Below are 46,520 nucleotides of genomic sequence, written 5' to 3'. Positions count from 1 at the left end.
GGAACCAATACCAGCCGTTACCTAAATAACGGATATGCCCCAACCCACATGTCCAATCATGCCCCTGTCCCACCTCAGCCATACCCACAACAATGGCATACCCCTAACCACACAAAGCCCCCACCATGAATGACCACATCGAACTCACCCACCTGGAATCCAAGGCCGACCTCATCGCCAGCTTCCCAGTCATGCACCAACTACGCCCCCACCTCACCGACGCCCCAGCATTCGCCGAACAAATCCAGCGCCAACGGCAAAACGGCTACCACCTGCTGGCAGCAAAAGAGCACGGCAAGGTAATCGGCCTGGCCGGCTATCGGCTAACCGAAAACACCCTGTATGGCCGCTTCATCTACGTAGACGACCTGGTCGTAGACGCCACGCAACAAAGGCGCCGCCTGGGCGAACACCTGCTGGACCGCGTACGCGAAGAAACCCGCGCCCGAGGCTACCGCTGGCTGGTACTGGACACCGGCATGCACATGGCCCTGGCCCAGCGCTTCTATTTCCGCCAGGGCCTGTTGCCCCTGGGCATGCACTTTTCCCAGGACCTGAGCCAATGACCAGCGCCCTGCTCCTCAGTTTCAGCCCCCACGGCAAGGCCGCGCAAACCTTCAAACTGGCCCGCGCCTTGTTGCGCGACCTGGTCCCCGACGCCGAGGTGACCGAGCGTGACTACGGCGGCCAGGCACTGCCGCCCTTGACCCGTGAATATGCCAACGCGCTGACCACCCCCGGCGCAATCACCAGCAGCGCCACGGCACTCTCGGAACAGTTGATCGTCGAATTGGAAGCCTGTGACCTGCTGATCCTGTGCACCCCCGTGCATAATTTCACCGTGCCGGCAGCGCTCAAGGCTTGGATCGACCATGTGGTGCGCATCCAGCGCAGTTTTACGGTGAATGAACAGTTCGCCAAAGTCGGCTTGCTGCAGGACCGGCGCACCTTTGTCCTGGTCAGTTCAGGAAACGCCCGCAAGGGCCATGAGCCGGACTTTCTGACGCCGTACATGAGCGCCATCCTGTCGACGGTAGGTATCCACTCGGTGGATTTCGTCTACCTGCCGGCCATGGTGCGCGGTGAAGAAGCGGTCAACCGCGCCTTGGAACAGGCGCACCGGCAACTCGCGGTGGCAATCAGCTCTGGCCTATAAAAATAATGGCGCTAGAATCAGCGCCATTCTTGCGCCTGACTTCCTGATACGAGCCCCCCATGAGCTTTGATTTCGACACTATCCACCCCCGCCTCGGCACCGGCAGCACCAAGTGGAACCGTTACCCGCAAGACGTGTTGCCGATGTGGATCGCCGACATGGACATCGCCGCCCCGCCCGCCGTCCTGCAAGCCCTGCACGCGCGCCTCGACCAGCAGGTGCTGGGCTACAGCGTCGCCGGGCCGGATGTGCGCGAGGCAATCATCGCCGACCTTTGGGCCAAGTACGCCTGGCGCGTGCAACCGGATGAGCTGCTGTTCCTGCCCGGCGTCGAGCCCGGCTTCAATATGGCGCTGCACGCATTTGTCCAGCCGGGCCAGCCTGTGGTGCTGCAAACCCCCAACTACCGGCCGATCCGTCTGGCACCGGGCAACTGGAACCTGCCGCGCATCGAAGTGCCCTTCAAGCTGATCAACGGCGAATACCTCACGCCAATGCCTGCGATGCGCCAGGCGCTGACCGGCGCTGGCGCCCTGTTGCTGAGCAACCCGCATAACCCCATCGGCAAAGTCTTCCCCCGCGAAGAACTGCTGGCCGTGGCCAACGCCTGCCTGGACCACGGCGCGCTGATCATCTCCGACGAGATCCACGCCGAACTGTGCTTCGACGGCCGCCGCCACATCCCCACCGCCAGCCTCGGCCCCGAGATCGCCCAGCGCACCATTACCCTGATGTCGGCGAGCAAGGCCTACAACGTCGCTGGCTTGAAGACCTGCTTTGCGGTGATCCAGAACGCCGAGATCCGCGAGCGCTTCAACAATGCTCGTTGCGGCATGGTCGACAGCGTCAGCCCGCTGGGCCTGGAAGCCACCCGGGCGGCCTACAGCCAGTGCGGTGATTGGCTCGACGCCCTAGTGCAGTACCTGCAAAGCAACCGTGACTACCTGCTCGACACCGTGCAAACCCGCCTGCCTGGCGTGGTGATGCACGCGCCACAAGGCACCTACCTGGCCTGGCTGGATTGCAGCGCCCTGGGCCTGGATGACCCACAGCAGTTTTTCCTGGAACAGGCCAAGGTCGGCTTGAGCGCCGGGATCGAGTTTGGTGACGACAGCCAGCAATTCGTGCGTCTGAATTTCGGCTGCCCACGGGCCATGCTGGAAGAAGGCCTGCAGCGCATGGAGCGCGCGCTGCGCAACCGTCAGGCCTAATTCACAACTTTTCGCAACGAGTGCCGAACCCCTGCTGTTACTGTTTTTGCCGACCGCCACAACCGGCTACAGCAGGAGTTCCATGGCATGACGACCCAGCCCCTCGATCGCTCGTCCGACCCCAAAGCCCTTCCCCGCACGCCGCCCAAGTCCGGCGCGCAGTTCCATGTGCTGCTCAAGAACAGCGCCAATAACAAGAAGGTAGAGGCCCACGACAAGACGCCGTCCGGGTTGGATGCCAGCAAGAAGGACGGCTATGAGTTGGCCGCCAAGGACGCAACGCCACCGCCGGCACTGGCCGACTACAAGGCCATCGGCCCGCCCGATGAAGTCGGCCCGGGGTTGATTCGTTATGAGACCCAGGACGGCAAGAAAGTCATCGTCAGCGAACAGGACAGCCCCGAGCTGTTCAAGCAGGTCAGTACCGACTTCAAATCCCTCTCCGGCGTGGTCGCCAGCCAGAATGCCGGCTACCAGAGCCTCGGCGCCGACGGCAGCGCCCCGGCGAAACTCGCCGACTACAAATCCCTCGGCCCACCGGATGAAACCGGGCCAGGCGTGATCCGCTACGAGACCCAGGACGGCACCAAGGTTGTCATCAGCCAGCGCGACAACCCCGAGGCGTTCCAGAAAGCCAAGGACGCCTATGCCAGCTTCACCGGCCTGTCCACCAGTGAAGACGCCGGCTACAAGCGCGCCAGCGACAATGAAGTGTGGCCACCCTACGGCGGCACGGCGGTTGGCCCGGTCGATGAAGTCGGCCCAGGCCTGATCCGCTTCGAAAGCAACGGCCAGAAGATGGTGGTGGCCCGCGACGACAACCCCAAGCTGTTCGATTACCTGGCCGGCCTGCATGAGGTCTATACCGACCCCGGCAAGAAGGCCGTGGTTGAAGGCGAGCTGAATAACGGCGCGGTGCTGGCCGACGCCAATACACCAGTGCCGGGCCTCAACGACTACAAGAATTTCAACTGGAACAACGATCAGAAAGACAACATCCTCACCTATGAACTGCATGACGGCACCAAGGTCGTGGTGTCGGCCGACGTCAGCCCCGAGCTGTTCAAGAGTGTCGCCACCGCCAATGACACCTGGGCCAAGATCCACACCAGCGAAGGCGAAGGCTACAAGCTGGCCGGGCCGAATGACTTCCTGAAGAACACCGACATCACCTTTGGCTCCCCGGATGAACTGGGCGACGGCCTGATCCGCTACGAGACCAGCGAAGGCAAGGTCATCGTCTCCAAGGAACTCAGCCCGCAGCTCTATGACGATGTGGCGGCAAAATGGGAAGCCTGGAGCGCCAGCTCGGTGGACGACACCCGCGCCAAGCACAACCTGCCCAAGGCCGATGAGCTGGATGTGCTGAACCTCGACACGGGCGTGCATGCCGATGAGAAGGACGACAAGTCGCCCACCCTCAGCGTCAGCGAATTGGCCACCACCCAACTGATCGACACCTACCGCGAAGGCGTGAAAAACGGCTCGATCCCCAAGGACGATCCGCGCGCCAAGCTGGTTCGCGCCCTCGAAGCCCAGGCGGCCTATCAGAACGGCCACGGCATCACCGGCTACGAAGAGGCCAAGCGCCCGTTCAACACCACCTGGCGCGAGTTCGATGACAAGCAGACCGAGCTGACCTCGGCCGACATGCACGACATCATCGACGGCAAGGCCGTGCAAAAGCAGATCGGCGAGCTGTTCAACGACCCGACCGTGCAGGCTGACTACAAGTCGAAAATGGACGAGGCGATCAACAAGCTGCCGAACAAGGACGAGATCAAGCAGAAGCTGCTGGACCTCACCGCCAACCCGGATTACGTGCTGTACCTCAAGGACCTGCAGAGCCAGGGCAAGACCTTTGAGGCGCAAAAAGACCTCAGCGACACCCTGACGTCGTTGTCGCTGTTCGACCCGGAAGCCGCGAGCAAAGCTGCGCAGAATATCCAGGCCGATGGTTTGACCACCGACCTCAATGCGATCCTGTCGGACCCAAGCAAGATCTCCGACGAGAACAAGGAACTGGCGACCAAGGACCTGTTTGGCCTGCTCAAAGGCGTGCTCAAGGGCAACGTGCTGGACTTGCCGCGCCGTACCCAGGAAACCCTGGAAAAATTCCTCAACGAAGGCCTGCAAGGCAAGGAAAAATCCGCCGCCGTCACCAAGGCCTTGGAAGAACTGGGCGCCGCCTACCAGAAAAACGGCGCGATCAGCGAAGCCGACCTGAAAACCGCCTTGAGCAAACCCTATATCCCGGTGGCCGATCGCGGCATGCTCGGCGAGGTGTTCAACACCCTCAACAGCAAGGGCATTCTCGGTTCCCTGGGTGCCGGTGTGAGTCTGTTCTCCGGGATTTACCAACTGGTGGGCAAAGGCGGCAAGCTCGGTGAAACCCCGGCGCAACGCATGACCATCGCCAAGGACTTCCTGAGCTTTGCTGGCGGCTCCAGCCACTTCGTGCGCCTGGGCGACAAGATCGGTGAAGCCCTGGGCAAAGGTGGGCTGGTGGACTTCCTGGGGCTGGACAAGACCCTGCCGGAAATCTGGGGCAAGGCCGGCATGCAGGAGCCGAACTTCGAGTTCCGCGTCAGCGAGTTGCCCTCCGAGGTCAAATCCAAGATCGCCACCGCCCTCGATGCCGTACCGGACAGCCAGTACGACGGCATCGCCAAGATGTTCGGCGACGGCGACAAGGCCGTCACCGAGGCCACCGAAGGCTTGGCCACGCACCTGGATGACGGCCTGGCGGCTGCCGGTGCGGCCAAGCTGGGCGCGTCCAAATCGGCGAAGATCGCCGGTTCCGTGATCAAGGTGCTCGGCCCGGCCACGGACATTGCCGGCGGCTTTGCCGACATCGTGTTGGGCGCGCTGGCGATCAAGAGCGGCGTGAAGGATAAGGATCCCCTGGCCCAGGCGGCCGGTGGCCTGCAAGTGGCCGGCGGTGCATTCGGTGCCTCGGCGGGCGTGCTCGGAGCTGCGGCGCTGTTTGGCGCGGGCACGGCGGCGGCGTTGACCGGGCCGTTGTTCCTGGTGGGTGTGGTGCTGGCGGTGGTCGGCGGGATCATTGGCTACTTCGTCGACCACAACAAAAAGCAGAAGGCGACCGAAAAGGAAAACGACTGGTACCGCGACCTGGCCGGAGACGGTCTATTGCAGGACAACTGGGCTGACAAAGTCGAATACGCCCACTACGAGATCCACCATTACGGTGGCCGTGACGCGCCGACCGATGACAGCATCTTCCGTTTCCAACAGTCGGAATGGGAACACTTCGACGAGACCCCGCAAAAAGGCGGTTCGTCGAGCAACCGGCTGGATGGGGGCTTGCACAAGGATTACAAAGATCCCAACGAGAAACCGAAGAGTCTACCCACCGATGCCCCGCCGGAAAGACCGCAGCCTCATCCACCGGGTGGCTCAGGCCCGAAAATAGCCTGACGGCTCGCCCCCCGTTGTAGGAGCCGGCTTGCCGGCGATGGCGACCGCAAGATCAACGTTGATCCTGCTGGCCTCATCGCCGGCAAGCCGGCTCCTACAGGGGGGGTGCGGGGTTTTAGAGTTTGGCAATGGACACTTCGGTGGACTTCACAAACGCAATCACCTCACTGCCCACCTTCAATTCCAAGTCACGCACCGAGCGGGTGGTGATCACCGAAGTGACAATGCCGGACGCGGTCTGCACGTCGATTTCCGACACCACTTCCCCCAGCAGGATTTCCTTGATCACGCCTTTGAACTGGTTGCGCACGTTGATCGCTTTAATGGTCATGTCGGCTTTCCTTTTGGCTGTTGGGTCAATCCGCACGAATGCGCAGGCCCTCAAAATGCGCCATCGACGCGACCATTAAAAGGAATATATAACTCTTTATTTATTCGATACAGCTATATAAGAACTGTTGCCCTGCCAACAGTGCTTCAACAATCTGCCCTCTCCCACCACAGCATCCAGCCCCTACAACCCCGTAAATACGCCTTCCAGACACATGGCACAGAGACTGCATATTCCTATAAAGCATGATGGAACATGCAAACCAAATTTTCTGAATATAAGAAAAGCCTTCTCTCAACGCCTTGCCGGAGCTGTTCCATGAAAGCCTTCACCCAACGCCTATTCGGCGCCTGCGCCCTCGCGCTGTGCCTGCAACCCCTGGCCCACGCCGTCGACACCGATCCCGCCGAAGTCAACCTCGACTACGCCTATTACTCGCCGGTCAGCCTGGTGCTCAAGCACTTCGGCTGGCTGGAACAAGCCTTGCCGCAATCCAAGGTGGGCTGGGTGTTGAGCCAGGGCAGCAACCGTTCGCTGGAGTACCTCAACAGTGGCGGCGTGGACTTTGCGTCATCCGCCAGCCTGTCGGCAGTATTGAGTCGCGCCAACGGCAGCCCGATCAAATCGGTGTACGTGTACAGCCGCGCCGAATGGACCGCGTTGGTGGTGCGCAAAGACTCGCCGTTCAACAGCGTCACCGACCTCAAGGGCAAGAAAATCGCCGCCACCAAAGGCACCGACCCGTACCTCTTCACCCTGCGCAGCCTGCAACAGGCCGGGCTGAAAAAGGACGACGTGGAACTGGTGCACCTGCAACATCCGGACGGCCGCACTGCGCTGGAAAAAGGTGACGTGGACGCCTGGGCCGGTCTCGACCCGCACATGGCCGCCAGTGAAATCCAGACCGGTTCGCGCCTGCTGTACCGCAATAAAGACTTCAACAGCTACGGCGTGGTCAGCGTCACCGAGAAGTTCGCCAAGGCGCATCCGCAGACCATCACCAAGGTACTCGGCGCCTATGAAAAGGCACGGGATTGGGCAGTGAAGCACCCGGATGAATTCGCCAAACTGCTGGCCGACGAGTCCGGCCTGCCGCTGGAAGTGGCCAAGCTGCAACTCTCGCGCACCGACCTGAGCACGCCGTTCCTGAGCAGCAAGGACGTGGTGGCGTCCAAGGCGGCCGCGCCGATCCTGGTGTCGGAAGAGCTGGTGCGCAAAGGCGTGAATGTGGACCAGGTGATCGACCAGTTGATCGACACCTCGTTCGGCCATTAAGGAGTTCGTGATGACCAGCAAAACCCAAACATTGCCCCTCGCTGTGCCAGCCGTTATCACCCGGAGCGCCTGGCCAAGGCGGCTCAAGGGCCTGGTGTTACCGGTGCTGATCCTGCTGGTGCTGGAGGTGGTGGTGCGCGTGGGTTGGCTGCCGTCGTACCAGATGCCTGCGCCCAGCGAGATTGCCGTGACCCTCACCGACTTGGCCGAAGGCGCATTGTGGAAACACATCAGCGCCAGCCTCGGCCGGGTGCTGCTGGGCTTCGCCATTGGCGCCAGCCTGGCCTTGGTGTTTGCCGCCTGGGTCGGTTTGAGCCGTGAGGCGGAGGCCTACCTCGAACCGACCTTTGCAGGGCTGCGTTCGATCCCGAGCCTGGCTTGGGTACCGCTGTTGCTGCTGTGGCTGGGCATCGACGAAACGTCGAAGATTGTGCTGATCGCGATTGGCGCCTTCTTCCCGGTGTACCTCAATGGCGTCGCGGCCATTCGTGATATCGACCGCAAGCTGGTGGAAGTCGGGCAGATGTACGGTTTCAGCCGGCGGCGGCTGGTGCGTCGAATCCTGCTGCCCGCCGCCCTGCCGGGCCTGTTCACCGGGTTGCGCAGTGGTTTGAGCCTGGCGTGGATGTTTCTGGTGGCGGCCGAGCTGATTGCGGCCACCAAGGGGCTGGGTTACCTGCTCAGTGATGGGCGGGAGACTTCGCGGCCGGATATCGTGCTGGCGGCGATTATCGTATTGGCGCTGTTGGGCAAGGTCAGCGATGGCCTGCTCGCAGCACTGGAAACGCGTTGCCTGGCCTGGCGCGATACCTTCCAGGGAGCCGGCCAATGAGCGTGCAACCACTGTTGGATATTCACGTCGCGCGTAAAAGCTTCGCCAACACTACCGTGTTGAAAGACGTGCGTTTGGCGTTGAAACCACAGGAGGCCGTGAGCCTGCTCGGCCCCAGCGGCTGCGGCAAAAGCACGCTGCTGCGCATCGTCGCCGGCCTGGAACAGGACTTCCAGGGCGAACTGCGCAGCCCCGATGGCGAAGTGGCCTTTGTGTTCCAGGAACCACGGTTGATGCCCTGGCTCACGGTGGAACAGAACATCGGTTTCAGCGATGACAACCACTACGACAAGGCATGGGTCACGCAGTTGATCGAGGAAGTCGGCCTCAAGGGTTTTGCCCAGGCGCTGCCCAAGGCGTTGTCCGGCGGCATGGCGCAACGGGTGGCCATTGCGCGGGGGTTGTATTCACGCCCGCAGGTGTTGCTGCTGGATGAGCCGTTCAGTGCAGTGGATGCATTTACCCGCATGAAGCTGCAGGATTTGCTGCTGCAATTGGCCGAACACCATGCCATCGCCTTGTTGCTGGTGACCCATGATGTGGACGAGGCGCTGTACCTGAGTGACCGGGTGCTGGTGATGGACAACCGGCCGAGCAGCATTCGCCAGGAATTGGCGGTGAACCTGCCGCACCCGCGTGACCGGCGTGATCCGCTGCTGGCGCAGCTCAAGGCGTTGTCGTTGACTGAGTTGCAGCGTGCCCATGTGATCTGACGCCATCATTGTGGTGAGCGGGCTTGTTGTGGCTGGGCTGCGAAGCGGCCCCAGTACTGCCAGCGCATTTTAGCCTGACGAAACGCGGCGTCTGTTTTTAGGGCCGCTTCGCAGCCCAACGCGGGGCAAGCCCGCTCGCCACAGACAGTTAGCTCGCTCACCCTAACAACAACCCTCAAGTCATGGCTTTGCGCAAGGTCACCCAATACCGCGTCCGCGCCTGCACCTCCAGCCCCAGGCTTGAGGCCAGCAGGTTAAGGATGCGGTCGGTGTCGTCCAGGCGGAAACTGCCGGTGACCCGCAACGACTCCAGGCTCGGCTCCCAGCGCAACACGCCCGGCCGATAACGTTCCAACTCCCGCAGGAAGTCGCCAAGCGCCTGATTCTGCGCGGTCAACACACCGTCGCGCCAGCCCAATTGCAACACATCGAATGGCACCCAGGCCCCTAGCCCGCTGGCGTTGAGCGGCGCTTGCTGCCCTCCCTGCAAGCTCGCCATCTGCCCGCTCAAATCACGCACCTGCACGGATCCCTTGAGCACCGACACCCTACAACCGGCGGGCAGTTGCCGCACACACACCTCGGCCTCGCTGACCCTCAACTCGCCGTAGCGCGTCTGCACGGTCATCGGTGTGGCGCCGGGTACATTCAACGCCAACTCGCCGTCGACCAGCGTGATGCGGCGCTGCGCCAGGTCGACGTCCACCGCCGTCGCGGTATTGAGCTGCAAGCTGCCGCCATCAGCCAGCCCCATGCGCTTGCGCTCGCCAATGGCCGTGTGCAAATCGGCACGCCAGGCCTCGATCGGCAATTGACGGCTGAGCAACCACGCGGTCGGCACCAGTGCAGCGATCCCCAGCGCACGCTTGAGCACGGCACGGCGTCCCGGTTGCGGACGGTCGAGACTGGCCAGCGCCAAGGCCTGGGGCAAGTCGCTGAAACGCTGGCGCAGGGTCTGAGCTTTTTGCCAGGTCTGTTCGTGTTGGGGGTGGCTGTCACGCCAATGCTGCAACGCGGCGTGATCACGCTCGGTGGCTGCGCCGGACTCCAGCAGCGCCAACCATTGCGCGGCGGCGCGTGCGACGTCGCGGCTCACAGGTCCACCAGCAGGCAGTGTTCGTAGGCCTGGGCCATGTAGCGTTTGATCGTGCGCTCCGACACGTTGAGGCGCTCGGAGATCTCTCGGTAGCCCAAACCTTCCAGTTGGCTCCACAGGAAGGCGCGGCGGACCAGCACCGGCAAGCCATCCAGCAATTCATCCAGGGCTTGCAGGGTCTCCAGCACCAACCAACGTTGTTCGGGCGACGGCACGCAGGTTTCCGGGAGACTCGCCAAGGCATTCAGATAGGCCTGTTCAAGGCTGCGCCGTTGGTGGAAGTTCACCAGCAGGCGCTTGCCGACAGTGACCAGATAGGCACGCGGCTCCTGCATCTGTGCGATCGGCTGGGCGCTGGCGAGCACACGCAAGAACGTATCCTGGCTCAGGTCAGCCGCATCCCAGGCATTGCCCAGGCGCCGACGCAGCCAGCTTTCCAGCCAACTGCGATGGTCACGGTACAGGCTCGACAACGTCAGCTCGTTGGCGTGGGTCGGAACAACAGCATCATTCATGGCAAGCGACCTGCGCGGCGCGAGTGAGTCTCAAATGAGATTCATTCTATTTAATATCGTACCGACGCACCATGCCCTTTACACATCACGTTCAAAGTATCGCGGCCTTCTGCCGCAACAAGTCGATAAACAACCCCAGTTCACGGCTCACCACTTCGCCTTTGCGCAACAACATGCCAAACGGCGCCAGTCGCACGTCGAGGGCCACCGGCAGCGCCACCACCAGGCCCATTTTCAGGTAATCACGCAGTGCGCTTTCGGACAGCACCATCACGGCGTCGGTCAGTTGGATCAACTGCTGCATGGAGTACACCGAGCTGCATTCGATGATGTCCGCCGGGCTGGGCAGCGCCAGATCCTGCAGCGCCTGGTCGAAGCCGATGCGCGCAGGGCTGGTTTGCGGTTGCAGGATCCATGGCCAGTCGCGCACCAGTTCATCCAGCATCAACTGCTCACGCTGGGCCAGGGGGTGGCCGGCGTGCACCACCACCAGCAAGCGTTCGTTGCCCAGGGGTTCGAAGCTGTAGTGCTCGTTGTCGGTGGCGGCATTACGGCGCGAGATAGCCAGGTCGATGCGTCCCTGTTCAAGCAACTGGATCACTTGGTCGCTGGTGTCGCCCATGATGCGGATACGCAGTTGCGGGTTCAGCGATTTGATCTGCGCGATGGAATCCATCACCAGGTCCGGCGCCGCCCCCATGATGGTGCCAATCGACAGGTAGCCATAACCGCCCTGCTGTCGTGCCATCAAGTCTTCGGCACACCGGTCCAAACCGCTCAGGGCGGATTCGGCAAAACGGATCAACTCCTGCCCGAGCGCCGTGGGGCGCATGCCCCTCGGCAACCGCTCAAACAGATCACAGGCAAACATGTCCTCAATTTCGCGCAGCATGCGCGTGGCGGCAGGCTGCGACATGTTCAGCGCCTGTGACGCACGGTGCAGGTTCTGGCTGGAGCTCAGCGCGACGAGCATATGCAGGTGCTTGTAGCGCAGGCGGTTGAACAGGCTGGGAGAGATCGCGGGACTACGCATTTTTATCCATGTTATCGATACCCTGAGGTTATCACTTGTAAGCGAGATTCGATTTGTAGCGCATTGCTCGGCCGCCGTACAGTCCGTCCCATAAGAACAAAACATCGGACGCCACTATGAAAACCCTGCCCGCGCCCCTGCTCGCCAAGATTTCCTGGCGACTGCTGCCCTTCCTGCTGTTGATGTACATCATGGCCTTTCTCGACCGCGCCAATGTCGGGTTCGCCAAACAAGCTTTCCAGGCCGACACCGGTTTAAGCGACGCCGCCTTTGCGTTTGGCGCTGGCGTGTTCTTTGTCGGCTACGCGCTGCTGGAAGTGCCGAGCAACCTGATCCTGCACCGTGTCGGCGCCCGTCTGTGGATGTGCCGCATCATGGTCAGTTGGGGCCTGATCTCGGCCGCCATGGTCTTTGCGCACAACGAAACCAGCTTCTATGTGCTGCGTTTTTTACTCGGTGTGGCCGAAGCCGGATTTTTCCCCGGCGTCATTCTTTACCTCACCTACTGGTTCCCCCAGGCCGTGCGCGGCAAAGCCATGGGCTTCTTCTATTTCGGCGCGCCACTGGCTTTCATCTTCGGCAGCCCGTTGTCCGGTTTGCTGCTGGAAATGGACGGTTTTGGCGGCATCCACGGCTGGCAGTGGCTGTTCGCAGTGGAAGGCCTGATGGCAACTGCAGTGGGCATCTGGGCCTACTGGTATCTGGACAATCGCCCCGCCGACGCCAAGTGGCTGACCCCGGCTGAGCGTGAGCAAGTGCAGAGCCTGCTGGATCAGGAAGACCAGCACAAAACCTCCCACGGTCGCAGCCTGCTCACCGTGCTGTGCCAACCCTCGGTGTTGTACTTGTGCCTGGTGTACCTGCTGATCCAGGCCAGCGTCTACGGCGTGGTGTTTTACCTGCCGACCCAAGTGGGCGATCTGCTCGGCACCAAGGTCGGCTTGATGGTCGGGCTGGTCTCGGCGATTCCCTGGCTCTGCGCACTGTTTGCAGCCTGGTGGATTCCCAGCTACAGCGACCGTACCGGCCTGCGTCGCCAGACCGCCTGCCTGACCCTGCTGATGGCTGCCGCCGGCATCGCCTGCTCGGTGACCTTCGCCAACCCGCTGCTGGGCATGCTCGCGCTGTGTTTTGCCGCCTCGGGGTTCATCGCCGTGCAACCGGTGTTCTGGACGTTCCCCTCCAGCTACCTGGCCGGCAGCGCCGCTGCGGCCGGCATTGCCTTGATCAACTCGTTCGGCGCCCTCGGTGGCTTCATCGCACCGGTCATCAAGCACTGGGCCGAAGGTGCCTTCAATTCCCCGGCAGCCGGCCTGTACCTGCTGTCCGCCACCACGGTACTGGCTGCATTGCTGGTGCTGGGCATCCATTCACCCGGCCGCACCGCGTCGAAAACGCCGGCCACTGTTTAACGCCAGGAGTCACATCATGGGTCATCTCACCATCAAACACGTCCGCGCCTTTGTACTGCGAGGCGGCGGCGCCGATTACCACGACCAGGCCGATGGGCATTGGATCGACGACCATATTTCCACGCCGATGAGCAAGTACCCCGAGTACCGCCAGAGCCGCCGCAGCTTTGGCATCAACGTGCTCGGCACCCTGGTGGTGGAGATCGAAGCCAGCGACGGCACCGTCGGTTTCGCTGTGACCACTGGCGGTGAACCGGCGGCTTACATTGTCGAGAAACACCTGGCGCGCTTTCTCGAAGGCGCGCGCGTCACCGACATCGAGAAAATCTGGGACCAGATGTACCAGTCCACCCTCTACTACGGGCGTAAGGGCCTGGTGATCAACACGATTTCCGGCGTCGACCTGGCGTTGTGGGACCTGCTCGGCAAAATCCGCCAGGAACCGGTGCACCAACTGCTCGGCGGCGCGGTGCGTGATGAGCTGCAGTTCTACGCCACCGGCGCGCGCCCGGATCTCGCGCAGAAAATGGGTTTTATCGGCGGCAAAATGCCCCTGCACCACGGCCCCAGTGAAGGCGAAGAAGGCCTGCGCAAGAACCTCGAAGCGCTGGCGACCATGCGTGAACGGGTCGGCCCGGACTTCTGGCTGATGCTCGATTGCTGGATGAGCCTGGATTTGAACTACGCCACCAAGCTGGCGATCGGTGCCCATGAGCATGGCCTGAAGTGGATCGAAGAAGCGCTGTCCCCAGACGATTATTGGGGCTATGCCGCCCTGCGCAACAATGTGCCCAAAGGCATGCTGGTGACGACGGGCGAACACGAAGCCACCCGCTGGGGGTTCCGCATGCTGCTGGAAATGGGCTGCTGCGACATCATCCAGCCCGACGTCGGCTGGTGCGGTGGCCTCACCGAACTGGTGAAAATCTCGGCGTTGGCGGATGCGCATAACGCAATGGTCGTGCCCCACGGTTCGTCGGTGTACAGCTACCACTTTGTCGCCACCCGCCATAACAGCCCATTCGCCGAGTTCCTGATGATGGCGCCCAAAGCGGATGAAGTGGTGCCGATGTTCCACCCGCAATTGTTGGGCGAACCGGTGCCGGTAAATGGCCGCATGCGCTTGTCGGCGCTGGACAAGCCGGGCTTCGGCGTTGACCTGAACCCGGACTGCCAACTGCACCGTCCCTACAACCGCTGAGGAACCCGCCATGAACATGCCCCGCAATGGCTTCAAGGCCGCCCTCGCCAAGGACGCCACCCAATACGGCATCTGGGCCGGTTTCGCCACCGGCTACGCTGCCGAGATCGTCGCCAGCCTGGGATACGACTGGATGCTGATCGACGGCGAACATGCTCCCAACACCGTTCCGAGCATCCTTAACCAGTTGCAGACGGTCGCGCCGTACAGCACCGCGCCCGTGGTGCGCGCCGTCAACAGTGACGCCAGCCTGATCAAGCAACTGCTCGATGTCGGCGCCCAGACCTTGATGATCCCTATGGTGGAGACCGCCGAGCAGGCCCAGGCGCTGGTGCGCGCCATGCGTTATCCGCCCCATGGCATTCGCGGCGTTGGCGGCGGTTTGACCCGTGCCACGCGCTGGGACGGCGTGGACAACTACCTGAACACCGCCCATGAAGAGCTGTGCCTGATCGTGCAGGTGGAATCGCGCCTTGGCGTGGAAAACGTCGCCGCGATTGCCGCCGTAGAAGGCGTTGACGCTGTATTCATCGGCCCCGCCGACCTGTCCATCGGCCTGGGTCACGCCGGCAACCCCGGCCATCCGGAGGTCCAGGAGCGCATCAAGCACGCCATCGACGCCACTCTCGCCGCCGGCAAGGTCAGCGGCATCCTGGCGCCCAACGAAGAGGATGCACGCCGCTATCAGGCCTGGGGTTGCCGCTTTATCGCGGTGGCCATCGACATCAGCCTGCTGCGCCAGAGTGCCCTGGCCACCCTGGCCCGCTATCGCCCTGCTGCCGAAACGACAGCGCCTTCGCGTACTTATTGAGGAGCCTGCCCATGTCATCCGTTCCCGTTTACCAGAACTTCATCAATGGCCGCTTCAGCTCCAGCGAAGCGCACATTGACGTGCTCAACCCGGCCACCGGCGCCTTGCTGTCGAAGGTGCCAGCGTCCACTGCCGCCGAGGTCGACCAGGCCCTGGCCGCCGCACGCCAGGCGCAAAAGACCTGGGCGCGCAAACCCGCCATCGAACGTGCCGGGCACCTGCGCCGCATCGCCGCCAAGCTGCGCGAGAACGTGGCGCACCTGGCGCGCACCATCACCCTGGAACAAGGCAAAGTCAGTGGTTTGGCGGAGGTGGAAGTGAATTTCACCGCCGACTATCTCGACTACATGGCCGAGTGGGCACGACGCATCGAAGGCGAGATCATCACCAGCGACCGTGCCAATGAAAATATCTTCCTGTTCCGCAAGCCGTTGGGCGTGGTGGCCGGCATCCTGCCGTGGAATTTTCCGTTCTTCCTGATCGCGCGCAAAATGGCGCCAGCGCTGCTCACCGGCAACACCATCGTGATCAAGCCCAGCGAAGAAACCCCTAACAACTGCTTCGAGTTCGCCAAGCTCGTCGCCGAAACCGACCTGCCCGCCGGGGTGTTCAACGTGGTCTGCGGCGACGGCCGGGTCGGCGGCGCACTCACGGCGCACACAGGCGTGGACATGATCAGCTTCACCGGCAGCGTGGCGACCGGCTCGCGGATCATGACGGCCGCCGCACCGAACATCACCAAGCTCAACCTGGAACTGGGCGGCAAGGCACCGGCCATCGTGCTGGCAGATGCCGACCTGGAGCTGGCGGTCAAAGCCATCCGCGATTCGCGCATCATCAACACCGGCCAGGTGTGCAACTGCGCCGAGCGGGTGTACGTGGAGCGCAAGGTTGCCGACCAGTTTATCGAACGCATCAGCGCCGCCATGTCCGCCACCCGCTATGGCGACCCTATCGCCCAGGCCGACGTGGAAATGGGCCCGCTGATCAACCGCCAGGGCCTGGACAGCGTCAACCGCAAAGTACGCACCGCCCTGAGCCAGGGCGCAACGTTGGTCAGCGGCGGGCAGATTGCCGACCTGGGTGCGGGTTTTCACTTCCAGCCGACGGTATTGGCTGGATGCCGCGCCGACATGGAGATCATGCGCGAAGAGATCTTTGGTCCGGTGCTGCCGATCCAGATCGTCGACGACCTCGACGAAGCCATCGCCCTGGCCAACGATTGCGACTACGGCCTGACGTCGTCGATCTACACCCGTGACCTGGGCAAGGCCATGCACGCGGTGCGCGAAATCGACTTTGGTGAAACCTACGTCAACCGTGAAAACTTCGAGGCCATGCAGGGCTTCCATGCCGGCGTGCGCAAATCCGGCATTGGCGGCGCCGACGGCAAGCACGGCCTGTATGAGTACACCCATACCCATGTGGTGTACCTGCAAAGCTGAGCTGGTTAATCGGGGCCGGGCGCGCTAGCGTGCTGGCCCCTCCGAATTTGCTTTTGATAAGGACTGCGTCATGCCCCTGACTGCCTACAGCGGCCCGATCATCGACAGCCATTTGCACCTGTTCGACCCACGTCGCCCCGAGGGCATTCCATGGCCTGAACCCGGTAACCGGCTGTATGCCGCGCACCTGCCGGCGGATTACTGGGCCCTGGCCGCGCCGCACAATGTGGTCGGCGCAATTGCCGTAGAAGCCAGCCCGTGGCGCGACGATAACCGCTGGCTGCTCGACACCCTGCGCAGCGAATCGCGCATGCTTGGCTTTGTCGGCAACCTGGATCCGCTGCACTCAAACTTTGCCGTCGACCTCGACGCGTTGGCCAATGAGCCGCTGTTTCTCGGCCTGCGCTACGGCAACCTGTGGGATCGCGACCTGCTGCAAGACCAGGCGCGCCCAGGCTTTATCGACGGCCTGCGCCAACTCGCCGCCAGCGGCCGTGGCCTGGACAGCGCCAACCCGAACCCGCGGCTGATCAAAGGCCTGTTGCAGTTGAGCGATGCGCTGCCCGAGCTGCGCATCATTGTCGACCACCTGCCCAACGCCCAGGTGCCATCAGGCGAAGAAGCGGCCTATCACGCCGACCTGCTGCGCCTGGCCGAACGCCCGAATGTGTTCGCCAAACTGGCGGAGATTCCCCAGCTCGGCCCTCAAGGCTTGATTACCGACACGGCGTTCTACAACGACCGCCTGGCCGTGCTCTGGGAAGCCTTTGGCGAAGACCGCTGCTTCTTCGGCAGCGACTGGCCCAACAGCGATCACCTGGCGGATTTCGCCACCACCCTGGGCCTGGTCAAGCGCTGCATGGTCGACAAACCCGAAGCTGTACAAGCCAAATTCTTCCTGCACAACGCGGTGCGTATCTACACGCCCAGCCATGGAGCGCAGTGATGCAGACCCGTGCCTTTCGCATGAACCTCAACCCCGGCCAAGCCGATGAATACCGCAAGCGCCACGACGACATCTGGCCCGAACTGGCCCAGGCATTGCTCGATGCGGGTGTGGTGGATTACCGGATTTTCTTCGATGAACCGGGCAATGCGCTGTTCGCCGTGCTGACCCACGAAGACGTCCACGGCCTGGACGAACTGCCCGGTACAGCATTGATGCAGCGCTGGTGGGCCTACATGCAGGACATCATGCCCAGCCACCCGGACGCCTCGCCAATCAGCCTGGACCTGCTGCCCATGTTCCAACTGACGCGCCCCTGATCCAACCGACGCACAACAACAATAAAAAGGATTCGACTACGTGGAAATCATTCTCCTTGGTGTGATTCTGCACTTTATCGGCGGCTTCGCTTCCGGCAGTTTCTACATCCCTTACAAGAAGGTCCGCGGCTGGGCCTGGGAAAGTTATTGGATCACCGGCGGCCTGGTGTCCTGGCTGATCGTGCCGCTGATCGCGGCGCAACTGACGGTGCCTGGCTGGGTGGACATTCTGCGCAACGCCGACGCCAGCACCCTGCTCTGGACCTACCTGTTCGGCGTGTTGTGGGGCATCGGCGGGCTGACATTTGGCCTGACCATGCGCTACCTCGGCTTGTCCCTGGGCATGTCGCTGATCATGGGCCTCACCTCGGCCCTCGGCGCATTGATGCCGGCGCTGTACCGCGACCTCTTCACCACGCAGACCGAAGGTACGCTGACCTCGATGCTGGCCTCGCAAGGCGGGCATTGGGTGTTGTGGGGCGTGGCCGTATCGCTGGTCGGCATTGCAGTGTGCGGCAAGGCCGGGCTGATCAAGGAACGAGAAGTGTCCCAGGCGGTGAAGTTCGCCAGTGTCAGCGAATTCTCCCTGGGCAAGGGCATGCTGGTGGCGGTGATTTCCGGAGTACTGAGTGCATGTTTCAGCTACGGCATTTCCGCCGGACGACCGCTGGCCGCCGCGGCTGTAGAGCACGGCGCGAACAGCCTGTTCCAGAACAACGTGACCTTCATGGTAATCATGTGGGGCGGCCTCACCACCAACGGTATCTGGTGCCTGTGGCTGAATTGGCGCAACCGCACCTTCCATAACTACACCGACCGCAGCACCCCGCTGTTGGGCAACTACCTGTTGGTGGCGATTGCCGGCACCCTGTGGTTCCTGCAGTTTTTCTTCTACGGCATGGGCGAAAGCCGCCTGCAGAACGACGCCAGCTCCTGGGTACTGCACATGTCATTCATCATCATCGTGTCCAACTGCTGGGGCCTGTATTTCCGCGAATGGCACGGCACCAGTGCGGCCAACAAAGGCGTGCTGGTGGCGGGTATCGCGGTGATCCTCGGTGCGATTGCCATGGTCGGCTACGGCAATTACCTGGGCTGATGTCGCTTATTTCTTGAAGGAGAGTTTTTATGTTGCTTGCAGACAAAACCGTGATCATCACCGGCGCCTCCCGTGGCATCGGCCGCGCCGCCGCCCGTGAATGTGCGCGCCAGGGGGCCCGCGTGGTCATCGGCCACAGCGGCAGCGGCCAAGGTACGGAGGCTGCGTATTCGTTGATCGAGGAGATCAAGGCCTTCGGCGGCCAGGCCATCGAAGTGGGCGGCGACGCCGCCGACCCGGACACCGGTGACAAGCTGGTGGCCGGCGCAGTGAACGCTTTCGGCAGCGTCGACGTGTTCGTCAACAATGCCGGTATCTGCCCGTTCCACTCGTTCCTCGACATGCCCCGCGAGGTCTACCTGAAAACCGTCAACACCAACCTCAACGGTGCCTATTTCGCCGTACAGGCGGCGGCCAACCAGATGAAAAACCAGGGTCGCGGCGGCGCGATCATCGCCGTCAGCTCCATCAGCGCCCTGGTCGGCGGCGGTATGCAGACCCACTACACACCGACCAAGGCCGGCCTGCATTCGTTGATGCAATCCTGCGCAATTGCCCTGGGACCGTACGGCATTCGCTGCAACTCGGTACTGCCGGGCACCATCGCCACCGACATCAACAAGGACGACCTGGCCGATGAGGAAAAACTCGCCTACATGACCGCGCGCACTCCGCTGGGTCGCCTGGGTGAGCCGGATGATGTGGCCGGGCCCATCGTATTCCTCGCCTCGGACATGGCGCGTTATGTGACCGGCGCGTCGTTGCTGGTGGATGGCGGGTTGTACGTAAACCTGCAGTAACACCCCGCACTCTTACAAACACCACAAATCCACTGTGGGAGCGGGCTTGCCCGGCTCCCACACGGCTCGCGCACGCCTGAAATTTGAGTTTCAACACCCATAAAAACAACAATCCAAGGAGCCTCCCATGCGCACCACCCTCCCCCTGGCCCTGCTCTGCAGCGCCATGTCGACCTGCGCCCACAGCGCCGGTTTGCTGGACCCAAACTCACCCGCCATGCTCGGCGACTGGAACGGCCTGCGTCCACAACTGGCCGAGCAAGGCTATGACTTCACCCTCAAGTACGTCGGCGAAGTCGGCTCCAACCTCGGCGGTGGCTACAACTCGCATACCACCGCACGCTGGAGCGACCAGTTGATTCTCGGTGTGAACATGGACTTGCAAAAACTGCTCGGCTGGCAGGACGCGACCTTTCGCATCGGCATCGGCGAGCGTCACGGCAAAGACATCACCAACGACCGCGTGCACCAGCCGAACGCCACCGGACTGACCTCCACCATGGAAGTGTTTGGCGGCGGTAATGCCTGGCGGCTTTCGCAGTTCTGGTACGAGCAGAAATTCTTCGAGCGCAAATTCGCCTTGAAACTGGGGCGCTTCGGCCATGGCGAAGACTTCGATCAGTTCCCCTGTGAATTTCAGAACGTGACCCTGTGCGGCTCCCAGGAAGGCAACTGGAACGGCGTATGGAATAGCTTCCCCATCAGCCAGTGGGCGGTGCGTGCCAAGTACCAGTTCACCGATGAGTTCGCGGTGCAAGTGGGTGCCTATGACAAAAACCCTGGCAATGCCGAAGCCAGTAATGGTTTCAAACCATTCATCAGCGGCTCCCAGGGCACCAGTTTTCCCATCGAGGCCATCTGGAAAGGCCAGGTTGCCGGGCTGAGTTCCGAATACCACGTGGGTTACTACTATGCCAACGCCAATACCAAGGACATGCTCAAGGACGCCGACGGTAACTTTGCCGCCAGCTCGCAAAAGCCTTATCGGATGTATTCCAGCAATGACGGTTGGTGGCTGTCGGGCCAGCAGCAGTTGACCACGGTCGACGGCAACAATAAGCGCGGGCTCAACCTGTTTGCCAACCTGACGATGAATGATCCGGACAAGAGCGTGATCAAAAACCTGATCCAGGTCGGCCTGATCTACCGCGGCCCGTTCGATTCACGCCCAGACGACACTGTCGGCATTGGCGCATCGAAACTGCAGGTCAGCGACCGCTATACCCGTAACACGCAGATGCTCAACGCCATCAATGGCGTAACCGCCATTGATGACCCGCTGTACGTGCCCGAGCAGCGCCGCGAGTACAGCTACGAGATCAACTACGGCGTGCAGGCGACGAAGTGGCTGATGGTGCGGCCCAACCTGCAATACGTGAAGTACCCCGGCGGGCTGACGCAAACCACCGGCGCAGTCGTCGGCGGCGTGCAGTTTATCGCCGACTTCTAGTCTTTCTCTGCATCAAACACCTGCCCGCGCCCCACCACGCTGGCAGGCTTGAGCAGCGCACCTGGCGCCAATACCGCATTGGCGCCGATCCGGCACTGGTCACCGAGCAACGCGCCAAACTTATCGCAACCGGTGCTTTGCAACGCCCCGTCCAGTCGTACCAACACTTCTTTGTCATCGCGCTCATTGCGGTAGTTGGCGACGATGCTCCCCGCCTCCAGGTTGATCCCCTGCCCCAGCACCGAATCACCGACAAAGTTGAAATGCGCCAGCTTGCTGCCGCTGAACACGAAGGACGTCTTCAACTCAGCGCCGGGGCCGATGATGCAGTGTTCATCCAGCCAGCAACCGCCACGCAGCAGCGAGCCGCTGGCAATGAAACAATGCGCACCGACAATCAATGGCGGCTTGAGCAATGCACCGACCTCGACGGTGGCAGTCCGGTGGACCGCGATTTCATTCTGGATGACGTACTCGTCGGCCGGCAGTTCGGCTAACAATTGGCGAACGATGGCGGGCGCCTGGGTGACCAACGCCCAAGGCGTAAGGTCTGCCCAGGGCGCCAGGGCAGAATCGGAAAAAACGGCGATGTAGTCAGCAAGTCGAATCAACGTCGAACCCTCGAGCGCTCAGCGAAGTCCGAAAACCTAGCATTACTGGCCGTCGAGTAACACCGGTTTGCCCAGTTCACCGATCTTTTCCAGGCGGGCACGCACGATATTGCGGCTGATATTCAGCAGCCGGCCGGTCTGCAATTGATTGCCGTGGCAATAGCGATAAGCCGCGCGAAAAATCGTCTCTTCGATGTGTTCGTAGAGGTCTGGAATGTTCTGTTCGAACAATGCGTTCAGCGCACTTTCCAGGTCGACCGGACCGCTCAGGGCGGGCGGCGCGTGGCTGGCTTCGTCCTGGCGGATGCCCGAAGAGCGCATGTCCACCAAATGCAGATCCGCCGGTTGCACGCGCTGGTTACGGCACACCAGCAAGGCGTGGTGAATGGCGTTTTCCAGCTCGCGAATATTGCCCGGCCAGCTGTGTTCGAGCATCTTGCGCTCGGCCTCGATGCTCAGGCTTGCGCGGTTGTAACCCAGGCGCTGACAGTGTTCTTCAAGGAAGAATTCGGCCAGCGGCAGGATGTCGCCCGGCCGTTCGCGCAGCGGGGGCAGGCGGATGGTTGCGACGTGCAGACGGTAAAACAAGTCCTCGCGAAAATGCCCGGCCACTACCGCGTCAGCCAAGTTGACGTTGGTGGCCGCCACCAGCCGAACATTGATCGGGATCGGCGTGCGCGAACCCAGGCGCACCACTTCACGCTCCTGCAAAACCCGCAGCAATTTGACCTGCATGTTCAGCGGCAAATCGCCGATCTCATCGAGGAACAGCGTGCCGCCATTGGCCGCTTCAAACCAGCCGGCCTTGTGGGTGGTAGCACCGGTGAACGCGCCTTTTTCATGGCCGAACAGTTCGCTTTCCACCAGGGTTTCGGCAAACGCACCGCAATTCACCGCCACAAAGGGTTCACGCCCGCGACGGCTCAGATTGTGGATATGCCGTGCGACCAATTCCTTGCCGGTGCCGGTCTCGCCAATGATCAAGGTGTTGGCTTCACTGGGGGCCAGGCGCTCGATACGCGCCAGCAATTCCTGGGAGCGCGGGTCCTTGAAGACCAGCACGGTGGCACGCACCGACTTGGTCAATTCGCGGGCATTGGGATGGGTGATCAGCGACATGGTGCATTCCTGGCAGTAAAAGCGCGTGCTCAATAGTGCATGAAGTTTTCTATACCATTTAATTATTAATTAATATTTATATATACCCATTTCGAATATACCAACACCCCTGCCCTTGACTGCTGCTGGAGCAGCAATCGGCCAGCACTTGCGTGTTTGCACATCAGCAGCCGAGGTGAGGTGGCATTCGTGCCACTACCGCTGAAACCCTTGTAGTACGCGGCCTAGAGCGATTGTGACAGCGACTGGCATGCAATCTGCTCTCTCCCTGCCAACACGATCCCCCTGTAGGAGCCGGCTTGCCGGCGATAGCGTTTTTTCAAGCGCTGCAAGGCTCAAGCGCCCCATCGCCGGCAAGCCGGCTCCTACAGGGGATTGCCAATTCAAGTAGGGAGAAGCCCCATGAAAAATGTATGGCGCAGCAGCATTGCCGCCCTGTTCGCCCTTTTTGCGAGTACTGCCATTCAGGCCGCACCAGCCTCAGTGAAAATCGCCATCGTCGCTTACACCCAAGGCGGCAAGCCGGTATTCGGCGGCATCGCCGGGCGCGTGATCGAGGACGGCTGGCTGGAAGCGCAATTGCGCGAACGCGGGGTGAAACTCGAGTGGATCGCCCTGCCCCACGCCGGCGCCGGCCCGCAGATCAACGAAGGCTTCAGCAACAACAGCCTGGACTTCGCCGTTCGCGGCGACCTGCCATCGGTGATCGCGGGAGCCGGTGGTGTGCCGGGCAAGCTGATCGTGCCCGGCGGCAGCGGCAACAACATCTACCTGGTGGTGCCCGAAGGCTCCAGCGCCCAGACCATCGAAGACCTCAAGGGCAAACGCCTGGCCCTGCACCGTGGCCGGCCATGGGAGTTTGCGTTCAGCAACTTCCTGGCCAGCAAGGGCCTGAAACTCGATGACTTCAAGATTGCCAACCTCAACCCACAGGTGGGCGCGGCAGCGGTATCGGCCGGCAAGGTCGATGCGGCAGTGCTGCTCAGCGAGGCCTATGCCCTGGAAGACAAGGGTGTGGGCAAGATCATCTGGTCGACCAAGCAAGGCAGCAACGACTGGCGATTGGTCTCTGACCTGTGGGGCACCGACACCTTTGTAAAACAATATCCGCAGATCACCCAACTGCTGGCCACCGCTTGGGTCAAGGCCGCGTGGTGGATTTCTCAGCCGCAGAACCAGGACGCCTATTACCAACTGTCCTCCCGCGCCGGCACCGCCGAAAGCGTGCTGCGTCGCGACGACCAGAACGACCCGGTGACCTGGAAAGAACGCTGGGCGCCAAAAAGTGATGCGCAGCTCAAGGCCCATTACCAGGCTCTGACGGCCTATGCGCTGGCCAACCACCTGATTCGCGACACCTACGACATCGGCCCGTCACTGGCTACCGGCTTTACCCACCAGGCCCTGATCGACCTGAAACTCACCGACTACTGGCCGGCCCTGCGTGGCCAGGTCAGCACGAATCCTTGATAGGGAAATGATTGATGAAACTGCCCCACTCCTTCGCTTTCGGCCTCAGCGTATTGGCCTTGTCCATGAGCGCGTTCGCGGCTGACGTGTATGCACCCAAGCCCAACCCGCTGCAAGGCGATGGCCGCGTCTCGGCGTTCTACACCTGGGAACAAGCGATTCCCGCCGTTCCCGGCAAATTGCTGCGCAGCGAGCCGCTGGACAGCACCATCAGCCTGGCGAATGCCGCCAGTGCCCAGCGCATCCTGTACACCTCCACCGACGGCATCGACAACAAGACGCCCATCGTGGTTTCCGGCGCCTTGTTCCTGCCTAAAGGCAAGCCACCTGCCGGCGGATGGCCGGTGGCAAGCTGGGGCCATGGCACCGTCGGCGTGGCGGATGTGTGCGCGCCGTCCTGGCAAGGCCGTTCCTACCGTGACGTGGCTTACCTCAACCGCTGGCTGGAAGAAGGCTTTGCCGTGGTCGCCACCGACTACCAGGGCCTTGGCGTGCCCGGAGGCCACCCATTGCTTAACAGCCGTATGGCCGCCTACGGCATCCTCGACGCCGCCAAGGCCGTGGTGGCCGGGGTACCAGGGCTGGCCGATAAGGTGTTGATCGTCGGTCAGTCCCAGGGGGGCGCGGGCGCCTTTGCCGCGGCGGCCTACGCGGCAACCTATGCGCCGGACCTGGGCGTCAAGGGCAGCATCGGTACCGGCGTGATCTACACCCTCGACTACGCGAAAAACCCCAGTGAGGCAGTGCGCAACAAGGTCGACCCGACGTTGGCCTACGGCTTCTACACCTTGCTTGCCGCCCAGCAATACGACCCGAGCATCAACCCGGCTGACTTCTACACCGACAAGGCCCTGCCGATCTTCGAACAGGCCCGCACCAGTTGCCTGTTCGCCCTGGAAGGCGACGTGGAAGGTCTCGGCCTGAGCATCGCCAACACCAAGAAAGACTACAAGGGCAAGCAGCTCGCGCCGTGGCTGGCGCAGGTTTCGTACCCGACCCTGAAGACCTCCAAACCGATCTTCATCGGCACCGGCGCCGAAGACACCACCCCCGCCGCCGCGACCCAGGTGAAGCTGATGCAGGACGCCTGCAACGCCGGCTCCGTGGTGGAAGGCCATCTATACAAAGGCCTGGGCCACAGCGCGACGGTCAATGCGTCGCTCAAGGACTCGATCCCGTTCGCCCACAAAGTCATCAACGACCAGCCGATCACCCCGATCTGCGCCCCGACCGCCCAGTAGGCAGGAGGCTTCATGAGCATCGAATTCTTCACCCGCTTGCCGTTGCACGGCGAAACCCAGTTCCTGCCCGGCGATCCGCGTAACCGGGGCGACTGGCACCGTGGCGGCGCCAACAGTACCGGTGCAGTCTCCGGGTTCAGCGTGGGCGACCACTTTACCTACATCGACTACCTGGGCCAGATTGCCAAGGCCGCCGAGATCAATGGGTTTGGCGGTGCGTTGATGGTCAATGCGCCGACCGGCGAAGAACCCTGGACCGTCTGCTCACTGCTGGCCCGCGAGACGCGCACCCTGCAGTTCGTCACTGCGTTCCAGCCCTACCACTACACCCCTTGGGTCGCGGTGCAACAAGCGGCGACGTACCAGCGCGCAACCGGCAATCGCTTGGTGTGGAACATCATCAACGGTGGCTCGGACGCGATCCAGCGCCAGGTCGGTGACTACAGCGAGCACGATGAACGCTACGAACGCGCCACCGAGTTCATGGACGTGGTCAAGGGCTATTGGCACAACGAGACCTTCCACTACGATGGAAAATTCTACAAAGCCGACGGCGGTGGCCTGCGTGGGCCGTTGAAGAAGGCCGAGCTACCGCTGATCTGCACCGCCGGTTCGTCGATTGCCGCACGGGAATTCGCCGCCAAGCACGCCGACTTCTACCTGATGCGCGCCGAGCACCCGGATGAAATCGCCGCGCTGATCGCCGACCTGCGCCAGCGCGCACTGAAATGGGGGCGTACCGACATCCGTTTCGGCCTGTCAATCGACGTGATCACCCGCGAGACCGAAGCGCTGGCGCGCACCGAGGCCAAGCGTTTCTTCGACGAAGGCATCGCCCGTGGCGCGGTCAAGGCCGTGGCGGCGCATGCCGGGCTGCGCACAGCGCGCAAACTGAGCTACGAACAGGGTTTTGCCGAGAAGAACGAAGCCCAGGGTTTCGACGACTTCTTCATCCATCCGAATGTATGGACCGGCTTCGGCTATATCGGCATTCCACCGGGTTGCGCGCTGGTGGGTAGCTACGAGAACGTGGTGGCGCGGATTCGCGAGTACAACAGCATCGGCATCGACCTGTTCTTCCTCGCGGGCTACCCGCACTTGGAAGAAGCCTATCGCCTTGGCGAGCACATCCTGCCGCATTTTCGCAGCGAGCGCGTCGAGCTGAGCCGACCCCAGGAGCCGCTGCGCGAGCTGCATTCGGCCAACGGCGGAGCCTGAGACCATGACCTTTCTGCTGAGCCGCCGGGACTTTCTCGGCTACAGCGCCACCGTCGGCGGCGGCCTGCTGCTGACGGGTTGCGGCCCGAGCGACACACCGGCCGGCGTGACCGGCAACGACCAGCCGCGTTATGGCGGACGCTTGCGCCTGGGCATTCTCGACGGCAACCAGAGCGGCAACCTGGACGCGCATAAACCGGTGGGCAGCGGTATCGTTCGCGGGTTTGCGCTGTACAGCAAGTTGTGGGAGTGGGACGAGCACATGCAACCGCGCCTGGCCCTGGCCGAACTGGCCGAGCCAAATGCCGATGCCAGCGCCTGGACCCTGCGCCTGCGCCCGGGCCTGGAGTTCCACAACGGCAAGACCATCGATGCCGACGACCTGATCTTCTCGATCCGCCGCCTCACCGACCCGCAACTGGCTTCGCCCTATGCCGCGCTGTTGCACTGGGTGGATCGCGACAATCTGGTCAAGCTGGACCATCGCACCGTGCGCCTGAGCTTTCGCGAAGGCCGCAGCTACATGCCGCTGGCGGAAACCTGGGTCAACTTCGGCGGCATCGTCCCGGTGGATTACCATCCAGTGACCAACCCGGTGGGTGCCGGCCCCTACAAGCTGAAAAGCTTTACCCCCGGCCAGCGTTCGTTGTTCACCCGCTTCGAGAATTACTACAAAGACGGCAAGCCCTATGCGGATGAACTTGAAATCATCGACTTCAAGGACCAAGTCTCACGCCTCGCCGCCCTGCGCGCCGGGCAGATCGACATGGCCAATGTGCTGCCCACCGAGCAATTGCCGATCCTGCAAAAAGACCCGCGCCTGCAGGTGATCAAGTCGGTGTCTGGCAATTGGCTGTCCTTCGACATGAACCTGGACAAGCCGCCGTTCAACGACCCGCGGGTACGCGAGGCGTTTCGTTTGCTGGCGGACCGGGAGGAGTTGGTACGCCGCGCGCTGAACGGCCAGGGTCGCGTAGCCAACGACTTGTATGCACCCAGCGATCCGACCTTCAACCACAGCCTCGGCCCACGCGCTTACGACCCGCAACGCGCAGCGCAATTGCTCAAGGACGCCGGCCAGGAAAACCTCGAGGTGGAATTGATCACCACACCGGGACAGGGTTTGAGTTCAGCGCTGGTCCTTGCCGAACAAGCCAAGCGCATCGGCGTGACCCTGAAGGTCAAACAAGTCGACCTTGCCACCTTCCAGGGCCCGCTGAAAAACGACTGGACCCTGAGCACTGGCGGCAGCATTGGCGCACCGTTCCTGGCCAGCGCGATACACACCGACGCGCCGTTTGCGGTGTCAAACAAGACCCACTTCAACGACCCGCACTTCAGTGAACTGTTCCTTGCCGCCATGGCCCAGCCCGACCTGGAAAAACGCAAGGCCCTGGTGCATCAGGTGCAGCAGATCCAGTACGAACGCGGTGGCATGTTGATCTGGGGCTACGCCGACCTGCTCGACAGTGTGTCCACCCGCGTCGGCGGTGCCCAGGCCGAAGAGTCACTGTTCAGCACCTGGCGATTCGAGAAGCTCTGGCTCAAAGACTCAGCCTGACCCAATGAAACCGCCCCCCCCTCTGTAGGAGCCCGGCTTGCCGGCGATGGGGCCCTCAAGCCCTGCGCCGATCAAACGGACGCCATCGCCGGCAAGCCGGCTCCTACAAGGGTCGTGCGCCCTTCACTCTTTTTTATGGGGCATTTCTGCCATGCACGCTATCGCCTTGCGTTTACCCCTGTTGCTGGCCGCAACCCTGCCGCTGCAGGCCTTTGCTGCTGATACCCAACTGCAGACCGTGACGGTGCAGGCCAGTAGCACCGAGTCGGATGACGACGCCCTGCCCACCCGGCCGCCGACCTCGGTGTACGGCGGCACCGAAACCAAAGTGCTCGACACCCCGCGCTCGGTGGTGCAGATCAATGCCGAGCAATTGGCCAACGGCTCGATCCACAGCGCTGATGACTTGGTCAAATACGCACCTGGCATCACCCGTGGCGGCGGCCAGAACGCCGGAATCGCCCCGCAGTTCCGCGCCCAGGGTTCGGAGATTTTCCAGGACGGCCAGCGCGGTTATGCGGTGCGCCATCCGGCCAACTTCAACGCCTATGAAGGCGCCGATATCGTGGCTGGCCCATCCTCGGTGACCTACGGCTCAGTGTCCGGCAGCGGCGGTTACGTCAATTACCTGAGCAAAAAACCGAACTTCAATGAGTTCAAGACCAAACTCAGCGGTGAATTGGGGTCATGGGTGCCGGACGGCACGTCACGCAGCTCGAATAAATTCAGCCTCGACAACACCGGCCCGCTGAGCGACAACCTGGCCTACCGCGTCAGCATCACCAAGCAGCGCCAGCAGGATTTCTACGACAACGTCGACAATAATTTCGATGCGTTCTACGGCGCCCTCGCCTGGCGCAACGACAACGTTCGCGTCGATTGGAACGCCAGCTACGACAACTATTACGACTACAACATCACCCACGGCTGGAACCGCGCCACGCAGAACCTGGTGGACCACGGCAAGTACTACGCCGGCCGTGCCACGCCCATCATCCAGAACGGCAACACCCTATGGTCACCGGTGCTGGCGTCCGGCGCTGCGGACGCGCCGACCTTGGGCTGGGTCAAGCGCCAGCGCAATGCACAAGGCCAATACAGCGTGGTCGACGGCAGCTTCCAGGCCGCCTCGCCGAACACCCAGGCCAACCCCGGCAGCCTGCGCGGTTGGGTGTATGACCCGACGCTGGCCGGCAATGGCGAACAGTCGCTGTCGTCGCAGACCGGGCAGCGCAAGGAGGATGAAAGCAGCTCGCGGCGCTTTACCACGCAACTGCGCATCGAGGCCGACCTGTCGCCGAGCATTACCGTGGCCAACAGCACGTTCTATGAACGCTCCAAGGACATCACCGACGCGGTGGGCGCGTTCCAGGTGCAGTCCAAGGACAACATTTTCGACAACCGTTTCGAGTTTCGCTCACGCAATGAAACCCAACTGGGCGGCTGGACCCTGCGCGACGACAGCAACACCGGCCTGATTTACCGCCGCGAATTCAACCAGTCGATTGCCGCCAATAACAGCTTTGGCTCGACCATCAACGCCTACGACTTGACCCAGAATCCTTCCGGCAAGAACCCCGGCGACCTGCTCGGCCTGGACGGCAGCAACCCTGCCGGCGGCAACGCTGCGTGGATCGGCCAACCCGGCGTGCCGCAGTACTCCAACTACTACGGATGGCTGAACCTGCCGCCGATGTACGCGGCCGGGCATGGCCTGTACGCCGAATCCGTAGCGCCCTACACCGCTGAAAGCACCTGGACCACCAAGACCCTGTTCAGCCAACACAACCTCAAGTACGGCGAGTATTTCGGCCTGAACATTGGCGCCAGCCGCAGCTGGATCCAGGCCGAAATCGACAACCCGTTCGTGCTCGCCGGCGGCAACCGGCGCAAGGACAGCGACAACTACCGGCTATTTGCATTTCAAGTCAGCCCGTACGTGAAGCCCACCGAAAACACCACGCTGTACTACACCTTCGACCGCTCGCTGGCGGTCAATACCGGGTTCTTTTCCAACGGCCTGGGCTGGGGCAGCGGCACCGGTGCCAACCAGCTCAACCCGCTGGCATTCCAGAGCCTGAGTGTGCTGCACGAAGTCGGCGTCAAGGTCGAAGCCGTGCCCAACCAGTTGTTCATGACCCTGGCCGCATTCAAGCAGGCCCGCGACCAGGCGCCCGACAGCAATAACAACATCGCCCGGCTGATGATCAAGGGCGTGGAGGCCACCGTGCGCTACCAGCCGGATGACCACCTGCGCAGCGGTTTGAACCTGTCCAAGCTCAACGCCTACAACGAGTTCACCTCACAGGCGGGCTTTGCTTCAGCAGGCTTCATTCCCAACAACGGCACCGTGTTTGGCGACAACAACAGCCTCAACCAGCGGCCCTCCGGGCGTTACGACGCGGTACAGATTCCTGAGTACACCGCCAGCGGCTACGTGGACTATCGCTTCGATTCTGGCTTCGGTGCCGAACTCTCCGGCTGGTGGACCAGCAGTTGGTACCTGAACCTGAGCAAGACGGTAAAGATCCCCGACGAATACAACCTCGACCTCGCCGTGTATTACCGCCAGCCGCAGTGGAGCACCACTTTGCGCGTGCTGAACCTGACCAATGAACTGAATTTCGTCAGCGGCCTGGCCGGTTCCACCAATACCTTCTTGCAACCCATGCCTGGCCGCACCTTGCTGGCCCAGGTCGACTATCAATTCTGATCCAGGAGCACCGTATGTCCATTGAATTTGTCGGCATGATTTTCCCCCGCCAGTGGTCCGAAACCCGTGGCGTGCGCAGCCCGGATTTCGACCTCGACTTTATCCGTCACCACGCCCGCGCCCATGAACATGCCGGCTTCGACCGCGTGCTCATCGCCAGCGGCCCCGGCAGCGCCGACAGCTTGCAGATCGCCGCCTACGCGGCGGCGCATACCGAGCGGCTGGGCTTCATGATCGCCCACCGTCCGGGCCTCACCGCGCCAACCGTCGCTGCGCGGTCCTTCGCCACGCTGGACCACACCACCGGCGGCGGGCGTATTCGCCTGCACGCGATCACCGGTATCACCGCCGAGCCGCAGGAAGGTGACTTCCTGCTGGACAAGACCGAGCGCTACCAACGCACTGATGAATACCTGCAGATCGTGCGACGCACCTGGACCGCCGAGGAACCCTTCGATTTCGAGGGCAAGTACTTCAACATCAAGGGCGCCTTTTCGCCGGTCAAGCCGCTGCAACAGCCGCACATCCCGATCTCGTTTGGCGGTTCATCGGACATCGCCTACCAGATCGCGGTGAAACACGCGGACTTGTATGCGCTGTGGGGCGAGCCGTTGAATGGCGTGGCGGAGCAGATTACCAAGCTCAAGGCGGCGGCACAGGCGGCGGGGGTTACAGCGCCACGAGTGAGTTTGTCGGTGCGCTTGATCCTGGGCGCGACCGAAGAACTGGCCTGGCAGCGTGCGGAACAGATCCTCGCACAGATCAAGGCCAACCCGCAGTTCGCAGCCGGCAGCCCGTGGCAAAAGCGCATCAAGGGCACCGGTTCGGAACGTTTGCTCGCGGCGGCGGCACGGGGTGATCGTCACGATCGTGCACTGTGGATGCCAACCGCCACGGCCGTCGGCGCCTATGGCGACACCACCGCCTTGGTTGGCACCCCGGAGACGGTGGCACAGGCGTTGTTGGATTACGTGGATTTGGGCGTGACCACGTTTTTGAACCGGGGGTATGACCCGCTGTATGACACCGTGGATTATGGGCGGTGGATCATTCCGGCGGTGCGTGAAGAAGCACGACGCAGGCAGCCCAGGGTTGCGTAAGGGCGTATGACGCCATCGCCGGCAAGCCGGCTCCTACAGGTTTGTGTCGTACACATAAACACCGGCCACTGTAGGAGCCGGCTTGCCGGCGATAGCGCCCGCCCAGACACATCCGGAGCCAAAGTCCCACATCACAACTTCAAACCCCGCACTAGCCTTACCTACCTGTATCCCTATCAGGAGGACAAGGATTGTCCACACGCCCCCACGCCAAGCAATTACGCACTGGCCGTTACTCCGAAAGCGGCCAGATCTACATGCTCACCGCTGTCACTCAACACCGCGATCCCGTCTTTGCCGACTGGCAGGTTGGCCGCTCGGTAGTGCATCAATTTCGCCAGGCGCAAACCGAAGGCCTCGCCGACTCGCTGGCCTGGGTAGTGATGCCGGATCATTTTCATTGGTTGATCGAGCTCAAACAGAGCACGCTGCCAGCATTGATGCTGGCGACAAAGTCCCGTAGTGCTCGCGCGATCAATGCACGCCTGGGGCGATCAGGTCGGTTCTGGCAAAAGGGTTTTCATGACCGCGCCATCAGGCGGGAGGAAGATTTGCAGGCTGTTGCGCGCTATATCATTGCCAACCCGATACGGGCCGGCCTTGTGAGGCGTGTGCATGATTACCCGTTATGGGATGCGATATGGGTGTGATGGTAGAGGACGCCATCGCCGGCAAGCCGGCTCCTACAGTGGATCGCGTGTATAGGTGTGCGACACAAACCTGTAGGAGCCGGATTGTCGAATCGTCGCACCGCGTAGCGGTGCCCGTCACCCCAATGACGGCGAATGCTCCAGCAACGCCCGCGTATATGCCGCCTGCGGCCTATCCAGCACCTCATCAACCACGCCTTGCTCCACCACCCTACCCGTCTTCAACACCAGTACCCGGTCTGCAATCGCACGCACTACGCCGAGGTCATGGGTGACAAACAGCAGCGTCAGCCCTTCGCGCTGCAACTGGCGCAGCAGGTCCAGTATCGAGGCCTGCACCGAAACGTCCAGCGCCGAGGTGATCTCGTCGCAGATCAACAGCCTCGGCTCGCACAACAGCGCACGGGCGATGGCTACGCGCTGGCGCTCGCCGCCTGACAGGCTATGGGGATAGACATCGGCCACTGAAGCCGGCAGTGACACACGTTCAAGCACCGCCTCAACCCGCTGTCGCGCAGCTGCGCCCTTGACCTTGAAGAAGTGTTCCAACGGCGCACTCAGGGTCTGGTACACCGTTTGCCGTGGGTTCAAGGCCCGATACGGGTTCTGGAAGATGTACTGAATCTGGTGCCGCAAGCCCGCATCACGCTGGCGAGACTGCAGGGCCAGCGGTCGACCGGCGTAACTCAACGCCCCTTCGGCGTTTTCGCCAAGGCCTGCCACCGCCCGCGCCAGGCTGGTCTTGCCGGAACCGGACTCGCCGACCAATGCCAGGCACTCGCCCGGCTGCACCTGCAGCGTGATATCGAATAAAACCTGGCGGTCATAGGCGACATTCAAGCCGCTGATCGTTAAAAGTGCGGGTGCAATCTGTGCCGAAGCAATCGCAATCGGCGCCAGCGCAATCGCTTGCACCGGCTGATCGTGGGGCGCGATACACGCCACCTCATGGCCAACGTCCAATGCGTGCAATTGCGGCTCCAGCGCCAGGCATGCTGCGCTGAACCGCTCACAACGCGGCCCGAAACTGCACCCTGGCGGGCGCTGCCCCGGCGCCGGCGCATGCCCGGCAATCGCTTTCAACTCACGCCGCCCGGCCACGTCCGGTATCGCCCCTAGCAAGCCACGGGTGTACGGATGGGATGGCCGACTGAATAACTTATCTCGCGACGCCATTTCAACAATGCGCCCGGCGTACATCACCATCACCCGGTCTACCAGGTCCTTGATCACCGCCAGGTCATGGGACACATACACCGCCGCCACGCCCTGGCTTTTGCACAGTCGACGCAGGGTCGCGAGGATATGCGCCTGGGTGCTGACGTCGAGGGCGGTGGTCGGTTCATCCAGTACGATCAGGCGCGGGCGCAGCACAAAGGCCAGCGCGAGCATCACCCGTTGTTGCTGGCCGCCGGACAATTGATGAGGGAAACGGCGCAGGAACTCAGGGTCTTGCGGCAAACCGACGTCACGCAAGGTCTCGCTGATACGGTGTTGCTGCGCCGCACGGTCGAGCCCGGAGGGATGCACCGCCAGGGTTTCACGCAGCAGGTGACCGATGCGCAGCGCAGGGTTCAACGCCGTCGCCGGGTCCTGCGCTACATAGCCGATCAGGCTGCCGCGTGCACGACGCAACGCCTCACCCTCCAGGCTCAACAAGGCCTGCCCAGCCACCTGCACCTGCCCGTCGACAATCCGTGCACCCCGACGCGCATGGGCCAGCAACGCGGTCGCCAGGGTGGTTTTACCCGACCCCGACTCCCCCACCAGCCCAAGAATCTCACCGGCCTGCAGGCTGAACGAGATGCCCGACACCACATCCACCTGCCCCGGCAACTCCACACGCAGGTCAAGGACCTGCAGGATCCCAGTGTCGATCTCCGTTATCGCGTTCATGGCTGCTGGTCTCCCATCCGTGCACTGCGCCGGCCGATGCCTTCGGCGAGGATATTGGTGCCGTAGGCAAACACGCCGATCAGTATCGCCGGGGCCAGTACCGCCCACGGCTGCACCAGCAAGCCGGCCTGGTTTTCATTGATCATCAAGCCCCAGTCCGCCGTGGGCGGCGCCACGCCGTACCCAAGAAAGCTCAAGCCCGAGAGCATGCCCACGCCCCAGGTCAACATATTGCCGAAGTGCACCAGCAGCGGTGTGAGGATGTTCGGCAGAATCTCCTTGAACAGGATTCTGCGCCGCGAATAGCCCATCATCTGCGCCGCCTCGACAAACTCCTGCCCCGCCACCGCCACGGCACTCGCGCGCGCCAGGCGGATCACGCCCGGGATGAAGGCGATGGACACGGTCAACACAATCAGCCACGGCGCGCGGCCCAGCATCGAGACGATCAACAGCACCAGAATCAGGTCGGGAAAGGCCAGGGACACATCCGCCGACCACGTGATCAACTGGTCCAGGCGCCGCCGTGATAGCCCCGCCAGCAAGCCCAGCGTGCTACCGATGGCCAACGCGATGCTCGCCGCCGCCACCGACATCCACAGCACCGACAAGCCGCCGTTGAGCAAGCGCGACAGCACGTCATGTCCCAAAAAGTCATACCCCAGCCACGCCGACCCGGCAGGTGCGCCATACACCGGCCCCACCATATCGGTCGAACCATGGGGCGCCAGCCAGGGGCCAAGCAACGCGAACGCAATCACCAGCGCCGTGACCAGTGTACCGTTGCGGATTTGCGGCTCGTTCATGCATCACCTCGCGAACGCCGCCACCACGGCGTGATGCCCCGGCGGTTGCGTTGAATCATCGTGACCCGGCGCGCCGTGCGCAGCTTGGGCGTGAGCAGCACGGTCAACAGGTCGGCCAACAGGTTGATCAGCACCACCGCCAGGGTGATCACCAGCACAATCGCCTGGATCATCGGCAGGTCGCGCATCTGGATTGCCGCGTTGAGGGCCGTGCCTATGCCGGGGTAGCTGAAGATCACCTCGGCCAGTACTGCGCCGCCGATCAGCGTGCGCAGGGTCAGCGCCACGCCCTGGATCGCGGGGACCAATGCGTTGGGCAAGGTGTGGCCCCACACGATGCGCCGGTAAGGAATGCCGCGCAGGCGCGCCGCCACCACGTAATCGGAATCGAGCGCTTCGATCATCGCAGCACGCACCATGCGCGTGAGGTATGGCAGCGCGGTGAGGCTCAGGGCCAATACCGGCAGCACCAGGAACTTGAGCTGGCGCAGCAGCGACTGGTCGGGGTCGAGGATCGACACGGCGGGCAGCCAGTCCATGTGCGGCATGGAAAACAGCAGCACCAGGCCGATGGCCAACAAAAAGCCTGGCGTGGCCTTGAGAAAGATCAGCAGCGACAGGCTCCAACGGTCCAGTCGACTGTCCCGGCGCAGCGCCAAGCCAACGCCGAGCGCCAGTGCGGCGGGCACCACGACCAGGATCACCCCCGTCAGCAACACCAGCGTGTAGCCAAATCGGCCCCACAGGATATCGCTGACCGGCGCATTCGAATCCAGCGACTCGCCGAGATCGCCGCTCAAGGCTGAGCCGAACCAGCGCAGGTATTGCCAGAGGATCGGCTGGTCCAGGCCCAGCTGGTGCTGGAGTGTGAGGATGCTTTCCAGCGGCGCATCCGGGCCGAGGATCACCCGCGCCGGGTCCGAGGGCAGCGCCTGGGTAGCGATGAACACCACCAGGCTGATCACCCAGGCGGTGAGCAGGCCATAACCCAGGCGCCCGATAAACCACGACAGCCACGCAGGCGTGCGCGGGGACTTGCAGGACGGCTCAGACATGGTTCAACCACAACTCGTCAAAACGCCAGGAAGCGAAGGTGGTCTGCTCCGGCGTCAGGCCGCCGACCTTCACCGACGCCGCGTCCAGCACATCGTTAAAGCCCCAGATCAACAGGCCGCCACGCTCGTGCTGGATTTGCTGGGCTTCATGCACCAAGCTTTTGCGCAGTTCCAGATCGGGCTGGGCCAGGGCCTGGCGATAGAGGTCGTCGAAACGCCGATCATGAAAATTGCTGCGGTTGTAGATCGCCAGCGGCGCGTCGTTGTGCAGCGCCGACGCCAGGAAGCCACGGGCCGGTGTAGAGCCTGGTGACAGTTGCCATTGTTCGCGTTGCGGACCATTGAAGACCGCGCCGTCAACCTGGGTGACACGCACGTCCACACCGGCTTTTTTGGCTTGCTGGGCAAATACCAAGGCGGCATTCACACCCGGCCCCGGCGTGGTGGTCAGTTCTACACGCAAATCCGCCTGCCCCGCCTGGCGCAGCAGCGAGCGCGCCTGTTCCAGGTCATAGGGGCGTTGCGCGATTGCGTGGTTGTAGGTGGGGTCATGGGGCGAATACAGGTCGTTGGCGACGCGACCAAAGCCGTTCAGGCCACGGTCCACCAGTTCCTGTCGGTCCGCAAGTAGGCGAAAGGCCTGGCGCACCCGTACATCATCAAATGGAGGCTTGGCCAGGTTCAGGTTAAAACCGGTAAATGAGGTGCTTGGCGATACGCACAACGACAACCGCGAATCGGCCTTGAGCAATGCGCTGTGCTCAGCCTGCACGCCACTGGCGACATCGATCTGCCCGGCGCGCAAAGCGGCGACGCGGGACACCTGGTCCTTGAATTCGATGATTTCCAGCTCATCGGCGTAAGGTTGGCCGGGCTTGTAATAGTTCTCGAAACGTTCGTACAGCGAGCGCTGGCCAGGCACGAAACGTTTGAGTTTGTAGGGGCCGGCGCCCACCGGGTTGGTGATCGGGTCGTAGTCCGTCGGCACGATGCCGCCAAAGCTGATCAGGGTTTCATCCAGTGGAAAGAAACTCTGGCCCTGCTTGAAACGGATTTCGATGGTGCGCTCATCCAGCTTGCGCAACGCGTTGCGGTCGATGGCACCGACCAACCCTGCAAACGGCGAGGCCAGTTTTGGATCGGTGAGGCGCAGCAACGAAAACAGCATGTCATCGGCACCAATGGTCTTGCCATGGTGGAACTCCAGGCCCGGCTTGATGCGAATGGTCCAGGCGCTGGCATCGGCATTCGGCTCGGCAAACTCGGCCAGGGCCAGGCGTGTGCTGACGTCTGTGTTCCATTCCCAGAACTTGCTGTATAGCGCCCACCCGCGAATGATCCCGCCGCCCACCGGTTTATGCGCGTCCAGGTTGCCGGACTGGTCGCCGTCGATAATGCCGACGCGCAGGCGGCCGCCGCCTACCGGTTTACCGGTGAGCACCGCCGCGCTCTGGGAGGCTGCGCCGCTGTCACAACCGGCGAGCAGCAAGCCGCCGCCAATGGCCAGGCTATGGCCGAGAAACGCTCGGCGGGAAAATCCATCATTCATCGATCAAGCCTCTTCGCGCTGTTCAGTCGTTTGCGTGACACCCAGGCGCGGTACTTCAAAACCGTGGTCCAGGTCCAGCAGTGGAAACAGCAGGTCTGCCACGCGGTGGGCTTCGTCGATCAGCGGGAAACCGGAGAGGATGAAGGCCGAGGTGCCCTGGGCTTCATATTCGCGAATACGTTCGGCGACTTGTTCGGCGCTGCCCACCAGGTAGGTGCCCGCCGCCGGGCCGAGGATGTTGAAACCGAACAGGCTCGGGCCCAGCCACACGTTGGGGTAGATCTCCAGCTCACGCGCGCAGGGCAAACGCCCGGCGCGGATGGTCTCGACGTTGCGCTGGGTTTGTGGGTCGTCACTGTGGAACGCCTCGAAGCTCACACCGGGCGGCAACTGGCGCTCAATCGCATTTCGCGCGGTGTGCAGCGAGGTGCGTTGCAGCAGTTTTTCGGCGTGGGCCCAGGCTTCTTCCTCGGTCTCGCGCACGATGATCTGCAGGCGGGTGCCGAAGGTCAGCTCGCGGCCGATCTTCGCGGCTTCGGCCGCCACCTTGCGGAACTTGTCACCGAGTTTCGGCGGTGTGTTGGCGAAACTCAGGTACACATCCAGCAGTTGTACCGAATGCTCGACGCCCGGCCCCGAGGTGCCGGCGCCCCAGAGCGGGATACCCGGTTTCTGGTAAGGCGGATGCCAGCCACCCAAGGGATGGCTGGCGGCGCCCGGCGTCCGAGGGGCGAGCTTGACGTAATCACCGTCATAGCCCCGCGTATCACCCGCATAGAAGCCCTGGAACGCTCGCCAGTATTCGAGGCTGAATGCATAACGCTCGTCATGGGGATAATGCACGCCGAGGGTGGCGAGGCCGGCGTCATTGCCGTTGACCACGTTGAACAGCAGGCGACCGTTGGAGAACTGGTCGAACGTCAGCGCCCACTTGGCCAGGACCGCCGGCGACAGCTCGCCCGGGTGTTGCGCTACCAAAAAGCGCAGGCGTTGGGTGGCGTCGATCAGCGAGGCGGCAACCGCAAGGCTTTCGTTGGGGCTGGAGCCGAGCAGCGAGCCGTAGTAGCCGAGGCGATCGCTGGCGACCGCGAGCTGCTTGAGGTGTTGAAAGTCGGTTTTCCAGCGGCCTTCGGGTTCCCACGGGTAAGGGCCATCCGGGGTGGTGAGGTACCAGAGAATCTTCACAGCCATGACAAACATCCTTGAATATATCGCCATCCCTGTAGGAGCCGGCTTGCCGGCGATAGCGGTGCATCAGGCAACATCAATGTTGGATGTACCGCCGCCATCGCCGGCAAGCCGGCTCCTACAAGGGGTTCGTGGTGTGTTTAGTTTTTGCGGTCGATGGCGGGTACAAGGCCCAGCGCGGTGGCCTGTTCAAACAGCCCGCTCATCTTCCACTGCTGGGTCAACACGCCCGGTCCATAAGCGCGGGAACCACCCAGTGCATCGGCGAGCAATTGCAGCTGTGCGCCCTCCTCCAGCAACAGGATGAATTCCGCCGTGGCGCGCAGCCCTTGCTTGCCCCACACGGTGGAGCCGCCGTTGGCTTCAAGGATCGCCAGGTTGAAGGGGTTCTCGGCGATCTTGTCGAGGATGAAGTCCACTTCCTGCTGGCGACGGTCGATGTACACCGGCAGTTCACGGGCCAATTGATAGCGCTGCACCGGAACGTAATGGAACGGCAATGTACGGTGGGTCTGGGCCCAGGCACCCAGGTACGGCGAATGCACGTGGGACACAGTGGTCACATCCGGGTGTTGCTGGAACAGCTTGGTGTAGCGCCCCAGGCCACCTTTGCCCTTGCCGAGGATCACATTGCCGGCAAAGTCGGTGACGGTGGCTTGCAGCGGTTTACGGTAGTTCCACGGGCCGCCGTAGTTCACCGACACCAGCAGTTCCTGGCCGGGCACGCGCTCGATAAAACCGACGGTGCCATTGGCAGTGATGGTGTTGGTTTCACGGAACACGGTGAAAGCCTCTTCGGCCTCCAGCAGCACTTTGTCGACAAAGGCCTGCAGTTCGAGGCTGATCGGTTGAGCGTGGGCAATGGCAGTCATGTGAGTTCTCCGGTTTCAGGCGCGGCGCTTGGCCAACAGTTCATGGGCAGCTTGCAGAGGGCGCGGGTCGACCCAGTCGACGATGGAAAAATCGCGTTCCAGGAAGCCGTGCAGGTAGAGAAAGTCTTTTTGGGTGGTGAGGAATTCCAGGCGCTGTGCCGACAGATCCGGCGCCAGGGTGGTGTGGAAATCGCCGCGATAGGCTTCGGCGACTCCGGCACTGCCGGCGCGGGTTTCCTCTTCGAGAATCGCGTTGAGGCTGTCGCGATGGTTCGCCGCCCACTCTGCCGCGCTGAGGGTTTGCGCAAGGAAGCGCACCACCAGGTCAAAGTGGTTGTCCAGCAGGCTCTGGTGCACGGTGATTGGACGAGGCGTGCCGTTGTTGATGCGATAACGCGGTTCGGCGATCAGATCCAGGTCGATGCCCACCACCAGGCCCAACCGGCGCGCCGCATCGGCCGCCGAAGCGCCCTTGACGTAGACCGCGTCCACCTCGCCGCGCACCAGGTAATCCAGGCCCGACCACAGGCGCTGAAGCCCTTGTTGCGGGTCCGGTGCTTGCTCTTGGTCGTGCAGCGCCACTTCCACCAGTTCCACGTCATCAAACCCCAGCCCGGCCAGGCTTAATGCACCCTTGTAGCCGTGCAGGCTCATGGCTCGAGCGATGCTGCCGGGGCGACTGTCGCCCCAGGCCGGCAGGGCCAGGCGCTTGCCTTTCAGGTCTTCGGGCCGGGTGATGCCGGAGTCCGGACGGACCAGAATGGTCTGCCACTCCTCGATCCAGGTCAGGCCGATCAATCGGCTTGGCGCACCTGCAGCACGTGCTGCCAATGCGGGGACATTGCCGCCTTCGCGAAACAGCCCCGGCAGGTCGTGATCGTAATGGTGGCGACCCAGTTGGCGAGCCTCCTGCAACGTGGACACCGGCAGGCCATCCGGGGCGAACTCTTCGGTCAACCACCCCAGCTTGTAGGCGATGCCGGACGCAGTGGGCACCGGGCAGCGGGTGAACCAGATCTGCTCAAGCTCAGGCGTGGGCAGGACAGCGGAAAGGGTCATGGGCAGCTCCATTGAGTTGGGCAAGTCAGTGGAGGGAGGTATTGCAGAGGCCGTGCCAATTGGCGTGAGCCCCGGTTTACAAGGGTACTGGTGCTTGCTGGAGCAGGCGACTGCTGACCTGCCAACAGCACTGTTGCTGCGCCAGCAGCCACTTGCTCGAGCTGCTTCTCCAGCAGCACCCCGCCTGCGCAGCCCCTGTACAGCATGGCTTTTCACATTGGCTTGGAACTTGCTCAAGCCCATTCCAACACCGCAACCCCTTGGATGCGAACCAAACCAGAAGGATGAATACATGACTACGTTTGAACAGGCGCCTATACGCCAACTGCACAGCGAAGCCGAGGCCATTGCTGCCGCCAAGGACATCGCGGTGGAAATCGCCTCCATCGCCGCCGACAGCCAGCAGAACGGCCAACTGCCCTGGCGCCAGGCGCAACTGCTGTCCGAAAGCGGCATCACCGCCATCGGCGTGCCCAAGGCCTTTGGCGGGCTCGGCGCTTCGGTGCAAACCATCGTTGAAACCGTGCGCATCATCTCGGTGGCCGATGGCGGCGTCGGGCAACTGCTGCAGATCCACAACGTGATGCTGCGCGGGGTTTTCACCGGCTACCCGGAGGCGGTGCGTGATCGCCTGGTCAGTGACGTGCTGGCCGGCAAACGCTTCGGCAATGCGCTGGCCGAGGTGGGCGGCAAGAACAAATTCGCGCTCAAGACCCGCGTCGATCGCCGCGAAGATGGCGCGCTGGTGCTCAATGGCAGCAAGTTCTACTCCACGGGCTCCTATCTGGCCGAATGGATCTCGCTCACGGCCGCCTCCGATGACGGCGGCGCCGGCGTGCTACTCAACCGCAATGCACCGGGACTCACGCTGGTGGATGACTGGGAAGCCTTCGGCCAGAAGAACTCGGTCAGCGGCACGGTGAATTTCGACAACATCGTGCTGGACGAAGACTACGTGTCACGTCGCAAAGGCCCGATGAAACGCACCGGGCTGACCTTCCCGCAGATCCTCCACGCCGCTATCGACACCGGCATCGCCGCCGGCGCCCTGGCCGCGGCAGTCGACTATCTCAAGCACAACGCCCGGCCGTGGGTGGAAAGCGGCGTCGACCACGCCAATGAAGAGCCGCATATCATCAAGCAGATCGGCGAATACGCGGTGGCCCTACGAGCGGCTGAATCCCTGTTGCGTGATGCGGCGCGGGTGTTCGACCTGCATGAACTGGATCCGGAGAACAAGGAACTGCAGGATGAGTTGATCCTCTCGGTGGCCACCGCCCGCGCGCATTCCGACAGCGCTTCGCTGAAGATCTCCAGCGATATCTTCTCGCTGCTCGGCGCCAGTTCCTCGCTGAGCAAGTGGAACCTGGATCGCTTCTGGCGCAACGCCCGCGTGCACACCACCCACGACCCGATCCGCTGGCGCTTGCACCATGTGGGTAACTACTACCTCAACGGTGTGGACCCAGGCGAATACACCGCGATCCTGAATGCCAAGGAAACCCAGGGCGCCACCCGAAAATAAGCCATTCGGGCCGTCCGCGGCCCTTTCCTGTTTTTGCCTGATGAGCTTTTCATGATCGAACAACACCCTCTTCTACGCAGCCTGGCGATCTACCGGGAAATGCCCTGGCGATTCACCCTGGTGGCTGCGCTGTACGTAGCCATCAACTTGGGGCTGGTTTGGCAACAATGGCTGATCGGGCATGCGGTGAATGATGTCAGCGCCGGCCGCGCCGTGGTCCATAACGCCGACGGTAGCCTGGACGCGAGCCTTGGCTGGTATTGGCTGGGGCTGATGCTCGCCGTGGCGCTTGGGCGCGGTGTGCTGCAATACATCGCCAGCGTGCTTTCGCTGGTGATCAGCCAGGAACTGCTGACGCGCCTGCGCGAACGCATCCTGGTCCAGGTGCAAAGCCTGCACCTGGGCTATCACTGGCAGCACGGCATGGGCGAGATGATCACCCGGACCACCCGCGACGCGGACAAGGTGCGCGATGCGCTGATCACCTTCTGGCGCCAGTTGGTAGAAACCCCGCTGGTGGTGCTCGCCACGGTGGGCCTATTGAGCTGGTACCACCCGTTGCTGGGGCTGGTGCCGCTGCTGTTGACGGTCACCGGGTTGTGGATTTTCGTGCGCCAGACCGAACGGTTGGTAAGCCTGGACCGCGCCGTAGGCAGCGCCTATGACCGGGTCAACCAGGACCTGAGCGAAGGCATTGGCGGCGTGCGCGTGATCAAGTCATTTGCTCTTGAACAGCCACGTATCCAAGGGTTTTCCGATCAGGTCGCGGTGTTCGCTGCATTGGCGCGCCAGGCACTGGCCTATTCCAGCTCACGCATCCCGCTGCCCCAGGCGGTCGTTGCATTGGGGCATGTGTGGATCCTGGTGTACGGCGCGCACTTGGTCGCAGCCGGGCAATTGGGGATTGGCGAACTGGTCACCTCACTGCTGATCGCCACCACCCTGGTGTTTCGTATCGAGGGCATCGGCCGGGTCATGCAGACCTTCGCCGATGCCCGCGCCAGCGCCGAGCGAATCTGGCAATTGCTCGACGCCCCCGCCGAGATCCGCAACGGTACTGCCACCCTGCCCGCCGGTCCCCTGGGGCTCAAGCTGGAACAGGTCAGCGTGACGGCGCCAGGCGGGGGCCGTGACATCCTTCACGACTGCTCACTGACCTTGCAGCCCGGTGAAATCGTCGCCTTGGTCGGCGCCACCGGCACCGGCAAAAGCCTGCTGGCGGGCCTGCTGCCGCGCTTGAGTGACGTCACCGCCGGGCGTCTGCTGCTGGGTTCAGACAGCGCCGGCTGGCAAGACATCCGCGAGCTGCAACTGGGCCCGCTACGCAAGCGTGTGCACGTGGTGCCCCAGGAAAGCTTTCTGTTCGCCGGTACCCTGGCCGCCAATCTGCGCCTCAGCGCGCCCGCTGCCACCGACGAGGAACTGCGCGAGGCGCTACGGCTCGCCGCCGCTTCAGACGTGTTGCAGCGCCTGCCCCTCGGCCTGGAAACTCCGTTGGGCGATCGCGGCGTGACATTATCCGGCGGCCAGCGCCAACGCCTGTGCCTGGCCCGCGCGCTATTGGGTAAACCGGACATCCTGTGCCTGGACGATGCCACCAGTGCCCTTGACGCCATCAGCGAGCGCCAGGTGCTGCACAACCTGCGGCAACTGCATGGCACCACGGTGCTGGTGATCTCCAGCAAGCTCTCGACCATCCTGCTGGCTGACCGTGTGCTGGTGCTCGACAACGGCAAGATCTGCGCCGAAGGCCCGCACGCCGACCTGCAATCATCCAATCCGTACTACCGCGACTTGCTGGGGATCGACCATGGCTAACCCGCTGCCAGGCAAAGCCTTGAGCGACATCGAAATCGAAGAAATGCTGGCCAAAAAAGCCTTGGATCGCAGCATGTTCAAGCGGTTGCTGCCTTTACTGAGGCCCATCCGTCGGCAGATCCTGGCGGTGATCGGCATCGAAATCCTGCTGGTGTTCACCGTTTTCCTACGGCCGTGGTTCGTGCGCGAACTGCTTGATCGCGGGCTGATTCAACAGGCCGACCACTGGCTGCTGGATGAGCGTCTGGTGGTATGGCTGGGGCTGGGCTTGGCGGCCAGTTGGCTGGCGCGCTTCCTGCTGGCCGGGGTCTCGCAGTTCATTGCCGGCAGCGCCGCGATCCGGGTGTTGAATGCCTTGCGCGTGCAGGTGTTCGCCCATGTGCAAAGCCTGAGCGTGAGCTACTTCGACCAGACCCGTGCCGGACGCATCATTTCCCGGGTCGACCGCGACGTCGACGCCCTCGAACCCTTGGTGATCCAGGGTCCGCCGGAATTGCTAGGCGCGGTGCTGCGCTGTGGCCTGGCCTCGGTGATGCTGTGGCGCATCGACCCACGATTCTTCTTGAGCCTGGTGGCGACGGTGCCGTTGCTGGTGCTCGCCACGTGGAGCTTCAAACGCATTTCCCAGCGTAACTGGGCCACGGTTGCGGAGAACCGCAGCCGCTTTACTGCGCACCTGGTGGAAAGCGTCAGCGGCGCGCGCCTGTTGCAGCAATGCGCCCAGGAAGCACCGAACCTGCGGCGTTATCGGGGTTTGCTGGATGACTTTAACCTGGCATTGATTCGCGGCAGCGTGCGTTCGTCATGGTTTGCACCGTTCACCGCGCTGCTCAGCTCGGCGGGTATTGCGGTGCTGCTGTTGGTGGGCGCGTATGGATTGGCGGCGGGTGATGTGAGTGTCGGCCAGGTCGCGGAAAGTCTGTTCTATGTGTTTTTGTTCCTCGGGCCCTTGCAGGAGCTGTCGGACCTGTTTGAACGCTACGCGACCGGCTCGGCCTCGGCCCAGCGGATTTTCCTGCTGCTGGATACCACGCCGCTGATCGTAGACCGTGAGAGGCCCCAGCCGTTGGAGCATGCGCGCGGCGAAGTGCATTTTGACAACGTGGGCTTCAGCTACGGCCAGGCGCCCGTGATCACGGGCCTGGACCTGCATATACCGGCCGGTGAAGTGCTGGCGATTGTCGGCCCCTCCGGGCACGGAAAAAGCACGCTGGTGCAATTGCTGACGCGGTTTTACGAAGCGCAGAGTGGCGCCGTGCGGCTGGACGGCATTGATGTACGCGATCTGGCCCAGCACACCTTGCGCCGTCACGTTGGCGTGGTGTTGCAGGACAATGTGCTGTTCAGCGGCAGCATCCTCGACAACCTGCGCCTGGCCGCGCCCCGGGCCGACGACAGTACGCTGATCGCCGCCGCCCGTGAGTTGGGCGCCGATGAGGTGTTGGAGCGTCTGCCGCATCAGTACCACACTGAAGTTGGCCCTCTGGGGGCGCACTTGAGCCACGGTCAACGGCAGCTGGTGTGCCTGGTTCGCGCTTACTTGGCGGATCCTGCGGTGTTGGTGCTGGATGAGGCGACGTCGGCGGTGGATATTCATACGGAGCGGCGGATTCAGCGGGCGTTGCGGCGGCTGTGTGAGGGGCGTACGGCGATCATCATTGCGCATCGACTGGCGACGATTCGTGATGCGGACCGGATTGCGGTGGTGAGGCATGGGCAGGTGGTGGAGCTGGGACCGCATACGGCTCTTATCGCGCGGGGTGGCGCGTATGCAGCGTTGTATCAGACGTATTTGCGTGGGGTTGAAAGCCGTGAGGTAGAGGCGCTTGTGTTGTAGGTGATGGGTTGGGTACATATCCGTTATTTGGGTGATGGCGGGTATGGGTTCCGCCCTTACGGCGGGTCACTTTGGAAAAGCCCCAAAGTAACCAAAGGGCTCTTGCCCCAACACTCGGCACCTCGCTCACGCTCGGTGTGCCCGTAAT

The 46,520-nt window shown here is 62.5% G+C and carries 39 protein-coding genes; 26 read left to right on the top strand and 13 right to left on the bottom strand.

The window, feature by feature from the left end:
* The first annotated feature begins 125 nt into the window (after positions 1-125).
* From HX868_RS30440 to HX868_RS30425, 4 genes are all read left to right on the top strand, one after another.
* Positions 126-566, top strand: a complete 441-nt coding sequence (locus HX868_RS30440) for a GNAT family N-acetyltransferase (RefSeq protein ID WP_177005418.1) — start codon at positions 126-128, stop codon at positions 564-566.
* The gene (locus tag HX868_RS30435; protein WP_177005417.1) at positions 563-1,156 is read left to right on the top strand and encodes an FMN-dependent NADH-azoreductase; all 594 of its coding nucleotides are present in this window, start codon (positions 563-565) and stop codon (positions 1,154-1,156) included. Before HX868_RS30440 ends, HX868_RS30435 begins: the two co-directional genes overlap by 4 nt.
* Positions 1,157-1,215: 59 nt before the next feature.
* On the top strand, positions 1,216-2,367 hold the full coding sequence (locus HX868_RS30430; protein ID WP_177005416.1) for a MalY/PatB family protein: 1,152 nt from the start codon (positions 1,216-1,218) through the stop codon (positions 2,365-2,367).
* 87 nt (positions 2,368-2,454) lie between these two features.
* Complete coding sequence (locus HX868_RS30425) at positions 2,455-5,805, top strand: hypothetical protein (RefSeq protein ID WP_177005415.1); 3,351 nt, start codon at positions 2,455-2,457, stop codon at positions 5,803-5,805.
* 115 nt (positions 5,806-5,920) lie between these two features.
* On the opposite strand, the gene HX868_RS30420 is transcribed toward HX868_RS30425, so the two are convergent.
* A complete protein-coding gene (locus HX868_RS30420) occupies positions 5,921-6,136 on the bottom strand; it encodes a TOBE domain-containing protein (RefSeq protein ID WP_003173733.1) in 216 nt (71 codons plus the stop codon).
* Between the two features lie 318 nt (positions 6,137-6,454).
* On the opposite strand from HX868_RS30420, the gene HX868_RS30415 reads away from it, so the two are divergent.
* From HX868_RS30415 to HX868_RS30405, 3 genes are read left to right on the top strand one after another with little or no spacing between them, the layout of a single operon-like run.
* The gene (locus HX868_RS30415; RefSeq protein ID WP_177005414.1) at positions 6,455-7,411 is read left to right on the top strand and encodes an aliphatic sulfonate ABC transporter substrate-binding protein; all 957 of its coding nucleotides are present in this window, start codon (positions 6,455-6,457) and stop codon (positions 7,409-7,411) included.
* A 10-nt stretch (positions 7,412-7,421) separates the two neighbouring features.
* Complete coding sequence (locus HX868_RS30410) at positions 7,422-8,243, top strand: ABC transporter permease (RefSeq protein ID WP_177005413.1); 822 nt, start codon at positions 7,422-7,424, stop codon at positions 8,241-8,243.
* The gene (locus tag HX868_RS30405; RefSeq protein WP_177005412.1) at positions 8,240-8,956 is read left to right on the top strand and encodes an ABC transporter ATP-binding protein; all 717 of its coding nucleotides are present in this window, start codon (positions 8,240-8,242) and stop codon (positions 8,954-8,956) included. The genes HX868_RS30410 and HX868_RS30405 overlap by 4 nt, the downstream gene beginning before the upstream one ends.
* 175 nt (positions 8,957-9,131) lie before the next feature.
* Here the strand turns inward: HX868_RS30405 and HX868_RS30400 are convergent, their stop codons facing one another.
* The 3 genes from HX868_RS30400 to HX868_RS30390 form a co-directional block, all read right to left on the bottom strand.
* Complete coding sequence (locus HX868_RS30400) at positions 9,132-10,052, bottom strand: FecR domain-containing protein (RefSeq protein ID WP_177005411.1); 921 nt, start codon at positions 10,050-10,052, stop codon at positions 9,132-9,134.
* Positions 10,049-10,567, bottom strand: a complete 519-nt coding sequence (locus HX868_RS30395) for a sigma-70 family RNA polymerase sigma factor (protein WP_177005410.1) — start codon at positions 10,565-10,567, stop codon at positions 10,049-10,051. Before HX868_RS30395 ends, HX868_RS30400 begins: the two co-directional genes overlap by 4 nt.
* A gap of 91 nt (positions 10,568-10,658) precedes the next feature.
* Positions 10,659-11,600 (bottom strand): LysR family transcriptional regulator, encoded by a 942-nt coding sequence (locus tag HX868_RS30390; RefSeq protein WP_177005409.1) that lies wholly within the window; start codon positions 11,598-11,600, stop codon positions 10,659-10,661.
* Between the two features lie 116 nt (positions 11,601-11,716).
* Here HX868_RS30390 and HX868_RS30385 point away from each other — a divergent pair, with 116 nt between their 5' ends.
* The 9 genes from HX868_RS30385 to HX868_RS30345 all read left to right on the top strand — a co-directional run bounded on the left by HX868_RS30385 (position 11,717) and on the right by HX868_RS30345 (position 21,084).
* Positions 11,717-13,012, top strand: coding sequence for an MFS transporter (locus tag HX868_RS30385; RefSeq protein WP_177005408.1), 1,296 nt, complete (start codon positions 11,717-11,719; stop codon positions 13,010-13,012).
* Positions 13,013-13,028: 16 nt separating this feature from the next.
* Positions 13,029-14,213, top strand: coding sequence for an L-rhamnonate dehydratase (rhmD, locus tag HX868_RS30380; RefSeq protein WP_095016037.1), 1,185 nt, complete (start codon positions 13,029-13,031; stop codon positions 14,211-14,213).
* A gap of 10 nt (positions 14,214-14,223) precedes the next feature.
* Positions 14,224-15,024, top strand: a complete 801-nt coding sequence (locus HX868_RS30375; RefSeq protein ID WP_177005407.1) for an HpcH/HpaI aldolase family protein — start codon at positions 14,224-14,226, stop codon at positions 15,022-15,024.
* Positions 15,025-15,035: 11 nt separating this feature from the next.
* Positions 15,036-16,469: an aldehyde dehydrogenase gene (aldA, locus tag HX868_RS30370; RefSeq protein WP_177005406.1), complete on the top strand. Its 1,434-nt coding sequence runs from the start codon at positions 15,036-15,038 to the stop codon at positions 16,467-16,469.
* 70 nt (positions 16,470-16,539) lie between these two features.
* The gene (locus HX868_RS30365) at positions 16,540-17,415 is read left to right on the top strand and encodes an amidohydrolase family protein (RefSeq protein WP_177005405.1); all 876 of its coding nucleotides are present in this window, start codon (positions 16,540-16,542) and stop codon (positions 17,413-17,415) included.
* A complete protein-coding gene (gene rhaM, locus HX868_RS30360) occupies positions 17,415-17,735 on the top strand; it encodes an L-rhamnose mutarotase (protein WP_177005404.1) in 321 nt (106 codons plus the stop codon). Before HX868_RS30365 ends, rhaM begins: the two co-directional genes overlap by 1 nt.
* A 40-nt stretch (positions 17,736-17,775) precedes the next feature.
* Entirely contained in the window at positions 17,776-18,834 is a 1,059-nt protein-coding gene (gene rhaT / locus HX868_RS30355; protein WP_177005403.1) for an L-rhamnose/proton symporter RhaT, read from the top strand.
* Positions 18,835-18,863: 29 nt separating this feature from the next.
* Positions 18,864-19,634 (top strand): L-rhamnose 1-dehydrogenase Lra1, encoded by a 771-nt coding sequence (lra1, locus tag HX868_RS30350; protein ID WP_177005402.1) that lies wholly within the window; start codon positions 18,864-18,866, stop codon positions 19,632-19,634.
* A gap of 127 nt (positions 19,635-19,761) precedes the next feature.
* Entirely contained in the window at positions 19,762-21,084 is a 1,323-nt protein-coding gene (locus HX868_RS30345) for a carbohydrate porin (protein ID WP_177005401.1), read from the top strand.
* Here HX868_RS30345 and HX868_RS30340 read toward each other — a convergent pair.
* Positions 21,081-21,695, bottom strand: coding sequence for an LbetaH domain-containing protein (locus tag HX868_RS30340; RefSeq protein WP_177005400.1), 615 nt, complete (start codon positions 21,693-21,695; stop codon positions 21,081-21,083). The two genes, HX868_RS30345 and HX868_RS30340, sit on opposite strands and share 4 nt — an antisense overlap.
* A 42-nt stretch (positions 21,696-21,737) precedes the next feature.
* Positions 21,738-22,814: a sigma-54 interaction domain-containing protein gene (locus HX868_RS30335; RefSeq protein ID WP_095016028.1), complete on the bottom strand. Its 1,077-nt coding sequence runs from the start codon at positions 22,812-22,814 to the stop codon at positions 21,738-21,740.
* Positions 22,815-23,216: 402 nt separating this feature from the next.
* Between HX868_RS30335 and HX868_RS30330 the strand changes: the two genes are divergently transcribed.
* The 7 genes from HX868_RS30330 to HX868_RS30300 all read left to right on the top strand — a co-directional run bounded on the left by HX868_RS30330 (position 23,217) and on the right by HX868_RS30300 (position 32,767).
* Positions 23,217-24,284: an ABC transporter substrate-binding protein gene (locus HX868_RS30330; RefSeq protein WP_177005399.1), complete on the top strand. Its 1,068-nt coding sequence runs from the start codon at positions 23,217-23,219 to the stop codon at positions 24,282-24,284.
* A gap of 14 nt (positions 24,285-24,298) precedes the next feature.
* Positions 24,299-25,525 carry an alpha/beta hydrolase family protein gene (locus HX868_RS30325; RefSeq protein ID WP_177005398.1) on the top strand — a complete coding sequence of 409 codons (1,227 nt, stop codon included), beginning with the start codon at positions 24,299-24,301 and terminating at the stop codon, positions 25,523-25,525.
* A gap of 12 nt (positions 25,526-25,537) precedes the next feature.
* Complete coding sequence (locus tag HX868_RS30320; RefSeq protein WP_028616002.1) at positions 25,538-26,743, top strand: LLM class flavin-dependent oxidoreductase; 1,206 nt, start codon at positions 25,538-25,540, stop codon at positions 26,741-26,743.
* 4 nt (positions 26,744-26,747) lie between these two features.
* Complete coding sequence (locus HX868_RS30315) at positions 26,748-28,304, top strand: ABC transporter substrate-binding protein (protein ID WP_177005397.1); 1,557 nt, start codon at positions 26,748-26,750, stop codon at positions 28,302-28,304.
* A 151-nt stretch (positions 28,305-28,455) separates the two neighbouring features.
* Entirely contained in the window at positions 28,456-31,017 is a 2,562-nt protein-coding gene (locus HX868_RS30310; protein WP_177005396.1) for a TonB-dependent receptor plug domain-containing protein, read from the top strand.
* A gap of 14 nt (positions 31,018-31,031) precedes the next feature.
* Positions 31,032-32,117 carry an LLM class flavin-dependent oxidoreductase gene (locus HX868_RS30305; RefSeq protein ID WP_177005395.1) on the top strand — a complete coding sequence of 362 codons (1,086 nt, stop codon included), beginning with the start codon at positions 31,032-31,034 and terminating at the stop codon, positions 32,115-32,117.
* Positions 32,118-32,308: 191 nt separating this feature from the next.
* Complete coding sequence (locus HX868_RS30300) at positions 32,309-32,767, top strand: REP-associated tyrosine transposase (RefSeq protein ID WP_177005394.1); 459 nt, start codon at positions 32,309-32,311, stop codon at positions 32,765-32,767.
* 117 nt (positions 32,768-32,884) lie between these two features.
* Here the strand turns inward: HX868_RS30300 and HX868_RS30295 are convergent, their stop codons facing one another.
* The 7 genes from HX868_RS30295 to HX868_RS30265 all read right to left on the bottom strand — a co-directional run bounded on the left by HX868_RS30295 (position 32,885) and on the right by HX868_RS30265 (position 41,192).
* Positions 32,885-34,663: a dipeptide ABC transporter ATP-binding protein gene (locus tag HX868_RS30295; protein WP_177005393.1), complete on the bottom strand. Its 1,779-nt coding sequence runs from the start codon at positions 34,661-34,663 to the stop codon at positions 32,885-32,887.
* Positions 34,660-35,469, bottom strand: coding sequence for an ABC transporter permease (locus HX868_RS30290; RefSeq protein WP_095016022.1), 810 nt, complete (start codon positions 35,467-35,469; stop codon positions 34,660-34,662). The genes HX868_RS30295 and HX868_RS30290 overlap by 4 nt, the downstream gene beginning before the upstream one ends.
* The gene (locus HX868_RS30285; protein ID WP_177005392.1) at positions 35,466-36,524 is read right to left on the bottom strand and encodes an ABC transporter permease; all 1,059 of its coding nucleotides are present in this window, start codon (positions 36,522-36,524) and stop codon (positions 35,466-35,468) included. The genes HX868_RS30290 and HX868_RS30285 overlap by 4 nt, the downstream gene beginning before the upstream one ends.
* A complete protein-coding gene (locus HX868_RS30280; RefSeq protein ID WP_177005391.1) occupies positions 36,517-38,073 on the bottom strand; it encodes an ABC transporter substrate-binding protein in 1,557 nt (518 codons plus the stop codon). The genes HX868_RS30285 and HX868_RS30280 overlap by 8 nt, the downstream gene beginning before the upstream one ends.
* A gap of 3 nt (positions 38,074-38,076) precedes the next feature.
* Entirely contained in the window at positions 38,077-39,264 is a 1,188-nt protein-coding gene (locus HX868_RS30275; RefSeq protein WP_177005390.1) for an LLM class flavin-dependent oxidoreductase, read from the bottom strand.
* Positions 39,265-39,401: 137 nt separating this feature from the next.
* Positions 39,402-40,133, bottom strand: coding sequence for a class II aldolase/adducin family protein (locus HX868_RS30270; protein WP_028615993.1), 732 nt, complete (start codon positions 40,131-40,133; stop codon positions 39,402-39,404).
* A gap of 15 nt (positions 40,134-40,148) precedes the next feature.
* The gene (locus tag HX868_RS30265) at positions 40,149-41,192 is read right to left on the bottom strand and encodes an ABC transporter substrate-binding protein (RefSeq protein ID WP_095016018.1); all 1,044 of its coding nucleotides are present in this window, start codon (positions 41,190-41,192) and stop codon (positions 40,149-40,151) included.
* A gap of 292 nt (positions 41,193-41,484) precedes the next feature.
* Between HX868_RS30265 and HX868_RS30260 the strand changes: the two genes are divergently transcribed.
* Genes HX868_RS30260 through HX868_RS30250 form a run of 3 tightly spaced genes read left to right on the top strand, consistent with a single transcriptional unit; the run spans position 41,485 to position 46,372 of the window.
* Entirely contained in the window at positions 41,485-42,717 is a 1,233-nt protein-coding gene (locus HX868_RS30260) for an acyl-CoA dehydrogenase family protein (protein WP_177005389.1), read from the top strand.
* A 51-nt stretch (positions 42,718-42,768) separates the two neighbouring features.
* A complete protein-coding gene (locus tag HX868_RS30255) occupies positions 42,769-44,535 on the top strand; it encodes an ABC transporter ATP-binding protein (protein ID WP_177005388.1) in 1,767 nt (588 codons plus the stop codon).
* Positions 44,528-46,372 carry an ABC transporter ATP-binding protein gene (locus HX868_RS30250; RefSeq protein WP_177005387.1) on the top strand — a complete coding sequence of 615 codons (1,845 nt, stop codon included), beginning with the start codon at positions 44,528-44,530 and terminating at the stop codon, positions 46,370-46,372. Before HX868_RS30255 ends, HX868_RS30250 begins: the two co-directional genes overlap by 8 nt.
* The last annotated feature ends 148 nt before the right edge of the window (positions 46,373-46,520 follow it).

The sequence above is a fragment of the Pseudomonas reactans genome, from assembly GCF_013385825.1.
Taxonomy (GTDB): Bacteria; Pseudomonadota; Gammaproteobacteria; order Pseudomonadales; family Pseudomonadaceae; genus Aquipseudomonas; species Aquipseudomonas reactans.
The sequence above is the reverse complement of the archived record's forward strand: the minus strand, read 5'-3'. Positions and strand labels throughout refer to the sequence as shown.

Coding starts and splice junctions, on each gene's coding strand:
- HX868_RS30270 (WP_028615993.1), bottom strand. CDS start 40,133: ATGACTGCCATTGCCCACGCTCAACCGATCAGCCTCGAACTGCAGGCC.
- HX868_RS30415 (WP_177005414.1), top strand. CDS start 6,455: ATGAAAGCCTTCACCCAACGCCTATTCGGCGCCTGCGCCCTCGCGCTG.
- HX868_RS30315 (WP_177005397.1), top strand. CDS start 26,748: ATGACCTTTCTGCTGAGCCGCCGGGACTTTCTCGGCTACAGCGCCACC.
- HX868_RS30335 (WP_095016028.1), bottom strand. CDS start 22,814: ATGTCGCTGATCACCCATCCCAATGCCCGCGAATTGACCAAGTCGGTG.
- HX868_RS30250 (WP_177005387.1), top strand. CDS start 44,528: ATGGCTAACCCGCTGCCAGGCAAAGCCTTGAGCGACATCGAAATCGAA.
- HX868_RS30305 (WP_177005395.1), top strand. CDS start 31,032: ATGTCCATTGAATTTGTCGGCATGATTTTCCCCCGCCAGTGGTCCGAA.
- HX868_RS30390 (WP_177005409.1), bottom strand. CDS start 11,600: ATGCGTAGTCCCGCGATCTCTCCCAGCCTGTTCAACCGCCTGCGCTAC.
- rhaM (WP_177005404.1), top strand. CDS start 17,415: ATGCAGACCCGTGCCTTTCGCATGAACCTCAACCCCGGCCAAGCCGAT.
- HX868_RS30295 (WP_177005393.1), bottom strand. CDS start 34,663: ATGAACGCGATAACGGAGATCGACACTGGGATCCTGCAGGTCCTTGAC.
- HX868_RS30320 (WP_028616002.1), top strand. CDS start 25,538: ATGAGCATCGAATTCTTCACCCGCTTGCCGTTGCACGGCGAAACCCAG.
- HX868_RS30280 (WP_177005391.1), bottom strand. CDS start 38,073: ATGAATGATGGATTTTCCCGCCGAGCGTTTCTCGGCCATAGCCTGGCC.
- HX868_RS30275 (WP_177005390.1), bottom strand. CDS start 39,264: ATGGCTGTGAAGATTCTCTGGTACCTCACCACCCCGGATGGCCCTTAC.
- HX868_RS30290 (WP_095016022.1), bottom strand. CDS start 35,469: ATGAACGAGCCGCAAATCCGCAACGGTACACTGGTCACGGCGCTGGTG.
- HX868_RS30435 (WP_177005417.1), top strand. CDS start 563: ATGACCAGCGCCCTGCTCCTCAGTTTCAGCCCCCACGGCAAGGCCGCG.
- HX868_RS30395 (WP_177005410.1), bottom strand. CDS start 10,567: ATGAATGATGCTGTTGTTCCGACCCACGCCAACGAGCTGACGTTGTCG.
- HX868_RS30260 (WP_177005389.1), top strand. CDS start 41,485: ATGACTACGTTTGAACAGGCGCCTATACGCCAACTGCACAGCGAAGCC.
- HX868_RS30285 (WP_177005392.1), bottom strand. CDS start 36,524: ATGTCTGAGCCGTCCTGCAAGTCCCCGCGCACGCCTGCGTGGCTGTCG.
- lra1 (WP_177005402.1), top strand. CDS start 18,864: ATGTTGCTTGCAGACAAAACCGTGATCATCACCGGCGCCTCCCGTGGC.
- HX868_RS30425 (WP_177005415.1), top strand. CDS start 2,455: ATGACGACCCAGCCCCTCGATCGCTCGTCCGACCCCAAAGCCCTTCCC.
- HX868_RS30255 (WP_177005388.1), top strand. CDS start 42,769: ATGATCGAACAACACCCTCTTCTACGCAGCCTGGCGATCTACCGGGAA.
- HX868_RS30265 (WP_095016018.1), bottom strand. CDS start 41,192: ATGACCCTTTCCGCTGTCCTGCCCACGCCTGAGCTTGAGCAGATCTGG.
- HX868_RS30385 (WP_177005408.1), top strand. CDS start 11,717: ATGAAAACCCTGCCCGCGCCCCTGCTCGCCAAGATTTCCTGGCGACTG.
- HX868_RS30365 (WP_177005405.1), top strand. CDS start 16,540: ATGCCCCTGACTGCCTACAGCGGCCCGATCATCGACAGCCATTTGCAC.
- HX868_RS30310 (WP_177005396.1), top strand. CDS start 28,456: ATGCACGCTATCGCCTTGCGTTTACCCCTGTTGCTGGCCGCAACCCTG.
- HX868_RS30405 (WP_177005412.1), top strand. CDS start 8,240: ATGAGCGTGCAACCACTGTTGGATATTCACGTCGCGCGTAAAAGCTTC.
- HX868_RS30375 (WP_177005407.1), top strand. CDS start 14,224: ATGAACATGCCCCGCAATGGCTTCAAGGCCGCCCTCGCCAAGGACGCC.
- HX868_RS30330 (WP_177005399.1), top strand. CDS start 23,217: ATGAAAAATGTATGGCGCAGCAGCATTGCCGCCCTGTTCGCCCTTTTT.
- HX868_RS30410 (WP_177005413.1), top strand. CDS start 7,422: ATGACCAGCAAAACCCAAACATTGCCCCTCGCTGTGCCAGCCGTTATC.
- aldA (WP_177005406.1), top strand. CDS start 15,036: ATGTCATCCGTTCCCGTTTACCAGAACTTCATCAATGGCCGCTTCAGC.
- HX868_RS30345 (WP_177005401.1), top strand. CDS start 19,762: ATGCGCACCACCCTCCCCCTGGCCCTGCTCTGCAGCGCCATGTCGACC.
- HX868_RS30440 (WP_177005418.1), top strand. CDS start 126: ATGAATGACCACATCGAACTCACCCACCTGGAATCCAAGGCCGACCTC.
- HX868_RS30420 (WP_003173733.1), bottom strand. CDS start 6,136: ATGACCATTAAAGCGATCAACGTGCGCAACCAGTTCAAAGGCGTGATC.
- rhmD (WP_095016037.1), top strand. CDS start 13,029: ATGGGTCATCTCACCATCAAACACGTCCGCGCCTTTGTACTGCGAGGC.
- HX868_RS30430 (WP_177005416.1), top strand. CDS start 1,216: ATGAGCTTTGATTTCGACACTATCCACCCCCGCCTCGGCACCGGCAGC.
- HX868_RS30325 (WP_177005398.1), top strand. CDS start 24,299: ATGAAACTGCCCCACTCCTTCGCTTTCGGCCTCAGCGTATTGGCCTTG.